Origin of the sequence: Mucilaginibacter sp. (assembly GCF_039921305.1) — a bacterium.
In the GTDB taxonomy this organism is placed as follows: domain Bacteria; phylum Bacteroidota; class Bacteroidia; order Sphingobacteriales; family Sphingobacteriaceae; genus Mucilaginibacter.
In genome coordinates this window covers 115,343-155,779 of sequence record NZ_JBDSCA010000012.1, presented here as the reverse complement: position 1 = coordinate 155,779, position 40,437 = coordinate 115,343, and the positions used below count along the sequence as shown (strand labels likewise).

General features: G+C 42.8%; 41 protein-coding genes (1 of these 41 running past the window's edge). 30 read left to right on the top strand and 11 right to left on the bottom strand.

Going from position 1 to position 40,437, the window contains the following annotated elements:
• Nucleotides 1–666: 666 nt before the first annotated feature.
• The 16 genes from ABIN91_RS02690 (at nt 667) to ABIN91_RS02615 (ending at nt 14,011) form a co-directional block, all read left to right on the top strand.
• Nucleotides 667–1,215, top strand: coding sequence for a helix-turn-helix transcriptional regulator (locus ABIN91_RS02690; protein WP_348048172.1), 549 nt, complete (start codon nt 667–669; stop codon nt 1,213–1,215).
• A 546-nt stretch (nt 1,216–1,761) separates the two neighbouring features.
• The gene (locus ABIN91_RS02685; protein WP_348048170.1) at nt 1,762–2,712 is read left to right on the top strand and encodes an RteC domain-containing protein; all 951 of its coding nucleotides are present in this window, start codon (nt 1,762–1,764) and stop codon (nt 2,710–2,712) included.
• A gap of 126 nt (nt 2,713–2,838) precedes the next feature.
• The gene (locus ABIN91_RS02680; protein WP_348048168.1) at nt 2,839–3,381 is read left to right on the top strand and encodes a hypothetical protein; all 543 of its coding nucleotides are present in this window, start codon (nt 2,839–2,841) and stop codon (nt 3,379–3,381) included.
• 101 nt (nt 3,382–3,482) lie between these two features.
• The gene (locus ABIN91_RS02675; RefSeq protein ID WP_348048166.1) at nt 3,483–3,827 is read left to right on the top strand and encodes a DUF4134 domain-containing protein; all 345 of its coding nucleotides are present in this window, start codon (nt 3,483–3,485) and stop codon (nt 3,825–3,827) included.
• Nucleotides 3,828–3,935: 108 nt separating this feature from the next.
• Nucleotides 3,936–4,283, top strand: coding sequence for a DUF4133 domain-containing protein (locus tag ABIN91_RS02670; protein ID WP_348048164.1), 348 nt, complete (start codon nt 3,936–3,938; stop codon nt 4,281–4,283).
• Entirely contained in the window at nt 4,280–6,745 is a 2,466-nt protein-coding gene (locus ABIN91_RS02665; RefSeq protein ID WP_348048162.1) for a TraG family conjugative transposon ATPase, read from the top strand. The genes ABIN91_RS02670 and ABIN91_RS02665 overlap by 4 nt, the downstream gene beginning before the upstream one ends.
• Before the next feature lie 18 nt (nt 6,746–6,763).
• Complete coding sequence (locus tag ABIN91_RS02660) at nt 6,764–7,141, top strand: hypothetical protein (protein ID WP_348048160.1); 378 nt, start codon at nt 6,764–6,766, stop codon at nt 7,139–7,141.
• 63 nt (nt 7,142–7,204) lie between these two features.
• Nucleotides 7,205–7,897 (top strand): conjugal transfer protein TraI, encoded by a 693-nt coding sequence (locus ABIN91_RS02655; protein ID WP_348048158.1) that lies wholly within the window; start codon nt 7,205–7,207, stop codon nt 7,895–7,897.
• Entirely contained in the window at nt 7,833–8,567 is a 735-nt protein-coding gene (locus ABIN91_RS02650; protein ID WP_348048156.1) for a hypothetical protein, read from the top strand. The genes ABIN91_RS02655 and ABIN91_RS02650 overlap by 65 nt, the downstream gene beginning before the upstream one ends.
• Nucleotides 8,554–9,222 carry a TerB family tellurite resistance protein gene (locus ABIN91_RS02645; protein ID WP_348048154.1) on the top strand — a complete coding sequence of 223 codons (669 nt, stop codon included), beginning with the start codon at nt 8,554–8,556 and terminating at the stop codon, nt 9,220–9,222. Before ABIN91_RS02650 ends, ABIN91_RS02645 begins: the two co-directional genes overlap by 14 nt.
• Before the next feature lie 9 nt (nt 9,223–9,231).
• Complete coding sequence (gene traJ / locus ABIN91_RS02640) at nt 9,232–10,449, top strand: conjugative transposon protein TraJ (protein ID WP_348048152.1); 1,218 nt, start codon at nt 9,232–9,234, stop codon at nt 10,447–10,449.
• Nucleotides 10,450–10,500: 51 nt separating this feature from the next.
• Nucleotides 10,501–11,127: a conjugative transposon protein TraK gene (gene traK / locus ABIN91_RS02635; RefSeq protein ID WP_348048150.1), complete on the top strand. Its 627-nt coding sequence runs from the start codon at nt 10,501–10,503 to the stop codon at nt 11,125–11,127.
• Complete coding sequence (locus ABIN91_RS02630) at nt 11,124–11,345, top strand: hypothetical protein (RefSeq protein ID WP_348048148.1); 222 nt, start codon at nt 11,124–11,126, stop codon at nt 11,343–11,345. Before traK ends, ABIN91_RS02630 begins: the two co-directional genes overlap by 4 nt.
• A gap of 31 nt (nt 11,346–11,376) precedes the next feature.
• Nucleotides 11,377–12,444 carry a conjugative transposon protein TraM gene (traM, locus tag ABIN91_RS02625; RefSeq protein WP_348048146.1) on the top strand — a complete coding sequence of 356 codons (1,068 nt, stop codon included), beginning with the start codon at nt 11,377–11,379 and terminating at the stop codon, nt 12,442–12,444.
• Nucleotides 12,445–12,472: 28 nt separating this feature from the next.
• Entirely contained in the window at nt 12,473–13,762 is a 1,290-nt protein-coding gene (locus tag ABIN91_RS02620; protein ID WP_348048144.1) for a hypothetical protein, read from the top strand.
• A 63-nt stretch (nt 13,763–13,825) separates the two neighbouring features.
• Nucleotides 13,826–14,011 (top strand): histone H1, encoded by a 186-nt coding sequence (locus tag ABIN91_RS02615; RefSeq protein ID WP_348048140.1) that lies wholly within the window; start codon nt 13,826–13,828, stop codon nt 14,009–14,011.
• Between the two features lie 61 nt (nt 14,012–14,072).
• Here the strand turns inward: ABIN91_RS02615 and ABIN91_RS02610 are convergent, their stop codons facing one another.
• The 4 genes from ABIN91_RS02610 to ABIN91_RS02595 all read right to left on the bottom strand — a co-directional run bounded on the left by ABIN91_RS02610 (nt 14,073) and on the right by ABIN91_RS02595 (nt 19,253).
• Nucleotides 14,073–16,400 carry a hypothetical protein gene (locus ABIN91_RS02610; protein ID WP_348048137.1) on the bottom strand — a complete coding sequence of 776 codons (2,328 nt, stop codon included), beginning with the start codon at nt 16,398–16,400 and terminating at the stop codon, nt 14,073–14,075.
• A 185-nt stretch (nt 16,401–16,585) separates the two neighbouring features.
• Nucleotides 16,586–18,136: an IS630 family transposase gene (locus ABIN91_RS02605; RefSeq protein ID WP_348048135.1), complete on the bottom strand. Its 1,551-nt coding sequence runs from the start codon at nt 18,134–18,136 to the stop codon at nt 16,586–16,588.
• An 84-nt stretch (nt 18,137–18,220) separates the two neighbouring features.
• On the bottom strand, nt 18,221–18,499 hold the full coding sequence (locus ABIN91_RS02600) for a hypothetical protein (RefSeq protein WP_348048133.1): 279 nt from the start codon (nt 18,497–18,499) through the stop codon (nt 18,221–18,223).
• Nucleotides 18,500–18,527: 28 nt separating this feature from the next.
• On the bottom strand, nt 18,528–19,253 hold the full coding sequence (locus ABIN91_RS02595) for a hypothetical protein (protein WP_348048131.1): 726 nt from the start codon (nt 19,251–19,253) through the stop codon (nt 18,528–18,530).
• A gap of 162 nt (nt 19,254–19,415) precedes the next feature.
• On the opposite strand from ABIN91_RS02595, the gene ABIN91_RS02590 reads away from it, so the two are divergent.
• Nucleotides 19,416–19,622 (top strand): helix-turn-helix domain-containing protein, encoded by a 207-nt coding sequence (locus ABIN91_RS02590; protein ID WP_348048129.1) that lies wholly within the window; start codon nt 19,416–19,418, stop codon nt 19,620–19,622.
• Nucleotides 19,623–19,626: 4 nt separating this feature from the next.
• On the opposite strand, the gene ABIN91_RS02585 is transcribed toward ABIN91_RS02590, so the two are convergent.
• The gene (locus tag ABIN91_RS02585) at nt 19,627–21,099 is read right to left on the bottom strand and encodes a hypothetical protein (RefSeq protein ID WP_348048128.1); all 1,473 of its coding nucleotides are present in this window, start codon (nt 21,097–21,099) and stop codon (nt 19,627–19,629) included.
• A 206-nt stretch (nt 21,100–21,305) separates the two neighbouring features.
• Here ABIN91_RS02585 and ABIN91_RS02580 point away from each other — a divergent pair, with 206 nt between their 5' ends.
• The 12 genes from ABIN91_RS02580 (at nt 21,306) to ABIN91_RS02525 (ending at nt 32,753) form a co-directional block, all read left to right on the top strand.
• Nucleotides 21,306–21,644 carry a hypothetical protein gene (locus tag ABIN91_RS02580; RefSeq protein ID WP_348048126.1) on the top strand — a complete coding sequence of 113 codons (339 nt, stop codon included), beginning with the start codon at nt 21,306–21,308 and terminating at the stop codon, nt 21,642–21,644.
• 4 nt (nt 21,645–21,648) lie between these two features.
• A complete protein-coding gene (locus tag ABIN91_RS02575) occupies nt 21,649–22,197 on the top strand; it encodes a hypothetical protein (RefSeq protein WP_348048124.1) in 549 nt (182 codons plus the stop codon).
• An 80-nt stretch (nt 22,198–22,277) separates the two neighbouring features.
• Nucleotides 22,278–22,403 carry a hypothetical protein gene (locus ABIN91_RS02570; protein WP_348048122.1) on the top strand — a complete coding sequence of 42 codons (126 nt, stop codon included), beginning with the start codon at nt 22,278–22,280 and terminating at the stop codon, nt 22,401–22,403.
• 4 nt (nt 22,404–22,407) lie between these two features.
• A complete protein-coding gene (locus ABIN91_RS02565) occupies nt 22,408–22,575 on the top strand; it encodes a hypothetical protein (RefSeq protein ID WP_348048120.1) in 168 nt (55 codons plus the stop codon).
• Nucleotides 22,576–22,579: 4 nt separating this feature from the next.
• Nucleotides 22,580–23,587 carry a DUF932 domain-containing protein gene (locus ABIN91_RS02560; RefSeq protein ID WP_348048118.1) on the top strand — a complete coding sequence of 336 codons (1,008 nt, stop codon included), beginning with the start codon at nt 22,580–22,582 and terminating at the stop codon, nt 23,585–23,587.
• A gap of 34 nt (nt 23,588–23,621) precedes the next feature.
• Nucleotides 23,622–23,987, top strand: coding sequence for a hypothetical protein (locus tag ABIN91_RS02555; RefSeq protein WP_348048116.1), 366 nt, complete (start codon nt 23,622–23,624; stop codon nt 23,985–23,987).
• A gap of 596 nt (nt 23,988–24,583) precedes the next feature.
• Entirely contained in the window at nt 24,584–25,480 is an 897-nt protein-coding gene (locus tag ABIN91_RS02550) for a DUF4393 domain-containing protein (protein ID WP_348048114.1), read from the top strand.
• A gap of 154 nt (nt 25,481–25,634) precedes the next feature.
• A complete protein-coding gene (locus tag ABIN91_RS02545) occupies nt 25,635–26,678 on the top strand; it encodes a transposase (RefSeq protein ID WP_348048112.1) in 1,044 nt (347 codons plus the stop codon).
• A 701-nt stretch (nt 26,679–27,379) separates the two neighbouring features.
• Nucleotides 27,380–28,447: a hypothetical protein gene (locus ABIN91_RS02540; protein ID WP_348048110.1), complete on the top strand. Its 1,068-nt coding sequence runs from the start codon at nt 27,380–27,382 to the stop codon at nt 28,445–28,447.
• Complete coding sequence (locus tag ABIN91_RS02535) at nt 28,444–29,415, top strand: STING domain-containing protein (RefSeq protein WP_348048108.1); 972 nt, start codon at nt 28,444–28,446, stop codon at nt 29,413–29,415. The genes ABIN91_RS02540 and ABIN91_RS02535 overlap by 4 nt, the downstream gene beginning before the upstream one ends.
• Nucleotides 29,416–29,585: 170 nt before the next feature.
• A complete protein-coding gene (locus ABIN91_RS02530; RefSeq protein ID WP_348048106.1) occupies nt 29,586–31,979 on the top strand; it encodes an AAA family ATPase in 2,394 nt (797 codons plus the stop codon).
• 3 nt (nt 31,980–31,982) lie between these two features.
• Entirely contained in the window at nt 31,983–32,753 is a 771-nt protein-coding gene (locus ABIN91_RS02525; protein WP_348048104.1) for a hypothetical protein, read from the top strand.
• 161 nt (nt 32,754–32,914) lie between these two features.
• On the opposite strand, the gene ABIN91_RS02520 is transcribed toward ABIN91_RS02525, so the two are convergent.
• The 4 genes from ABIN91_RS02520 to ABIN91_RS02505 form a co-directional block, all read right to left on the bottom strand.
• A complete protein-coding gene (locus tag ABIN91_RS02520; RefSeq protein WP_348048102.1) occupies nt 32,915–33,130 on the bottom strand; it encodes a hypothetical protein in 216 nt (71 codons plus the stop codon).
• A 27-nt stretch (nt 33,131–33,157) separates the two neighbouring features.
• Complete coding sequence (locus ABIN91_RS02515) at nt 33,158–33,520, bottom strand: hypothetical protein (protein ID WP_348048100.1); 363 nt, start codon at nt 33,518–33,520, stop codon at nt 33,158–33,160.
• A 162-nt stretch (nt 33,521–33,682) separates the two neighbouring features.
• Nucleotides 33,683–34,909, bottom strand: a complete 1,227-nt coding sequence (gene nhaA / locus ABIN91_RS02510) for a Na+/H+ antiporter NhaA (protein ID WP_348048098.1) — start codon at nt 34,907–34,909, stop codon at nt 33,683–33,685.
• 81 nt (nt 34,910–34,990) lie between these two features.
• The gene (locus ABIN91_RS02505) at nt 34,991–36,469 is read right to left on the bottom strand and encodes an ammonium transporter (protein WP_348048096.1); all 1,479 of its coding nucleotides are present in this window, start codon (nt 36,467–36,469) and stop codon (nt 34,991–34,993) included.
• Nucleotides 36,470–36,858: 389 nt separating this feature from the next.
• Between ABIN91_RS02505 and ABIN91_RS02500 the strand changes: the two genes are divergently transcribed.
• Complete coding sequence (locus ABIN91_RS02500) at nt 36,859–37,038, top strand: hypothetical protein (protein ID WP_348048094.1); 180 nt, start codon at nt 36,859–36,861, stop codon at nt 37,036–37,038.
• 593 nt (nt 37,039–37,631) lie between these two features.
• On the opposite strand, the gene ABIN91_RS02495 is transcribed toward ABIN91_RS02500, so the two are convergent.
• Together ABIN91_RS02495 and ABIN91_RS02490 are read right to left on the bottom strand one after the other, a co-directional pair.
• Nucleotides 37,632–39,692, bottom strand: coding sequence for a PAS domain-containing protein (locus tag ABIN91_RS02495; RefSeq protein ID WP_348048092.1), 2,061 nt, complete (start codon nt 39,690–39,692; stop codon nt 37,632–37,634).
• Nucleotides 39,693–40,114: 422 nt separating this feature from the next.
• Nucleotides 40,115–40,437, bottom strand: partial view of an adenylate kinase gene (locus tag ABIN91_RS02490; RefSeq protein WP_348048090.1) — the 3' portion only. It continues 214 nt past the right edge of the window; the window shows 323 of its 537 coding nt (coding positions 215–537); its start codon lies off the right edge, out of view — the gene reads right to left on this strand; it ends in the stop codon at nt 40,115–40,117.

Genomic DNA, 40,437 nt, shown 5'->3' with positions numbered 1-40,437 from the left:
CAAAGCGTGGCCAATACTATGATGAGTAGCGTTTTTTGCATAATGAATGAGGGTTGAAAAAAACCGCGAACCGTATGTAAAATCAATTTAACACCCGGCGCACGGGTGGTTAGAAATCAGAAACATGCGCTGTGAAGCGCAATTAAAAAAGGGGAAGAAATACTAAATAGGAGCCTTGGGTTTTAGAGGAAAGAGCATTTGCTGGGGGCTGATACCTGGCGGTATTAACTGAACAGGTAATACACACAAGTGTTTCCTAATCCATCCAAAAGGGAAACCATTAATTAAAAATGTTGGTTGGGCTAGTTTCATTACTCTGCAGTTCAGTTTTGAAACCAACACTTACAGATAACTCCAAATAATAATGATGGGTTATCCCTTTATATGTCCATGAAGCCTGTAGGAGGGCTGGGTACACATACAAGAGGGGCCCATCATTATCAATTCAAAGATAACAAATGGGCACCAGTCTCCTGCAACCTGCGTACTCAGAAAGTTCCTACATTTTCATGAGCAAGTGTCAGTATTCTAAATGCCTATACTATTTTAACTTTCTATTACTTCATTCAGATAGTATTGTATTACAAGAACTAAGGTAATAAAGTGTTTTCATAAAAGCAAATAATATTCTTTAAAATGAACACACTATTGATACTCCATTTGTGAATGGATTTATCTGAAAATAATACAAATCTTTCAATACTAGTTGGCAGGAATGTGACCAGTTTAAGAACTCAGGCAAGTTTAACAATAGAGGGCTTAACTTTTGCACTCTCTATTTCCATCAGTTACACACTCATGATTGAAAGAGGAAAAGCAAACATATCGTCGAAATTAGCTACTAAAATCGCAAACCTATTTGGCATTGAGGTCGCACAAATATATTCAGCTAAAAAGATCAATTTAAAAGCACCACAGAGTATTTCACCCATTGAAAAATTTTATGATGAGAATAAACAAAATGCGAAGTTCTTCATCCATAGAAGGAACGAATATAGTGTTGCCAGTTTTGTCCGTAATATCTTGTTACTTGATCCCGTTATGAATAGTGAACATACGGTTGGCGAGATAAAGGAATATTGCGCCAAAAAATATAAACGAGAACTTGATAGTCAAGAATTGTCAAGAGAGATTCGACGTTTATTTTTAAAGAATATCCTGCAAAGAAGAGATAAATTTGGCAATGGCTCTGTTTACTTTTACTTTTCAAATTAGCGAATCCATCGCCTGATATTGGTAGGTTAGCAGTTAATTCAACTGATATCCCCGTACCTGAAGTACAGATAGCTTAGCAAAATCAAATAAGCAAGTATAAATAACCCGCCCACTATACCCATTACTTTTAGATAAATGGCTATTCCCGACCATTTTGTTGGGATTGCCTGATTTGATTCCTGCTTTCGTTTGAAATAGAGAACGACGGGTACGAGGGCGATGATACCTAAAATGATCAACGAGACGAAGCGCATGCGATGCAGCCAGTCTTGATGTGATCGGTTTTAATCCTATTGGCTTAAAATAGGTGTAGCTGTACTTCTCCGGTATGGCTTTTTTTGTATGCTAAGTGATTACACCTGTTTTGCCCGGTTAGGGGTTTGCACGTATTGCGGGTTAGTATAACTGTGCTGCACCTTTGGCTTTACCGATAAAAATAAAAGACTTCCTGCCTATGGTATAGACCTACGTTTTTCTGCTGATCGTTTTGATAGTTAAGCATCCCTTTCGGGGAGTCAGCGGGTTCATTTAAACCAATTTATACTTATGTTAGGAGAAGTTTGTGAGCAGGAGTTCCACTTGATGGAAACTGCGTTGGGAAAGATCAACATGGTGGGTACGCCCGCGGGCCGTTTTCAGGCGACTTTGGCGGTGATCCGCAAATCGCTTAGTTTTTTGTCTGATCATCTTTTGGAGCATCCGCTGGCTTCGGCGGAAGAAGAGATCGGGTATGGTAAGGTGCTTTTGCCTAAATTTTATGCCTGGTATATCTATCAACAGGAGTGGTATGCGCTGTTGTCTGCATTACCGGTGGCTACGCCGAAAAAGGTCCGCGCTTTCTGGCTGGATGAGCTGCGGACGGTCAGCCGTTTTCCTTCACGTTATGCTTTACATCATGCTTATTTCAAAATGGGCGGTACAGAGCTGGATGAGGTACTGTTTGTTCGTGGCGCGGAAGTGACTGACAGTTCGCTGGTGCCGGAGATACCGGAATATGATCCAATTTTTCCGACATCCTGTGGTTATTTGTTCGCGAAGTTCAGGGCTTATGAGATGTTATGCGCTGCTATTGTAGAGATATTGGCCGGTACACCGCAGCTGGTGCATGCGCCCGCGTCGGCCCGCAAACGGTCGAGGGAGATGCGCTGGACGGGTGATGCGATCAATTTGGTGGAACTGGGCTTTGGCATCTACGACACGAGGCAATTGAATGATGGTAATGCGAGCCTGACGGAGATCTTTGAGTGGATGGAAGAGGTGCTGCACATCCGGATCGGGCGGCCTGCCCGGAGGTTCGAAGAATTGGAAGGCCGGAAAAAGATCAGCCCGACGGATTACCTGGACCGGATGCGGCACGGGATCAATTTACGGATCGATAAGAAGAATACCTATGACCCGGAAGCGGAAGAAGAGAAGCGCAGGCGCAAGGAAAAGCGGGCGCAAGTAGCGGCCAGGATCAAAAAGGCGCGCGGCGGTGATGAGGGTAAAAAAGGTTGATTAATAGGGTATTGTATTTTTTGTTTGGGGACATCCTAACATCGTCCCCAAACAAAAAATGCGGTTCTAGTCACCTTTGATCCATCATCCCGGCACAATGCCGTACCGGGTTAAAACAAAATATTTATGTTACAAGCATTCACTTGGCAGTCTTTCCTGATTGCCGCGCTGATCTTCAGCCTGGTCTGGCTGCTGGTCGTCTCCTTGCTTTTTTACCGAAAGGAAGTATTTAAGTTTTTGTCGGGGAAAGCGCCGGATGTCGAGCCTCTGCCCCATGCCTGGCAGGAGGACTTTGAAGAAGAAGATCCGGATGACCTGATGGGTAAACCGACCGAACCCGAAGGGATCAGTGTTTTGGGCCAGCATGATTTTGGTTTTGCGCCGAGGATCGAAGCGGAAGAAACGGCTATTCCTACGGAAGCCGATGTAAATGAGCTCTTACAGACCGAGCTATTCGACCTGATGGAAGATGTCAAGCCTTTATTGGACGAAGAGGTATGGGATAAGACGGAGCTGATCGAAGCGGTCAACGAGCAGGTGCGTCGTTACCCAAGGCTGGCGGGCAGTTCCCTATTGGAAACTTTTTACCTAACGGTGGCCGAACAGGTCCGGGAATCTGATCACTTGGGCTTTGTCGTTACGGTCGCGGAGTTACAGGACGCGCTTTAATCGTTTTTGACAAGTAGGTCAGCTTTTGATTTTCAATCGCCTTCACGAGGGAAGGCCGCAAGGTGCGGCCCGGAAGGAAACGAAAACAAAAATGATCCTGCATGAAAAAGATCGGAAAAAAAGCAGGCCGGAAATTTCCGGCGAAAGGGTGGCTATTGTCACTCAGCCTATGTGTGTTGAATGTCCTTTGTTCGTTGTCGCTGTTCGCGCAGGACGGTTCGGCGGGGATCAACGAAGCGACCAATAAGGTCAAAGGTTATTTTGAATCAGGCTGTAACCTGATGTATGCCATCGGGGCGGTCGTCGGCTTGGTCGGCGCTGTGAAGGTCTTTAACAAGTGGAACGCCGGAGAGCCGGATACCAATAAAGTAGCGGCGGCCTGGTTCGGTAGCTGTATCTTCTTAGTGGTGGTAGCGACGGTGTTGAAATCGTTCTTCGGTATTTAATGCCACCTGATGAGTTTATTCATTCTTCTCTGCATAGGCAGGGAAGAGCATTATTAACATTTTAAATTAATTCTCCCCCTTCCGGGGGAGATCGAGAGGGGGCTGCTAATGAGTTCAGTATATGAGATCAATAAGGGCATTAACAAGCCGATAGAATTTCGAGGTTTATATGGTCAGTACATCGCCTGGCTGGCCGGGGGACTGGTGGTATTGCTGCTGTTATTTGTGGCTTTATACTTGTTAGGGGCGGGTTTGCTCGTGACGGTGCCGCTGGTATTTACCTTGGGTGGCGGGCTGATCTTTACGGTGTTCAGGCTATCAAAACGCTTTGGGGTGCATGGCCTGGGTAAGTTCTTTGCCAGGCGTGGTCTGCCTGATTATGTCAAGTTTCGTTCGAGGCGCACATTTACGGCTTTGAAAGTGATCCGGGGAAATGCGGAAAGGCAGGCCGGATGATCCCTATCGAAAAAATATTGCCCATCTGGAAGGTGGAGAACGGGACGATGATCTCGATGCAGGGTGACCGGACCATTGGTTACGAGGTGGTGCTGCCGGAGTTCGGTACGCAATCGGGTGCCGATTTTGAGGCGGGGCACCAGGGTTTCGTGAAAGCGATGCGGGTGTTCCTGCCGGGAACGGTCTTTCATAAGATGGACTGGTTCACGAAGTCAAAAGTGGAAGTTAATACGGCGCGTGCGCAGGAAAGTTTATTGGGGGCGGCTTCCGAACGGCATTTCGCGGGCAGGCCTTACCTGGATCACCGCTGTTATATATTTTTGACCTTGCAGCCTGCCGGGAGGAAGCTATCCAGTTCGGCTTATGCCAATATCCTGCGCAAGTCTATCGCGCCGGTGGAGCCGAAAGATGAGCGTTTGTTCCAGAACTTTATGGCCACCTGCGGGCAGTTCGAGCGCATCTTGTCGGACAGTGGTTTGTTTTCCCTGAAGCGTTTATCGGATGATGAGTTGGCGGGTACGGCGAATAAGGCCGGGATCATTGAGCAGTATTTATTCCTGTTAAAGCCGGGACAGCAGCCGGTGATCCGGGATATTCATATTAAGGACGAGATCCGGGTCGGTGACCAGCAAGTGGAACTGTATACGCTGGCCGATGCGGAAGACCTGCCCGCGCTTTGCGGGAGCCGGATCGACTTTGACAAGTATTCGACGGACCGGACGAAGTACAGCATCGGTTTCGCTTCACCTTTGGGCCAGTTGCTGAACTGTAACCATATTTATAACCAGTTCGTGTTTATCGGCGATGCGCAAAAAACGATCAAGGGCCTGGAAGCAAAAAAATTACGCTTACAATCGCTATCCGCTTACTCCCGGGAGAATGCGATCTCGCGGGATGCCTGTAACGATTTTTTGAACGAGGCGATCGCGCAGCAGCGTTTGCCCGTCAAGGCCCACTTCAATGTATTGGCCTGGTCGGACAAGGCGGAGGAAAGGGCGGAACTCAAGAACCTGGTGGGTTCGGCAATGGCGCAAATGGATGCGGTTTGCAAGCAGGAGACGGATGGCGCGCCGCAGGTTTGGTACGCGGGCATGCCGGGAAACGAGGCGGACTTTCCGATGAACGACACTTTTGATACGTTCGCGGAACAGGCGACCTGTTTTTTTAACCTGGAAGGGATGAGCCGTTCGGATGGTTCGGGCCTGCGTTTAGGTGACCGGAGTTACGGCAGGCCGGTATATATTGACCTGTTCAATGCGCCGATGAAGTCGGGTTTGATCACGAACCGCAATTTATTTGTCTGCGGCAGTAGCGGGGCCGGTAAAAGCCTGGCGATGAACCACCTCTTGCGCGGCTTGTACGATGAAGGCACACATTGCGTGACCATCGATATCGGGGGCAGCTATAAGGGTTTATGTGATGCGGTAGACGGGTATTACTTTACCTATACGGAAGATAACCCGATCCGTTTCAATCCTTTTTATATCGGTGCCGATGACGTATTGGACGTGGAGAAGAAGGAAAGCCTGAAGACCTTGCTGCTGGCGCTCTGGAAGAAGGACAGCGATAACTATACCCGTTCGGAATATGTGGCGATCTCCGGTGCCATTAATTTATACTACGGGCATTTGGCAGCGAACCCTGACGTATTTCCCGGATTCAACTCTTTCTATGAGTTCCTGCTATCCGAATATATGGAGGTCTTGCAAAATGGGGATGTCAAGGAGAAGGATTTTGACGTGGGTAATTTCGTGTATGTCTTAAACCCTTATTACAAGGGTGGGGAGTTTGATTATTTGCTGAACGCGACGGAGAACCTGGACTTGCTGAATGAACGCTTTATCGTTTTCGAGCTGGATAATATCAAATCGCATGAGATCCTTTTCCCGGTAGTGACCATCATTATTATGGAAATGTTCATTTCCAAGATGCGGAAGCTGAAAGGGAAGCGTAAGATCCTGGCGATAGATGAGGCCTGGGTGGCGATAGCGAAGTCGGGTATGGCACATTTCATTAAGTTTTTGTACAAGACGATCCGCAAGTTCAATGGTATCGCCGCACTTATTACCCAGGAGGTGGAAGATCTGATCAGTTCACCGATCATCAAGGAAACGGTCATTAACCTGTCCGATACCAAACTGCTATTGGATATGCGCAAATTCATGAACAAGTTCGACCAGATCCAGCAGGTATTGGGGCTTTCGGATAAGGCCAAGACGATGCTGCTTTCGCTGAACAAGGCCAATGAATCGGGTAAGAATTACCGGGAGATCTTTGTGGATCAGGGCGGGCAAAGCATGCACGTTTACCGAAACGAGCTTTGTTTAGAAGAATACCTGACCTATACCACCGAGGAAAAGGAGAAACTAAAGGTAACGGAATATGCCGGGCGATCCGGCGGTATCCACCCTGGCATCGCTGCCCTCGCTGCGGACATCCGAAGCGGTAAAACTGTATTGTAAATCTAAAAAAAAAGTCAAATGAAAAAGCAAATCAATTTATTAACCATGCTCTTGGTTATACCCGCTCTGTCGCTCTATTCATGCGAAAACGTTCATTTTGCCGACGGTCGTACCGGGACTTATGTGAATGACGCAAGCAGCGGGTTCAGCATCGCGCATGATACGCTGGTCGTGGAACAAGGCCGGGGTAATACCTGGTTATTGCACCGGAAGACCGGGTTTCAAATGATCGTTAACGGTAAACCGGGCAGGCACCTATACGAGACCGAGGAATGCACGGCAACAGCCGACCCGAACACGGGTGTGTTGACCGAAAGCCGGAACGAAAAGGTGATCGAATTCCCGGATCAGAACAGCATGACCGTAGGTAAACGACTTTACCGGCGGTTGAATTAACCGATTATCAACCAGTAAGCGCCTGCACTTTTTTTCGCAGGCGCTTATACAACAGCTCATTTTATGAATAAAAAATTAAGAACCTATATGGTGGCCCTGCCGCTTAGTGCCATGACGATCCTGGTCGCGCTGCCCTCGGGGGCGAATGCGCAGGTCATCATCGCCGAGGTGATCAAGGCCGCCATTAAAAAGGTCATCAAGGCCATCGACCTGAAGATCCAGCGGTTGCAGAACAATACGATCTGGTTGCAGAACGCTCAGAAAGTGGTAGAGAACCAGTTGTCCAAGTTTAAACTGGACGAGATCTCGGACTGGACGGAGAAACAGCGGAAGTTATACGCGACCTATTACGACGAACTGGTCAAGGTCAAAGCCATGATCGCGACCTACCAGCGGATCAAAGACCTGGCCGAGACACAGACCGCCATCGTGAAGGATTACAACTGGGCGATGGGCCTGTTCGGGAAGGACAAGCATTTTACGCCGGATGAACTCACGCACATGGAAAGCGTCTATAAAGGTATCCTGGAAGAAAGTATCAAAAACCTTGACCAGGTGTTTATCGTGGTCAATTCTTTTAAAACGCAAATGACGGATGCCAAAAGGCTGGAACTGATCAATGCCGCCGCGAAAAAGATGGAGGCCAATTACAGCGATCTCCGGGAGTTCAATAACCAGAATATCACGCTGAGTGTCCAGCGCGCACGGTCACAACTGGAAGTTAAACAAGTCAAGCAAATGTATGGGATCAATTAAAGCAGCGTTCATAACGCAAAAGAGAAAGTGGAAAGCATTGATCTGTAATGTATTGTGCTTTTGGCTATGTGCTTGCAGTGTTAAGACCGTTCAGGCGCAGACATTTTCCGAGTGGTGGAACCAGAAAAGTACGCAGAAGAAATACCTAGTGCAGCAGATCGCGGCCTTGCAGGTCTATATCGCATTCCTGGAGAAGGGCTATCAGGTGGTCAATACCGGCCTGAATACCGTTAAGGATATCACCAACGGGGAATTTCATTTGCATGATGCCTATATCAGTTCGCTCAAAAAGGTCAACCCGGTGATCCGCGATGACAAACGTATCAGCGAGATCCTGGCCATGCGGGAATATATCGGTGAGGCTTTTGCCAAGATCAAAAACAACCCGCTTTTATCCGTTGAACAGAACACCTACATCGCTTCGGTCAGGGAAAAAGTACTGGCGGAATGTGAGGCCGATATAAACGAATTGCTCCTGGTGATCACCTCCGGTAAGGTCGAAATGACGGACGATGAACGGATCAAAAGGCTGAATAAGGTGTACCTGGCCATGCAGGATAAGACCGCGTTCACCCAGCATTTCTGTAACCAGGTAGCGATCCTGATCCAGCAACGCACAGAAGAGCAAGAAGGTATTAAACAGCAAAGGAGGTACTATGAAAATAATTAGCAAAAGAAAGCCCTCCCTTCCGGGGAGAGTTCGGATGGGGCTACTCTGCTTTGGGCTTTTAGCTTTCAGCATCAGGCCTGCCGCCGCTCAATCCGATGAGGTGCAGCAATTGCTCTTGAACGTGGAGAAACTCGCACAGTTCAAAAGCATCCTCTCGGATATGAAGAAAGGCTATAACATTTTAAGTACGGGCTATAATTCTGTCAAGAACATTGCGCAGGGGAATTTTACCTTACATGAAGGCTTTATCGATGGTTTATGGCTGGTCAGCCCGGAGGTGCGGAAATACGGAAGGATCACGGACATCATCAACAAGGAATCCGCTTTGCTCTCCGAATATAGGTCGGCTTATGGCCGGTTCAATTCCAACGGGAACTTTACCCCATCCGAGCTGAATTACCTGGCGAAGGTATACGGCCAGCTGTTGAAGGGAAGTGCTGCCAATATGGATCAGCTGACGATGGTGATCACCGAGAACCAGCTGCGAATGTCCGATGATGAGCGCTTGCAGGCCATAGACCGCATTTATGCCGATACGGACGACAAACTGGTTTTCCTGCGTTCCTTCAACCGGCAAACGAGTGTGCTGGACCTACAGCGGCAGCGGGAAAAAAGCGACATCGCAGGCACTAAACAATGGTATAACCTTAAGTAATCAATATTTATGAAAGAAAAATTCGAAATGCTTTTCAAAAGCTCGCCCATCAGGAGGCTGGGGGTCTTATGCTTTTTGCTCTTGTTCCCCATGATCTCCCATGCCGAGGGCATCGCCGATTCTATCGGCGGGATGCAGCCGATACTGGACAACGTGTATAACGAGATGATCCCGCTTTGCGCTAAGCTCATTGGTGTGGCGCAGGGATTGGCGGGTTTCGGGGCTTTATGGTATATCGCTTCCCGCGTGTGGCGGCAGATCGCCAATGCCGAACCGATAGATTTCTATCCTTTATTGCGGCCCTTCGCTTTGGGGATGGCGATCATGAGTTTTCAAACCCTGGTCATCCCGGTGATGAATGGGGTATTGCAACCCGTGGTCTCGGCGACGGCAGGTATGGTCAGCAGTTCAAATGACGCGGTGGCGGCCTTGCTGAAAAAGAAGGAGGAAGCGGTCAAAAAGAGCGAGCAATGGCAAATGTATGTTGGTGAGACCGGTAGCGGCGACTCGAATAAATGGTACGCCTATACGCACCCTAAAGACCCGCAACGCGAAGATGAAGGCATGTTCGAGGGTATCGGCAATGACATCAAGTTCTGGGCCGATAAGAATTATTATAATTTCCGGAACTCGATCAAAGAATGGCTATCGGAGGTCTTGCAGGTCTTGTTCGCCGCTGCCGCGCTTTGTATCAATACCATCCGGACCTTTTACCTGATCGTGCTCGCCATCCTGGGGCCGCTGGTGTTCGGTTTCGCGGTCTTTGACGGTTTCCAGCAGACCTTATCCGTTTGGCTGGCCAGGTACGTCAACGTCTTTATGTGGCTACCTGTGGCTAATATTTTCAGCGCGATCCTGGGTAAGATCCAGGAGAACATGCTGAAGATAGACATCAATCAGATCGGGCAACAGGGCGATACCTTCTTCTCCGTCAACGATAGCGCGTACATGATCTTTATGGTCATTGGTATCGTGGGCTATTTCACGGTACCTAACGTGGCGGGCTATATCGTTAATGCCGGGGGCGGAAACGCCTTGCTGCAAAAGGTAACGGCGATCGTTTCCGATACGACCTCGACCACGGCGCAATACGGCAAAGCGGGCGGCGCGGCATTGGGTTCGCGCATGGCCAGGGGTGCATCCAATATCGCCCACTTACCGGGTCATATCGCCGAGGGTTACCGGGGCGGCAGCGAACACCAAAAGGAAAAATTAGCGGGCAAATAACAGCAATAGAATGATAACCAATAAACATTCCCCTTTGGAGGTAGGGGCTTTATGTTCAAACAACTCAGAAATATCGACACGGCCTTTCAGCATATCAAAAGGTTCAGCCTTTTCTTGATCCTGGCCAATGTGCTGATCGTCTGCTTTTGCATCTGGAAAAGCTACAGCATCGTTGACCAGGCGCAGAACCGGGTACACATCCTGTACAACGGCAAGGTACTGGAAGCGCTGGCATCCGACCGGAAGCTAAATTTGCCGGTAGAGCTCAGGGATCATATCAAGACCTTTCACCAGTATTTTTTCAGTTTGTCGCCGGATGAAAAAGCGATCCAGGCGGGGATCACGAAAGCCTTGTATTTGGCGGATGAAAGCGCTAAACGTGCCTATGATAACTTGCGCGAACAGGGGTATTATAACAACATGATCTCGGCAAATATATCGCAGGACATTATGGTAGACAGTATCAAGGTCGATGTGAATAGCTACCCTTATCCTTTTACCTGTTATGCGACGGAGAAACTGGTACGTTCCACCAGTACGGTATTCCGCAAACTGGTGACGCGCGGCGAGGTCAGGGATATGAAGACGCAGAGCGATAATAATCCGCACGGCTTCCTGATCCAGCATTGGGAAACCCTGGTCAATACGGACGTTGACCCTAAAGCGATCACGCCATGAGTCTATTTAAAAAGCGGCAACAGGTACTGAGCCCGAAGCAGGAACAGATGGCGGGTAAAATAGCCGGTGGTATTTTGCTGGGCCAACGGAAAGCGGCGGATTACCTGAACCAGAAAATGGCCCATTTATCCGGAAAAGCAAGGCTTGGCCTGTTGATCGGGTTCTGCGCGGCCTTTGGCTGTTATTTCCTGTTCCTGCTGATCCGGGCATTTCAATAATGATTTATTCACCATTTAAGCACAAAAATTTATGACACCAAACCAAAGAGTAGACAAGCGGAAGATCTTGTTATTCCTGCCCTTGCTTTTATTGCCCTTCCTCGCGCTGGCCTTTTATGCGCTCGGTGGCGGTAAAGGCTTAAAGCCGGGTGGGGCATCAGTATCCACCGGGATCAATACGAATTTGCCGGATGCTGCTTTTAAGAAAGCGGGGCCGACCGACAAAATGGCGATCTATAACGAAACGTACCGGGATTCGGACCGATCAGGTGGCCAGGCTATCGCGGATGTGGCCGAGCACTTGGGCTTTGATCCTGAGAATGACCCGCAGACCAAACAGATCAATGAAAAGTTGGCGGCCATTAACAAGCAGATCGCTAAGCCTTCGCCACCGGTAACCAGCAATTATGTGCCGGTCCAACAGCCTTCGGGTTCCCCGGATGGGTCTACTGCGAGAGATGTGGCCCGTTTGGAGGCCATGATGAAAAACATGCAGCAGCAGAATAACGGAGAAGACCCGGAAATGAAGCAGTTGAACGGGATGATGGATAAGATCCTTCAAATACAGAACCCGGAACTGGTGAAACAGGCTTTGCAAAAAGAGACGAAGATCACACCGGAAAACCTGTTCCAAGCGATCCCTGCGGTCATCTCCCGGAACCAAAAGGTCACGGAGGGCGCGGTCGTGGAACTGCGTTTACTGGATACCATCACGGTCAACGGACAGATAGTCCCCAAGGGCCATTTGATCTATGGTCTGGCAGCGATCAGTAACCAGCGCCTGAACCTGGAGATCAGGAACATTGGTTTGGGTACGGCCATTATCCCGGTAAACCTGACGGTATTCGATCAAAAAGATGCGATGATCGGTATCAATGCGCCGGAAGCCGAATTAGGAGGCGCGGTCGGTGGCGGTGCCAGCAATGCGGTACAAAGCATGCAGTTCCTAAGCATGGACCAGTCCATAGGCGTGCAAGCCGCCGGGGCGGGTGTTGAAGCCGCGAAGGGCCTGTTTTCCAAAAAGGTCAAACGGATCAAAATTAAACTGAAAGAAGGCTATCCCCTATTGCTGCGGGATAACACGAAGAAACCAAGATAATATTCCATAAACACGACCAAGAACTGGTATGTACCTGGAAACCAAACACGCGGCGGCTATCGTCGAAATGCTGGAAGAAGCGCAGGATGTTGGCCTGCATTGGGCCATACTGACCCCGCAACCGATGGAGATGGAATTACAACCGCATCAGATCGATCTTTTCGATTCGAAGGATGAGGCTATGGATCGTTGGGATAAAAAGGATGGTATCGGTTACCTACCGGGTGGTGGGGACGATCCGGTCTATTACCGCGAGGTCGGAGAATTGATCAAGGAGATCAAAGCAATTAATTCATTAAATAAACAAGAAGACATGAACAGAAACAACGTGGAAAACCTACAGGGCGAAATGAAAGCCCTCGGTTTTGATGACAAGTACATCAAACAAATGGAAGAAATGGTGGCCAAGAATTTACCATCATTTGAGTTGAAAGGACTGGTCCCGGCCGATAAGGGCCAGATGGACGTGACCTTGAATTTCAAGCAGTCGACCCAGTCGGATTACTATTATTTAAATAAGTACGACCTGGCCTGGAGCAAGACCAAGCCTTTGGAGAACGAGCAGAAATACATGGTGATCACGCCAAATGAGCCGGGCAAGAAGCCGGATAACCTCATTCGTAAGTTTGACAGCCCGGTAGAAGCGATCGCTTATTTCAAATCGCAAACCGGAAAAAGCGAACTGGCTGTAGGTAAACCAACGGACAAAGACTTTCAATTCAAAAACACCTTGGCGACAATGGCGGAAGGTAAAGTAGATTATGTGCTGAAGGATTTTCAAAAGGATTATTACAGCCCGGCGATCACCAATACCTTTTACGTGGAAAAAGGAGCCGGTTTCTCGGTTGATCAGGGGGCTAACTTATTACAGGGCCGTTCGGTGTACCGTGAAGATTTGGTCAACCGTGCAGGTGAGCCATACAAAGCCTGGTCAACCTTCCTGTTTGACAAACCGAAAGATAAGTACGGTAACTACGAGACCAAACAGTTCAGCGAGGGTTATGGCTACGATGTTAAAAAAGCCGTCGAAGAATACAAGATCAAACTGGATGCCGACCCGAAAAAACTGGAACAACTCATCACGGACCTGAAAAACGGTAACAGGCCGGTGGTCACCGTGGAAGGCAAAGAAGGCAAAGACATGAAACTCCGCATCGAAGCGGTTCCCCGTTACGGTAACATCAACTTTTACCAGGTTCAAACCGGTGCGCCCGAAAAACGCGAAGACTTCCTCAAAGTGCCGAAACAAGAACAACACCAAGCCAAAGCCAACAGCAAAGAAAAAAGCCAGGCTGAAAGCCAGGGAATGAGTATATAAGGCTCATTTAGAGTAGCTAAAACAATAATTAATTCATCAATACACCATTAAAAAATTAAAACCATGACAGCATTTGAAAAAGTAAAAAACCTCCTAGCCGCCACCGAAAAAGACGCCCACGCCTTCCACACCAAAGGCAACAAAGCCGCCGGAACCCGACTACGCAAAGCCTACCAAGAAATCAAAACCACCGCCCAACAAGGCCGAGCCGAAGTTTCGGCACTGAAAAGCAATGCAAAAAAGAAATAAGTCTTTTTTAAGCTATTTTGGAAACAGGTTGTCGTGATTTGACAACCTGTTTTCTCCCAATTCAATCTTTCAAAGATTCGGGATACTCGATTTTAGCGGTAAATGCATTAATATTAGAGTGATTGTAATATTTTAAAACGAGAACGGTAATAACTAAGGCATTAAAGAATAGCAATGCCGATCCAATAATTACCGATGTTAAAAAATGGCCTTGTATAGTTTTTATTTTATTATCAAACTTAGTTATATCCCAGTCGCTGTTATAAAACATGATTACAATAAAACAAATTAATACAAATACAGAGAGAACTAACAAGCGCCATGTTTGTAATCTCCATTTTTTCAATGTTTGTTTTTCAAACTCTTTCCGCTTATTTTGTTTTATGCTCCCTGCTAATTTTTCATTGGATTTTTCTTGCGCTTTTAATTTTTCGGCAAGTTCCTCAATCTTTTTATTTTTTTGCTCAGCTTCAAAATCGATTGAGCTTTGGCCGCTAACGATTGCCGATGTTTTTTCTAAACGCTTTACCTTTTTGTGCAACATCTCAACTGCATTTTTTAAATTTTTCGCATCTTCTGAGATTCTTTCCTTTTCCTTATATAACTCATTTTTTGCAGTTTCATCAATTTCTGTTTGTTCTTCTAAAACATTGATTTTACGTTCTGCTAGTTCCAAATCGTTTGAAGTCTGATTGATGAATTTATTAATTTCTGATTCAACAAACGCTTTTTTTACTTCTTCCGATGAGTTCTCATTTTGTTTAAATCGTTCTACAAACAGTTTTTCCGTTATCAAATTGAGCAACACTTTTTTATCATCAATGCCTAATGTTTTGAGGTAGTTGACAATTTTAATTATATCTTCTGATTTTCTTGGATCTTTATTAAACCCTCGCGAGGAGACTGCTTTTATAAATGCGCGTTTATAATTATCCGTTTTTATGGGTAATATTTTAATCAGTTTATTTAGTAAAAAGGATGGTTTGAAAAAAGTAGGGTATTTAATATCTCCTTTTCTTAATTCGTATGAATCAAACTTTATAAGTAGGTCATCTAATGTAATACCGAAATATTTTACTTCGTTTAAGGTCTGACTACTCGCAGTTTTGAAAGTATCTCTTGAATTAATAATTAATTCTCTTAACGTGATGTCGTGATAAAGTTGAGAATCAGAACGATAATAATTCCTAACAGGTTTAACGCCACTTTTAGCATTGAAATCGTCCCTTAATTCATTTTGTTGTCCGATATATCTATAATAATCCTGAACCTTTGCAGCAATATATTTTTCTCCCAGATGTTCAGCTTGACGTTTATTTCTTGAGATAACGATTTTTGATGCGTCTAATGTGACTTCTGCCAAGTCGATGATTTGATTGGGATGCAGGGTTTCATTCGGATGATCTAATAAATCCCGATAATATCTGCGACTGAATGAATCCAATTCGTCAGATTCGAGTAGCGCTTTTATTCCGGATTTAGTTAAGTCAGATTCGAGACTGATAAAATCGCTTTGTTTTGAGCGCAGTTCCTTTAGGGTTAATTCGCTATACCTAAATTGTACTTTAATAAACTCTGGATTGGCGAAAATTAATTTTAACAATTCTTTAGAAGCGTCATTCTCGACATTAATGTGAAGATTTAAAATGGAAAATAAGAAGTTAGTATCCAAATATAATGTCCAGTCCACCAGACTGAAATTTAATTGTTCCTTTGCAAGTTCAGGCTCTAAACCTAAGGATGCAAAACATAGTGCCTTCTGCCCAAGATCATTAACGAAATCAATATCTTCTTGTGTTGCGTGATCGGGGAAGTCATCAATGATTTTTTTAAAAATGTCTTGAAGTTCTGAAGTTTTAAGTTTATCAAATGCTTCATTTAACATTTCCGAATTCTGAAAATCCCTATTTTCATTATTTGGATGAAAGAATTCAACCGCTTTTTCCCCATAGTGAAAAAAACAATTGTACAGGTACTGCCTGAAAACTTCCCATAATTCTTTAACGTTATCCTGGACTATTTTATAATCATAGTTATCATCTAAGAAGGTCTTGAAATTTATATAGCGTTTTCTTTCCTCGCTTTTTATCTTGTTGTCTAGAATTTCAAAATTAGATTTTTCAGCAGCGGACAATTTATATCCTTTAATATTTTGAACTATTGCCCCATTATCGATCGACGCTTTTAGCACCTCTTTTAGCTCTAATTCATAAAGCTGAACATCGTACAAGATATCTATGCTTTCAACCATTTGATCGTACGAAGTTTCATGAATACTTTCATACAATGTACTGATAATAATACTTTTAATAGACTCTTCTCGGGTATCTGAAGAAGCAATACTTAAAGTGCTTAAAACTTTATTAAGCTTATTATTGGTTACGGTCATTAGCCAAAAATGAGTGATGAAGAAAAGTTGAACTTATTTAAATGTAAGGTACGATTTTTTTAATGTTTTAATAGTTTTCGTTATTTCCGGAATATGCTGAAAGTCAGGTCGCCTGCCGAAACTAATTTCAATTCAATAAAGGTATCTTGTGTGTAAAATTCCTGCTAGCCAAACCGAGATATGGCTTAACGATATTTCGGATCTTTGCAATTATGACTATCCTTAAACGCTGGTACCACGAGTTCTTTGCCCCATATTTTATTACCTGCTTTATGAGGATGTGCGATGAAGTGTTTGTTTCTTGTCTGGAAGTATTGCGTGATCGCCGATTGGCATTCTTCCAGACAACTATAGTCGCTGTTATGAATCACTGATTTAGCCAGACCGCTGAACACGGATTCGATCACATTTAGAAATTGGGCGGATGCCGGTAAAGGTGCCAGCTCCACCAGTGGTGTAGCATGCTCGGCGCGATAAGGATGGCTATTGATGTCGTCTATATATTCGTTCAGTTTCCGGGATGCGTGCCACGAGGCGGCATCCCAGGAAAAATAAAGTTTTTCTTCATTTTTGTATTTGATCAACAACAAGCCGATCAATTTGATCATTTCATCCGTGTTCTTTTTATTCGAATAAAAATGCGTGATCTGGTTTGCCGAAAGTTCCAACGCAGCCGTACAGATTGTAAAACCTTTACTTTTTTGGATTTGCGGATAAGTTTTTCGTTCCCCTCTTTTCACCAGTGAACGGCCACCCTTGATTTTTACAGCGAACGGCCCGAACTCGTCTACTGAAAAAAACTTTTCTTTTTGACCAAGGTTGTTTAAAATAGCCTTGATCTTATCCATCTTCTCCCGGAAATCAGGGTCTGGGCTCGTCAGCACTTCTCTTGCTTTTCGGTAAACATAACCTTCTTTTTTGAGGTATTCGGAGATGGAGGACGTAGATATCGCCGTACCATATCTTTTTTGGTAAGCTGCTGATAGGTCGGCCTGGAACCAAGATGTGCGGTTAAAGCCATGCAATTTTGGCGATTCGTGGATCAATCTGATCAAGTTCGCCCGCTTTTCTTGTTGGCCGGTACTGAGTGCTTCATTAGCCCGCCTCGGTTTTTTTTCCAAAGCGGTGATGCCCTGTTTTTTATAGCTCCTGATCCAGTCTAAAATACAATCTACGCCATGATCTACTTTAGCGGCAATTTCAACAGTCGGCTTGTTTTGTTTGGATGCTAAAATTACCGTTGCCCGTTCCCATTTGCGCTTATTGCCTGAACGTAGCCATTGCCTGAAAATGGCCAAGTCACTTTCCGGTATATACGAAACGTGCCAGCTCTGATGAAGGTTAACTTTGTTTTCCTTACACCATCGGGAAAACAAATTATTGAAGCTTGAACGTTTATAACCATGAGGACGAATTTGTAAATACTTTTCCCATACCTCCGTGATGGTCATTAAATTAGTAGCACCGGCATGTACGATATTGGATAGGATGGCAAACAATTGTTCCTGCATTGCTTGTGCGGGTTCAACGCTTTTAAAAATTGGTAAACGGTAGGTGCTGCCCACGATCCAATCCGGATAAGTCGCAGCGAATGGCTCGTATTTGTTGACATAACGTTTAACTGTATTCCTGGAGACTCTTAATTGCCGGGCTGTACCCTTAATATTGATCGTGCCCGCGATAACCATGCGGCCGATAGCGGTTTGTTTGGTTTTAGAGATCGTTTGGCGAGACATAAGCATCTATTTTATTCTGATAACCCTGCTAATCGTCAATTGTTTTATAACACATTGTTATTCAGTTTTTTAAAAAAAAATGCTTTAATCATTTTTGTACTCCGGGTCGATTCCCTTTTCGATCTCGATGCGTTGGTCGCTGTATTGGAACATGATCTTATTTTCGTACCCCGGCTCTGGTTTATGATCCAGCTCTTTAGCGAGCGCGTCGAACTGAGTTGGTGATAAATACCATTTCAGGTAAAAAACCGGTGCCAACATCAGGGCATGCAACTGGTATTCATTGATCGGCTTATAACCGCCTTCTGCTTTATCTAGTTGGTTCCAGCTATCCAAAAAATCAAATAATTCTGTCTTTTTCATTTGAGTTGGTTTTTAATGATCAATCAATTTATCTAGTCGTATTTAGGCTTTCGGCCATTTTTAAGACAAATCGATAATATTCCAAATTGCCCTTCAGTTTTAAGCGGGCGACCAGGTAGTCATGTTGCAGGTTCCTTAAGGAGTCCGCAAGGAAACTATTCACGCTTTCAACTATACCTGCCTCATCCATTTGGATCATGACTTCTTCCTGCGCCATTCTGTCCATTACGATCCGGTAGTCGCTTTCAAAATCCCAATCAGTTTGACAAATTTTAAAGTCTGCAAAAGTGGTGAACGGCGATAGGTCAATGCCCATTTCCTGAGCCAGTATTTCGCCGATGCGGTTTTCTTCGCTTTCCTCATGACCAGCCTTGATATAAATATCAGCGATTACCTGGACATAACTTAGAAAGGAGTTGGTATTACCGATCCACTTGGGTTTCCAATGTTTAACGGTATAATATTCTTTGGGAAGAATACTGCCTCGTGTTTGCGCTCTCGCTCTGATCAGGTCGATGGCGATCTCGGCCAGCATTTGATTGTCCTCATCCTCTGTTTTCAATGTCGCACAAATTGCCGGTACGGATAGAATCGTGCCGGATGCGCCAAGTGCATCCAATAATTTGCTGATGTCCCCGGGATCACTGGCACCGCACAATTCTTGTACTAGGACAAACTCCTTTTCTTCCTGTTCGCGCCCTCTCAGGCCACCGGCCAGCATGTCGCGGATGATTTCCAAAACGTTTTCGTTCATAGCAGATAGGTAGATAAACAAATTTAAAGAAAATGTTTAAAGCTGTCCAGTGGGAAAAGGGTGGTACTTTCACCAAACCAATCACTTAGCGTTATAATTTATAAGCACAGGTTTTAGAAATTCAATTTGCTGCCTGTTATTTTTATAATAAAATAATGGGCTATGCAGCATATCGGAAAAAATATCAAAGCGATCAGGGAGAAACAAGGTTCAAGCCTGGAAGACTTGGCTCGACGGCTAAAGATCAGGAAGAAGACACTGGCAACCATAGAGCAGATGTCAAATCATACAGAAGTCGCCATCAAGCGTACGGCTGAAGCTTTAGGATTGACTGTGGATGATATTATCAATTGCAAACAACGCTCATAGCCTCTTATTCGACTTTGTGTTTAATCAATAGTTTTAAGAGTCTTTTATACCAAGGTATGGATTTGGGAATAATTTCAGGCCAGGTTATGACCAGTGCGTATTTATTGATCAATTCAGAAACCTTTAGTTCGTAAATAAAGTCGCCGACAATCCATTTTCGAAAAGCAGTATCTGTGTTGCCATTTTCTATTTCCTTATAGTCAAATCCTTCTATCCCTTCTATATCGTTGCCAAAGATCACCAGTGCGCGATTAATAATCTGCGCTTGTTCACTAAAACTTGGCTCGGAAAGCAGGTTGGATTCACCTTTGAATAAAATGACCTCGTAGGAATTACTTCCTTTTACTTCCAGTACAGCATCGAAAAAATCAAGGTACCTATGGTTACTGTCCAATCGGTAAACGGTTTTATCGCCGATAACGTCTGCAAACTGCCGTCCGGCCCTCGTTAAATCATTAATGATCTTTTTAGTAAACCAATCCCAATCTTCGTCGAAATCAGCGAGCAAATTCGGTAACAGTGTCTTAAATTCATCAACCGTAACTACTTTCGTCTTGACCTCAGATAAACCATACATCGCGTTTGATTTCAGGATAGTGGTTTTATCGTCGGTGACGAAGTAATCACAATAACTTGCAAAATAAGAATGCATGCCATCATTCCGCATATTGCTCAGCTCATTCTTGGCTGTGAGCTTATCTTTGCTGATGCCGAACGCGTCAAGCATTGCATAAGCAACATTGTAATAATCATAAAAAGGGATCTTGCTCTTATCTTGCGTATGCATGTTATCCTTCACGAAATCGGTAAATGATTTCTGAACAGCCGTATGCTTCAACGCTTCGTTAAAATCTGTATCCGGATTTAAATTAAGGCCACCATTGTTAATACCGGTGTAAATCATATTTCTCAATTCTTTGTACATGAGCGTATCGGTATTTATTTTTCTGATAAACCCTGAAACACTCTGTATCATATCAAAAAAATTGAGATCATTCTTTTCAGCAGGTATAAGTTCCGACATTAATTGCTTTTGATTGTCTGTTAATGTATCGTAAGAACGCTCAGGCAATTGTAGTGGGATTGATGAGAATAGGGTCTTTATTGTACTTTTCAAATCCTTGGCTGATTCCTCATCATCTTCACTTGGTTCAAAGAAATTCTTTGTTAAACTAAATTCGCTTTCAGGATGATGATCATTAAACGCCATTAGTGGTGTAGCCAGATAAAATGAGGGCCTTTTTTTAATAGGATCATAAGCTAAATAGTTGTCTCCAACAAAACCTTCCATAAACTCAAAGTCCCGGAATTTGAAGTCCGACGAATCCTTACGTTTATCACGGATATGGGCGATAGAAAAATAAAAGCTAAGTTTTAGCTGATAAATTTTCAGTAAATTATTTAGTTCCTGAAACTTGGCGTCTTTGTTAGCTCGTAAATTGCTAAAAACATTCGTGTCAAAATATACTCTCGCCATAACTGTCCCCGATTATATCTCCTAAAATAATCATAAAACCGAACATCTTCTAAAGACAGCGGTTCCAGCCGCTTTGTTCGTTCCTCTCTTCAGCCGCTTCACCGCGTTTGAAAGAGCTTGCTCTTTGGGCATCGCATGCGCATCACCCAAAAAGCAAGCCTTTTTTTCCTGCCACTGCTCAAGTTTTTTAAAAGATCGATCATGCTGTGTTTAGGCTGTTTGAGCAACAAAGTTCTGATCCGCAGGGCTGCTGGTCAAGGCCAAGCCCTGCGGGTTTTAGAAAAAAAATCTCCACACCTCGCTGCGCTCAGGTCGTATTTTTTTTCCAAAAGCCTTGCCCTGCATCCCTGCTCTATCAGGAGAGGTTGCTTAACAAAAAGCCGGAAAAGGCTCTTGCCGAAGGGTATTGGAAAGAAAAACGCAGAAAACAAATGGAAGCAGTAAAAAACAAATCACCTCCCGACGCAGGGCGCAAACCTAAAAGGGTGCTACGGCACAAAAGCAGTTTGAAATTTAACAGTAATAAAAATTCATTAAAAAATTAAGATCATGAAAACGTCAGTAATAGAAAATAGCAAAGGCAATAACAACAATAGTGTGAAACAAGCTAATCCGGTAACGGAGGAAAATAAGAATCCGCAGTTTGTGGCGGGTAATCCGGTTAATAAGGATTCGGCAAAATCTAATGATGAGGCTGGAAAGCCGGAAGAGCAGAAAACGGCAACGGATATACCGAAAACGAATGTACCAACAGCCGAGTTACCAAAGCCGGAAGTTAAGCCCGAGCCGGTGAAACCTGCTTTGAATTTAGAGGAAACTTTAAAGTTGGTGGCTGAACTGAACCGCCGGAAGATTCAAAGGGATAAGTTGTTGGAAACCATTGGCAATTTAGAGGGCTTCGAGGTGGAAATGAAAGAGGATGCGGACGAGACGGACAGTAATATTTATCAGGGTTGTACTTTGACGATTGAAGACGACAACCGCAGGAAGTTTGTAACGAAGAACCCGGTTATCATTTTTACTGTGGCGCAACAAGTGAATAGCATGTGTGTAGGTAAACTGGCTGAGATCGAAGCGGGTATTATTCTGCCTGCCTGATAAAAATGGAAACGCCCCCTTACCCAAAACTTACAAGGGGGCGTTATTTAAGACATTTTCTAATCTTAAAATCTAAGGCAATGTTAGAAGTATTTATTGAAATAACCAACCAATTGTTTTGGGAGGGTTATGCGGAAAAAATGGCACAGGAAAATCCTGCCTTATTCAAATTCGAGTTTGACGAGTTCATCACTAATTATCAATAGCGTTATGTACAACACCATTTTTTTACTGGTCAAAGCGACCATACAAACCTCACACAAGAATGTTCATGAGGCTATTACGGAGATACAGCAAAAATCGACCTGTAATATCAGCAACACCAAGAAGGTGAAAATACACGAATTGAAATTTATGGACTATAAACTAAAATCTTAACATCATGGAAACTATCAATAATCAAATCGTAAAACCCAAAGTATGGCAGGTATTGGGTAAAGCCATTACCAAATGCCAGTCGAGCGCAGAAGCCATACAGGAAGCGGGTTTGGATTTCGAGGTGCTGAAACGCCCGAACATCCACCCATTGCCGAGCGGTAATAATATTATATCCGATAACAGTTACTTTACCTTCCGTACGGATACAGAGGCTGTTTTAGGCGATAAGATCGGCAAGGATTACGAGGTGGTGCAAAATGTGGAAGCTTTTGCCTTTTTTGACAGCATCGTACAAAATTATGGCGGGGTACATTATGAAAGTGCCGGAAGTTTGGGCTACGGCGGTTTGACCTATATAACCGCTAAATTACCCGATTATATCAAAGTGGGCAGGAATGATCTCATAGATCAGTACCTTTTTTTGACATCAACGCATGACGGTACGGGCAGCATTACCATCGCATTTACGCCCGTAAGAATTTATTGCGCCAATACTTTAAATGCCGCTTTGAATAATTGCAGTAACTGCATTAAGATACGGCATACGGCCAGTGCCGCAGAAAAGCTGAAAGGGGCGCACCACATGTTGGGTATCAGTAATCAGTTATCGGTAGAAATGGAAGCCATTTTTAACAGATGGTCAAGGGTAAGGATAAGCGACCCGGAATTAAAAAGGCTGATACAATTAGCCATGATACCCAACAAAGAAACTTACGAGAAATTGAAAACTGGTAAGGATGAAGAATTAAGTAGCCATTATAACAATATTGTTAGTTCCGTTTTTGATTATGGCCTAACCGCCGACAGCCAACAGGAAAGTACGACTAAAGGAACGCTGTTTGGCTTTTACAATTCAATCACCGGGTACTACCAAAATGTACGCAATTACCGGGATGATGAAAGCAAATTTAAATCCATTATGGCAGGTACAGGATTGCAACGTAATCAGGTTGCCTTTGACCTATGCAATGATTTCACTAAACACGGTAACAGCGTTTTGAAACTGAATTAATAACAGGGGGCTTCGCCCCCTTAAAACAAAAGTTATGGCTATTACATATGAAAATATATTAAAGGTGCTGAATATTTATTACAACGAGTTCAGCAGCGAGTTTATAGGATTTTTACCCATGCGATCAGTCTGTATTATCTGCCTGTTCAGCATATCAGCAACAGAACTTACCAATACATCGTACTGGAATTACACGGCGGGCCGGAATATGCCACGGTTGTTACAGGCTCTGATGGTGATAATATGGTATTTGATAATCGTGAAGAAGCCAAGCAGGAAGCTGCGGAATGTCAGCAAGGTTTGGTTATTGAACTCTGAATCTCATTACAATGGAACAGGCAAAATTGTACAGTATCTTGTTATTGATCTTTGGGGTATTCCTGCGCTACCAAATCGGTAGACGCAGGTTTAACCGGAGAAGTTTAGCAGGTTTGCAAATTTATAGTAGCTATCTGCGTGGTTTGATTACTTCTATAATTGAAATGCTGTTAAACATTATAGGGGCGATTTGCATCATCACCGCCTTGTTTAGCATTGTGGTACACTGGTAACTTTATAGCGACTGCAATCAAATTCAAATAAACCCGTAACCGCCCGAAAATCCGGCGCGGCCCTTACGGGCATCAAGATTCAGTAATGTCATCTTTATATCTATTGTTTCCGATATCCAATTATAGTAAAGTATACCATACTGAGTTAGATTTGAGAACTGATTTGCAACTCTAACATCTAATTCTTTTAACTACGGACAACATTTCTTTCGTCTTCAAAGTTTATAAATAGTTCGACCAAATTATTTAGATATTAGTATTTAATCTTTATTAAATGGATTGTTTTTAAATGTCAAGGACGCAGTTTAACTCACCGTTAATCAAGAATTAAAAAATCCCATATTGACTAGGGTTTTATTTTGCCCATAAACGATGGAGAGGGCCTATATCATTATTTCTCGCAAACTCATTATACACATATGTTTTAAATGCGAGGTATGGTATTTTGGAATATCGTAAGGGCTGCCGGATAATTATTCCGCTCAACGGTGCTAAAAATATTAGTATTATTGAGCGGGATTTTTTATTTTTGAATATGGAACAACAAAGCAAAGATAGTAACATCAAATCTACAATTGAAGCGGTGGCTAGTCTAGTTAAGGCTGTGCCAGTATATGAAGATGCACTTCAACCTGCTGCCAAGCAGATTGGCGGGGCACTGGAAACTATAACCAAAGCTGTCAATGCCGCGCTTGCGCCTGTTAAGGTTTTGGTATGGGGCTATGAGCAGATTGAGCGATGGCTGGTTGAAACGGTGACTAAAAAATTGAGTAATACACCCGCAGAGAATATCAGTGCTCCAGCGCCAAATGTGGTCGTCCCAGCGATAGAAGCTTTGCGCTATATGGGGCAGGAGGAAGAGTTAAGAGCTTTATATGCGAACCTCATAGCGGCAGCTATGGATAGCGATACCAAAGTTGAAGCGCATCCGGCATACGTGGAGATACTGAAAAATTTATCATCGGAAGAAGCGAAATTATTACAATCTTTTTCTCTACAGGCAGCCTATCCCGCTATCGATGTCAAAGGGCTCGCCGGTGATGGTACTTATATTTTATATAAACGTTGCTATAATCATTTGAACCGTATTTTAAATGCCGAAAAGGGTAAGTTATTACCGACTTATATCGACAACCTGGTTCGGCTGGGCATACTGGAAACGCCATTGGGTGTCGAGTTATCAGATCAAATGGCTTATGTGCCGTTAGAAGTGGACGCTGAACTAAACGATCTGCTTGCAATGATCACTGATCAGGGCAGGGAGGTTCGGTTTGTACGTTTAACGATTAGGTTAACCGTGTTCGGTGCTCAATTTATCCGGCAAGTGGTCAGAAGTAAATAAGGCATAACAGCCGGAGCGAATTATATCCAGCCGCAAGTTCAAAACTTATAGTTTGTTTCAATCTCCGGCTGTTTTATTAAGATATAACGGCAGGGCGCATTAGGCGCAAAGCCAGGCTAAGGGCCTATTCTAAGATTTAATCCCTGCCGTTTTTATGAACATCATAGTAGTTATGGCTGTTAAAAAATATACTTATTTCATTGGGATAGATATTTCACGCAATCAGTTGGATATGGCGGTTATGGAAAGTCGTAACTTGCTTTTTCATCGCCAGATCGATAATCATCCGACTGCGATCAAAGAATTTATTACTGAATTGAAGAACCTTCCCAAATTCGCTTATACGAAGACGGTGTTTTGCATGGAGCATACCGGGGTTTACGGAAATCATTTGCTTACCGCTTTACAGCGGGTGAAAACCAATATTGTAATAGAGGCTTCAACCCATATAAAAAACTCTTTAGGTAATATTCGTGGAAAAAGTGATAAAATCGATTCTATCCGTATCGCAGAGTATGCTTACCGTTCCCGTGAACATCTTCGTTTGTGGGTGCAAAAACGACCAGTAATCCAGCAATTACATGAATTGAATACATTACGGGAGCGCATGATGGGGTTAAAAATCGCTATCAAAACACCGCTGAAAGAAGATGCCTCATTTTTGAAAAAACGCAGTGTCACGCTTAGTTACGGTTTATGCGCTAAAAGTATTGTGGCGCTTGAAGGTGATCTTTTGAGCATCGAAAAACTGATTGATGAACTGATCGCTAAAGATGAACGGCTAAAGCATTTAATGCAGTTGATCACTTCTGTGGCAGCTATCGGTCGTGTAACAGCTATCATGATGATCATTTGTACCAATGAGTTCCGTAATATCAGTGATCCGAAAAAGTTCGCGTGTTATGCGGGAGTAGCGCCATTCGTGCGGGAATCAGGCATGTTTAAAGGAAGAGCCAAGGTTTCTCCGATGGCCAACAAAAAGATGAAATCACTCTTACATATGTGTGCTTTGAGTGCGCGAACACGGTTGCCTGATCTTAAAGCTTTTTACCTAAGGAAGACTATTGATGAAGGTAAGAGTAAGATGTCGGTGATCAACGCGGTAAGATATAAGTTGATTTTACGTGTATTTGCTTGTGTTAACCAGGATCGGTTCTATGAGAAGGGATATGTAAGACCTGTGTGTGCTGAGCAATAAGAAAATATTATAATTTTAAGAAGTGTGATGTTTGGTTAAATATTTTAACCATTAAATAATATGTTTCAGGATGTTAGATGCCATGTTAGCAGTACTATAGGGTATGTTTCTGACACTTTAATGACCATATCCTAATTATCTACTGCCATTGTGTCAATTGTGAATTTAAACAAAAAATGTTGAAATAATACTTATTTATAGCAGGCTTTAGTTTGCGGTATTTTGAACCAAAATCAAAAACGGTATGTGATTTGCTAAAAATTTTGGCACGGCATGTGCTCAAATAATTTGGTTTTAAAATTGAAAGCCCCTTGGACGTAAGGAATCCAAATGGGCTCTCGTTTTTCTAAAGCTAAAGAGTGATCTCTGAAGCATCGTCATAGTGTTATTACGCCGTAAAGGTAAAAAAAGTTTCGAATTGGTATTTTATATTTAAGGATCCCATTTTTACTCTCCATAACCCGCCGAGTTTTCTCTCTCTTAGTTTACGGGTACTGTTCCCTGCCAGCAATCAGAAAATTAATCCGAACTCATCTTAATTGATGGGTAAGGGCATTTTTTAACTAAACTTTTAACGCTTATGCAAAGTTTTACAAGATTGACGCGGAACCCAAACCGTAAAAAGGGAGAATTAAATATGACCATAGCAAATGCGGCCGCACTTGCGAGTGAAGTACCTTTATTATGGAAGGAGGTCGGTAATGGCACAAAATAATTACCGTGACCTGATCCAAGGGGTTAGAGGCAGGTTAGACCCGGAAAACTTGATTTTAGAGAAATCGATCAGGGAAGAGTTGTCCAGTATCAGTTACAGCGATGTGCTTGAGTATGTTCGTTACGCCATGAACGGGGTTGAACCGGCCTATACTCAAAGGAGTAAAGAAGCCGGTGAAAATGTAAAGACTCACCTTATTAATGGTGGAATTAGTGACGCTTCGTTTCAGTATCAGGGGTCTGTTATGACGAACACGCATGTCAAGGGCTACAGCGATGTTGATCTGCTCGTAATATCCGAAAAGTTTTACAGTTACGATGCTTTTGAAATGAGCAGTATTCTTAATGAATCGTCGAGGCAGATTTATTACGGAGCCACACAATTGGCAAAGATGAGAGCAGAAACGCAGACCACGAACTACCAGGGTAATGCCTTATCCGATTTAAGGAGTTTAAGGATGGATAGTGAAACCATTTTAAGAGGTAAATACCTAATCTGTGATACTTCGAAACCTAAATCCATCAAGATCACCAATAATAACCTGAGAAGGGATGTGGACATCGTGATAGCCAATTGGTATGATGATGTGACGTCGGTGATCAACGACAAAGGTAATAATCGTGGGATCCAGGTGTACAACAAAGATTTACATCAGAAAGGTAAGATCGATTTCCCTTTTATCAGTATTGAGAGGATCAATAACAGGAGCACAATCACGGCCGGACGTTTGAAGAAGATGATCCGCTTCCTGAAAAACTTGAAAGGTAAATCGAAGTTGGCGATCGAATTGAATAGTTTCGATATCAATGCGATTTGCTACGATATCGATCAGGCTAAATACCAAAACCTGGCATTTTATCAATTGGTTCCGGTGTTATACTTGCAGTTGAAAAATTTGGCCAATAACCAGTCGGCATCGGATAACCTGGTTTCTGTCGATGGCAGGGAATATATTTTCCGGGGCCAGCCTCAAAAATTACAAAGTTTGAGAAACTTGCTCATAGAAATCGAATCGATAGTTTTGGACCTTAAAACTAACCGGATCATATTATGAAGAGACGATTATTTATAGGTTCATCGGCTGAACAGATTTCAACCCTGAACGAAATTATAGCCCTCATCGGCGATTCGGCAGAATGTACGCCCTGGACGAATGCATTTGGCCACAATGAGAGTACGCTGAACGCGCTAATTAAGCAAACGCGTCTATCGGATTTTGCGATCCTGCTTGCTACTAAGGATGATATTACAAAGCAAAGAGGAGAAACATTAACTACGCCGAGAGATAATGTTGTTTTCGAGTTCGGGCTTTTTTTGGGAGCAGCAGGTCCCGATAAATGCTACCTGATCGCGGAAGAGGATGCGGATCTGCCAACCGATCTGGATGGTGTCACTGTAGCTAAATTTAACAGGAATCCTGGTAAATATAACTCGTTGGATAAGATCGTGGAGAGTATCAAAGCTCAGATCGAGAAAATATCCAATTTGAGTGAATTGGGGCTACTACCGTCCACTGCGCTGGCTATCGGTTATTATAACAGCTTCATTAAAAGAGTTTGTGAAGAACTGCATGGTAACGGCACCATAACAATCGAAGAAAAAACGATCAAGGTCAACTCTTTTAAGATCAATGTGGTAACACCTGAAACACTTGACGATTCAGGTGTAGCGAACTTCACAATGCTTTACAATAAAAAACATGAATTGAAAGGTGCTTCAACTTTTGTATCTGCAAGTGCAGCCAATAGACGGGGTTATCCTTTTCATTTTAAAGTTGATCCTCCTGATCAGGATATGTCGAACCCGATTGATATTCATATTTCCGATATCCCGGGCACTTTGAGCACTATCGTGGAGTGTCTTAAATTGTACCTGCCAACTGGATTAATCGGTTTTAATATCGATATGGCATATCTTGAAAAGCGAGAGTTGGAGAACTTTAATAAGGTTCTAAAGTACTTGGTTGACAGAAATGTGGCAACAAAAAATTATGTCGATGTTATCGAAAATGTAGGTATATAATTTATAACCATATTTTGTAAAGGCGGTCACGAACTAAACGTGATCGCCTTTTTTATTTAGTAGGTATTATATTATTTGTGATCATAAGTATTGTTGTGGATTTGTGATATAAATTCTCAACTTTGATCAAGCACGATCAACCTTAACCACCAATCTTATTACTTGCATAAATGATTACCAAAATTGATATCATAAAATTCGGATTATTTAATAACTACTCCTGGGATAAAATAGTCGGTAAGGATGAAACATTTCGTCGTCTTAATATTATTTATGGCCGTAACTACTCCGGTAAAACAACTTTAGCACGGGTATTTAAATGTATGGAAGATAGTTTGATGCACCGTAACTATTTGGAATGTGGTTTTTCGATCACGCTGCACAACGGTAAGGTCATAACACCCGCCAACCTGGCAGATTTCAGCAAGGACTTTAAATTAAGGGTTTACAATACGGATTTTGTCCGGGAGAACTTAAGCTGGCTGCATGACGATGAGGGTAAAATCAAGCCTTTTACAATTTTAGGATCTGAGAACATTGAACTGGATAAACAAATTACGGCGATAGATACACAATTGGGGAGTATAGCAGCGGGAAGCGGATTGGTTTTTGAACTTGATCAGGCCACACAGGAAGTGGGTAAAAGCAGGAAGGCTGTGAGCGAAAGGACCGAGGTGCTTGAAGATAAATTACGGAAAAGAGCTAATGATAAAATCAAAATGGATACGAATCTTTTTTTGCCCACGCCAAGCAAAAAAACATATTCCATTTCTGATATTAAAAGTGATATAGCGACATTGGGTAAAGATTTAGGCAAACACATCTTAACTGATGATGAGAAAGGGAATAGGAAGCATCTGCTAAAAGAAGTTGCGCTGGAAGACGTGGAACCATTGAAAGAATCACAGCCCAAGTTTTCAGAACATTACTTGATATGTAATGAGTTAGTTGGAAGAAAAATCAAACCAAGCCAGCCCATTACAGAACTTATTAATGATAGCTTATTGCAGGAATGGGTAAGGCAGGGGGTTGATAAACATAAAGATAAAAGAACAGAATGTGGTTTTTGCGGTAACCCTTTACCTGGGGAATTGTGGACTAAGCTTGACGCGCATTTCAGCAAAGAATCAGAAGGCCTGCGTGCGGAAATTAAAACAAAGATCGATTATCTTCAGGAAGCGAAAAATGCGCTTACCGGTTTTGTCAAATTAAAAAAGGAAGCTTTTTATGCCAGTCTTCATCCACGGTTTACCGCTACATTGAATAATTGGCAGTCAGCAAGTAAAGCTTATGGTGAAAGTATTGATACTATAGTTTTTGAATTAAAGGAAAGGGAGAAGGATATTTTTAAAGAACGTCAACTTCCGGAGATAACTGATGTTTCGGAGAATATTCTTGAGGTCATTAAAGAGTTTAATTTATTGTTGGGAGACCATAACCGCAAAACAAATTCACTGGCGAAAGATCAAGAAAAAGCTCGGAAAGAATTGCGAAATGCTGATATAGCTCAATTTATGGATACCGTTGCCTATTTCACCGAAACGGCTGCCATTAGTGCCGCAGATCAGGCATGTTCCGAAGCTAAGAAAGAGCTAAAGCCACGGACCGAACAGATTGCCGAATTATCTGAACGTAAACGACAGTTGGAAGCTGAGGCGAAAGACGAAAGCAAAGGCGCGGAATTAGTGAACCAGCACTTGAGCCATTTCTTTGGTCATAATGAATTGAAACTGGTGGCAGAAGGTGAAAGCCCAAATATGTTGTTTAAAATTCAGCGAGATGGTATCAATGCGGCCAATTTGAGCGAAGGTGAATGTAGTTTGATCTCCTTCTGTTATTTTATTGCCAAGATGCAGGACGAACTAAAAGACGAGGTTAATAGTGATAAATTGGTGATCTATATTGATGACCCGATATCGAGTTTGGATAGCAATCATATTTTTTTCATGTTCAGTTTGATCGAAAGCGTGATTGCTGGCCCACGAAAATACGGTCAGTTATTTATCTCTACGCATAACCTTGATTTTCTTAAGTACCTTAAAACACTTACCCATGCAAAGCACAAACCAAATGGTAAACAGGTACCCGATCTAAAATATTTTATTATTGAACGGAAGGGTAAAAGCGCATCTGAATTGAAACCTGCCCCGGTCTACCTGAAAGAGTATGTCACCGAATTTAATTATCTGTTTGCACAGATCTTAAAATGTGCAGAAGGAAAAGAAGAAGAAATTGTAAATAATCATCAATACAGCTTCGGAAACAATATGCGAAAGTTTCTTGAAGCTTACCTTTTTTTCAAGTATCCCAGCCACAAACTTTCAGCAGATGAAAGAATTAACAAGTATTTTGAAACTGATCCGGTAACAAAAATTTTGGTTAAAAGACTTACCCATGAGTTTTCACACATTGGAGGGCAATTTGAAAGGGGAATGGAACCGATAGATGTCGAAGAAATTAGCAAGGTCGCCAACGCTGTGTTAAATAAGATTAAAGCTGATGATCCCGGACAATATGCTTCATTAGTCGAAAGTGTTAGCGACGCTCAACCAGCTAACGTTTGACCTATGGAATATTTTGGTACTTTATATATCGCAGGGATCGCAAAAGATGGAATTGTCGTCGTTTGTGACACGCGTATTAGCGTAACTTTAACCAGCGATGTCGAAAAAGAAAATGTGTTATGCTATTGGGACTATGTTCAAAAAATATACACATTTGGCAATTGTGTAATTGCAGTTGCTGGTAAGCAAGAGTTTGATAATAAAGCGTTTTCGATCAGTTTTTACTTTAATCGTTTTTTCGAGCGGTATTCCGTCGATGAGATGGTGCCCAGCGATTTTTTCCTGAAGTTTTTAAATTTTGTTATGGAAGAGTTTCCACCAGAAAAGCACCCCAATTTATTAATAGAATTAAATACCTTAAGAATGATTTTCTGTAAATATGATAACGGAGAACCATACATTGCTCTTTTCAATAGATCTAAACCACTCGGCGCATGTGTGAATGAGATCGGCTGCTTATGGTCTTCAGATACTATACCCTTGAAAACTTTTGATCTAAATATTAGCAGCAGTTCACTTTCAGAACTATTGATAAAAGTTATCGAAGATGAAGCTAAAATTACCTTGGAAGTTGGCGGGCCAGTAATGTCCATTTTAATTCCAGCCCATGGAGCTATCAAATGGATAAATAATGAACCTACACGCTCTTTAAGGGAATTGCGGTCAGAATATCAAGCAGATTTAGAGGCTGGCGAATATGTTATTCAATTTACGTCCGAGAAAAACAAGGCTATTTATTATGGCCAGACTGAAAAAAAGCCTGATTTATTCTAATCCATAGTCTGATCTATATTTCAATTACATTTAAAAATATGGACTCAACAAAAGATACAAATCATCCATGAAATAGTTCGATGAATTTTTGCTCCCCGCTACCAGAGCAGGAATCGAATCTTCGTAGAATTATTAAAAATCATGGCAATTTGAACCTCAAGCTAATTGGTAGTTTTTTTCGAAAGACTGCCAATTTCGATCAATTCATCCACAAAACGGTGTGGGTTTTGTACCTGTATCCACCCTTTATGGGGCGAAGTCATTTTTGATGATTTTTGCCCCATTTTTCTTGCCCGTAACTCTTTGTTTTTCAGGTATATTACTTCGGCAGCTTCGTTCATTTTTGTGGTTCGATGTACCCCTCCATCGAAGGTCAATTTTTCAGGGTATAACATCCCTACTAGCTATCTTTGACCCTGAATATTCGCATCATCCCATAGTTTATCGAGAATTTCGAGGCATTTTATAGCTGATTCAGCTATAGGTTTGATGTCTAAAAGTGTGGAATTTTGTACCAGGACTTCGTTCAGTTTCGCTTCCAGGCGAGTGACCTTTTCGTTATTCTCTTCTTTGATCTTGCGGAATTCACCCGCTTCCAATTCATCCAGCAGTAGTAAATCTCTGGCTTTATCAGTGCGCGTATTCAGATCATTGATCTGTTGGATGAGCTCCTTTCGTTCCTCTCTAACTGATCGGGTTTGATTGTTATAAGAGTCGGTAACCGTTTCTACAAATAACTCTGAATAGGAGTCAATGTAAAAATTCACATAAAAAAAAAGACCCCTGTTAATCACTCAGGGGTCCCTTATCAAATCTTGTTGTAACTGACCATCAGGTGGTTACAACCCTAAATAAAATACGACTAATTATAAAATCCCTGATATATTATAAAACACGTATTTTCAGTTAGGAGGTATGCATGTCATTTTTTAATTGAGCTCGATGGAAGGCCTTTTTACAGATGTCCGTTCAAGTTCATCCGACAAATGTTCAATACCCGACTTGGCTTTTAATGCCATAAAATAAGCCATGCTCAAAACCAGCGACAAAAACACACTTAGTAAAATAGACACTTTAGCGATGTCTTGAAATGCTTCGACCTTAAAGGCCAGCATCGTTGTGAAAATGGACATGGTAAAACCGATACCTGCGAGTGTGCCCATACCGAAAACCTGTCTCCATTCTACATGATTAGGCAGGCTTGCCATTTTAAGCGCCACAAGTACCCGGCTGAATAAAAATATACCTACAGGCTTGCCGATAACCAAGCCAACTATGATACCCAAGCTTAACGTACTACCAAAAGAACCCATAATGTTGGTTGGCAATAAAATAGCGGTATTAGCCAGCGCAAAAAGTGGCAATATTAAAAAGTTAACATAACTGTGAATGGCTTTTTCTATTTTAGGTAGTGAAGTTACAGGTGTAGCGAAAGCGACAAGTACACCGCATATACTGGCCTCGACACCAGAATTAAATACCACGTACCAAAGTGCAAGCGAGATGAGTATCTGAACAGCACCAAATTTGATCTTGAAATAATTGCAGGCAAATAATGCCAGGTATAATAGCGCACCAATGCCCAAAAAGATCCAGTTGATATGGCCGCCATAAAATAAGGCGATCACAACTATGGCACCAAGGTCATCAATAATGGCGAGTGCCATCAATAATATTTTTAACCCAACAGGTATACGATCGCCCAAAAGGGAAGCTATGCCAACAGAGAAAGCAATATCCGTAGCAGTAGGTATTCCCCAACCTTTGGCATATATGGTATGCGCGTTGAAGGCGACAAAGATCAGTGCGGGCACGATCATTCCGCCCAGTGCTGCTCCAAAGGGCAATACCGCTTTTTTAACCGAAGACAATTCGCCACTGATCAATTCCCGTTTAATTTCCATGCCGGCCATCAGGAAAAAGAAGGCCATCAGGAAATTATTGATCCAACTCAATGAGTTTTCCGGCAGATGAACAGGAAAAGACCCCGACATCCAATGATGGGTCCACAGGGTTTTATAAAACCCTGCAAACGCAGTTGAATTAGCCAAAAATATGGACAATGCCGTACACATGATCAGCATGATGCCTGTGAAGCGGCTGTCGTTAATTAAGATCCGAAGGGGATTGATCGCTCTCTTTAATATCTCTTCCATAACCCTCTTTAATTTAGATATTGAACAAAAAATGACCAGCCGCTAAACGCGGCTGATCAACTATTAACAATCGGGCACTATTTAATCTACATAACCTAATACACCCATTTCAGGCATGTCCAAACCTGCAACTTCATCTGCGGCAGGAACCCTGATCGGTGTGATTTTATTTGATATTTTAAAGAACGTGTACATAACAACGAACACGAATATCACGCATGTTAATGTACCAACGCATTGTGCTCCAAATTGGCTGGCGTCTCCATAAAACAATCCCGTAACATTGCCTTTTACACCATTCCAGCCGTCGCCATAAGTACCATCTGCAAATAAGCCTAATGATAAAACCCCCCAGGCGCCATTAGCACCGTGAACCGCGAATGCGCCAACTGGATCGTCAATTCTAAATTTATACTCGAACAAGTAAATAACAAATACCACTATAGCACCGGCAATAGCACCTATGATAACGGATGATATCGAAGTTACAAAAGCACATGGTGCAGTTATGGCAACTAAACCTGCCAGTAAGCCATTGGCCAACATACCCGGATCAGGTTTTTTGCCTTGCATGTATAAAATGACCAATACAGAAAGTGTACCCGCGGTACCGGCCATCATGGTGTTAACGGCAACGATAGCGATACGGAAATCACCACCGGACAAAGTAGAACCAGGATTGAATCCGAACCAACCAAGCGCCAGGATAAACGTACCTAACAAGGCCATCGGTATATTATGACCAGGAATGGTATTCGGAGTACCGTCAGCATTGAATTTGCCTATACGCGGACCGATAACTAATGCTCCGGCTAATGCCGCCATACCCCCAACCAAATGCACGACTGAAGAGCCTGCAAAATCAACCATACCATGGCCCAGGCCGAAATTGTTACCTAATTGCGATAACCAGCCGCCGCCCCAAACCCAGTTTCCGTATAACGGATATACGAACATGGAGATGAACAGACCGAAGATCAGGAAATTTTTAAATGACCATCTTTCAGCCATCGATCCGGTTGGAATGGTCGCAGTCGTATCCATAAACACCATTTGGAACAAGAATAGCGTGAATACACCCACATCATAAACTTTACTGTTCAAAAAGAAACCCACTGAACCTGCGATACCAAAATCATGACCAAAAAGGTGCACTATGCACTCATGGCTGGTCACGCCCGGTGCCCCGCCTAACGAAGCCATACCCAGCGAGCCGCCGAACATGATAGCGAAACCACAAACCCAAAAGCCAAACATACCCAGGGCATAAACTAGAAAGTTCATCCCCATGGTGTGGGCTACGTTTTTCTTTTGCGTAAATCCGGTTTCTACCAGTGCGAAACCTGCTTGCATAAACATGACCAGAAATCCGGCTACCAATGTCCAGACGATGTTGATCGCGATCTTGTTATGTCCAACAGCGTCGCCTAATTCAGCGGCAGTAGGCGCACCCGGCTTGGCTGCTGTTACGTCACTAATCGTTCCTGTTTTAGCGCCGGTGGCATCCTGGGCGAATGCTCCTGAAGAGTTGACCACCATAAACAATGCAATGAGTACCATACAAATAAAGAGGTACCCGGGGAGTTTCTTTTGTAAAATTTTAAACGTCATGTTGAAAGGTTTGATTTGTTAAGTGAAAAAATATTGAGTTTTTATTGATTTAAGGCAAAATATCGATCAAAAACTAAAAAATCACTTAAAATTAGACGTTCAATAGATGTGATTTTTAGCTAATTTAAATAAATCATATAAAAAACGCAAATTATTAAAACAAAAAATTGACATTTATTTATTTTTTATATTAATTTTAGATTAAAAAGTAGCTTTAATCTATTTTTTAATCTATTAAGTTAAAAAATAGCATTAATACGAATTAAAAATAGCTTACCATCTTGTTCTTATCAATTATATCAGAGAAACTGCATTCTTTTCAAATTAACAAGTCTAATATGGAAATCGTTATCATAAAGATCGTCCTGCTTTTATGTTTAATTATTATCCCGCTGAAGGGCCCGGCAAAACGAAAAGATACCAATAATACCCTGACCGAAAACAGCAAACCAATATCAAGCTACGGTATTAATGAGGACGGTTTCCTGGAGTTAATCAACAAAAATGACACTGTTTGATTATCAGCGGGTAGAAAGTAGCACTCAAGAATCCTTAAGTATCGATGCATTAGTATTTCAAGTTGAAATAGCCTCCGCCTTAAGAACTCATCCCTATTTCCTGTCACTAAAAATATCATGGACAAAATGAATCTTGTTTTCGCACCTGCCTTCAGGTGTAAGGAAGCCGCGCTGTTTTTCGTTACCGCTACAATGGCATCAAAAGGAACTCTAAAACATAAAGATATCCAACACAAATCAAGCAACCATATTAACTAACAATCGTAGATCATCCATAAAATAGTTCGATAAATTTTCGCCCCCCCCCTACTTTCGTAGAAACCACACATTATCATTAAAAATTATAACAAATTAAATGTCTACCTAAGTTTCAATAATTTTTGAAAAACTGCCTATTTCGATCAATTCATCCACAAATTGGTGCGGGTTTTGAACAGTTATCCACCCCTTTTTACGCTACTATAGATAAAAAATCAAACATCTGATAATTAATAAATTAGGTGTTTTACTTCCCTGGTAAAACACCTAAAAGCAATTGTCAACACATTAGCATTAGTGTTTCACACACAATGTACCATTACAAAATGTATAGACTACTCTGCTGGCCTAAACAATGAATTGCGCTTATCCACCAGCGATGAGAAGTCGATATTCAGCGAATTAATTTGTCGCTTCTGTTCATACACTTGGTTTAATTCATTCATAAACTTATCCATTTCCTTAGCTACCGGGTGCAACTGATGGGCTAAATGCAACATTTCTTCAGATTGAAGTTCGCCTTCGCTGATGAGCATGGTAATGCCCAGCATGGAAGAAACGGGTCTGCGCATGACGTGCGAAATGTCAAACAATATCTGCTCGACAGAAGCGATGTAGTCCACCAGGGCAGTAATGTCGCGGGTGGCCCCATACCATATCACCTTGCCCTGCTTGTTTTTTTCAGGAACAGCCTGCAACCAGCGCCACCGAATCATATCATTGACTATAATTCGGTATTGAAAGCTTATCACCGCCTCCGACAGGTACGCTTCTTTCATCTTTTCATGGAAAAGGGTCCGGTCACCTTCATGCCAAACCTCCAGTACTTTATCCGCATCCCGGGAAACCTCCTCCAGATCAGCGGTGTAATTGAAATCCTCCACGCCGCGGTTAACGAAAAGTATGTTGGGTTTGCCGCTTTCTTCTATTTCAAACATATACGTATTACCGGGCACCTGGCTGGTGATCTTTTTGATCAATTGTTCACTTTCCTTGATTTTTTCTTCTGCTTTGATGCGTTCGGAAATATCGGTGTGGGTACCCAGGCTGATATTCGTGATGTTCCCATTTTGGTCGCGCAGTCGCCTGGCACGCGACCAGATCCAAACCCAATCCCCGTTTTGATGCCGCATACGGAAAAAACTTTCATATAATTCCAGGGAGCCCCCTTTTAAAAACTCATCGAAAGCCTTTATCGAACGTTCCCGGTCATCCGGATGGAGTCTATCCATCCAGGTTATTGCCATGGTCTCATCCCAGGCGCCATCCGATCTATCCAGGCCAAGCATGGCAAAATATTGTGCACTGTACCATACCCGGTTAGTATCGAGATCGTATTCCCAAGCGCCGGTATTCGAAACGGTGATAATGGATTTATAGCGTTCCTCACTGGCCCGCAGTTGTTCAAGGGCTTCCTTCTTCTGGGTAATATCCCGGTTGATCGACATATATTGGTACACCTGTCCTTCCTCATTCAAAAACGGAACGATCGTAGTATCTACCCAATACAGGGAGCCATCTTTCGCCTTATTGCAAAATTCCCCCCGATAAGATTTCCCCTCCTGCATGGCGATGCTTAACTCAGTGAAATACTCCGGTGGGTGATAACCCGACCATAGCATACTATGCTGGTTACCTATTAGTTCTTCCCGGCTGTATTTGCTGACCTTACAGAAATTCTCGTTGACAAAAGTGAAGGAGCCGTCCACCGCAGAGATACTCACAATAGAAGAAATATCTAAGGCATACTTATAGTCTTTCAATTCTTTCTCCCTTTCGCTGAGATGATGAACGGTTTGATCCTTCAGGTGTTCCGCGTCTTTCCGCCTGATGATCTCCCGCTGCAAAGTGATCAAACTGCTGCGCAGATGATTAATCGCATAATATTGTAAAACCATGACGGTCCCAAAGGGAATGATGGCGCTGATCCACCGGCTAATCGGATCATGTATAACTACAGGGGCGGGCAAATGACCGGTTACCTCAAGGTAGGCCAGCCCTAAGTCCGCAACTATCGTTAATAAACCAGTCGCCAGCCCACCTCTCCGTCCCAATAAAAATCCGGCGGTGAGTATCACACCTATTTGCGATAAAATTCCCGGTGCAAATATCCCCCCTGCAGAGTAACAGGGAATGGTAATGTATAACCACAGCATAGCGGTAAGCGACCAACTTGCGGTCCGGGTGCGCCCAAAATGATTCAATGTCAAGTTAAAGGCCGCGATAAAAATGGCAATACTCAATAATAGCAGCCACCGTGACCACAATTGGGGGAAATAAAAGAACCCTATTGATACGACTATTCCGGTTACCATCGACCAGATCATGGTCAGTGCATAGACCATATAGCTTTGATAGTTCTTTTCTTTGTCAGGCGGTAGGAATACGTTGTTCATAAAAAGAGACTTAGAATGAATACGGGCATCTGGAGAAAGAGAATCTATCTTGCTTTCAGCTACTCATCAATAAATATACATAAGTCTGTGCTAATTACATTCAGGGATGTGCGCAAGAAAATTAATATCTCTACTATGGACAATATTTTTTGTACTTTAACAACCTTGGGAATCACTTCAAAAACCCCAATTATGCTCTTTTAACAGTCCGTCATATTACTTGATTTTCTTTACAATTCGGCCAATCGCTTCAAATCAGCGATAAATTTTGATGATATTGTACCACTAGGCACCCTTTATGGGGCAAGAGGTTTTCAAACGTCTTTTGCCCCGTTTTTTATCTGCAATATTTATTACCGATACCATAGATAAATTGATTATATAAAGCAGTTCAGATGTTATGCGGCGGCTTTAAATTGATTTTACCCGATCTGTTGAAGAATCAGATCGGTTTTTGTTTGAATAGGGAGGTCTTCCAGAATTTGTAGTACGGGGCAATTAAATTTCTGGATCCAATGCCGATGAACGCTGAGTGTTCGGCCGCTGGCTGTGTCGTTATCGTACCCAGTACACCATGCAATAAATTCATTGTATTGAAGGTTCCGAGCTTGATTACTGAAAATTTCGTTTCCATAACGTTCCAATTCCCTTTCTTTCAAACGTTTGATTCTGATTTCTGCAGGAATATAAAGGAATACAACCAGATCAAAGGCAGAAAGCCAGAAATTATTCCAGTTGGGCAGCG

What these genes read in the sequence shown, in the direction of transcription:
- ABIN91_RS02690 (WP_348048172.1), top strand. Translation starts at nt 667, where the DNA reads ATGGATTTATCTGAAAATAATACAAATCTTTCAATACTAGTTGGCAGG.
- ABIN91_RS02685 (WP_348048170.1), top strand. Translation starts at nt 1,762, where the DNA reads ATGTTAGGAGAAGTTTGTGAGCAGGAGTTCCACTTGATGGAAACTGCG.
- ABIN91_RS02680 (WP_348048168.1), top strand. Translation starts at nt 2,839, where the DNA reads ATGTTACAAGCATTCACTTGGCAGTCTTTCCTGATTGCCGCGCTGATC.
- ABIN91_RS02675 (WP_348048166.1), top strand. Translation starts at nt 3,483, where the DNA reads ATGAAAAAGATCGGAAAAAAAGCAGGCCGGAAATTTCCGGCGAAAGGG.
- ABIN91_RS02670 (WP_348048164.1), top strand. Translation starts at nt 3,936, where the DNA reads ATGAGTTCAGTATATGAGATCAATAAGGGCATTAACAAGCCGATAGAA.
- ABIN91_RS02665 (WP_348048162.1), top strand. Translation starts at nt 4,280, where the DNA reads ATGATCCCTATCGAAAAAATATTGCCCATCTGGAAGGTGGAGAACGGG.
- ABIN91_RS02660 (WP_348048160.1), top strand. Translation starts at nt 6,764, where the DNA reads ATGAAAAAGCAAATCAATTTATTAACCATGCTCTTGGTTATACCCGCT.
- ABIN91_RS02655 (WP_348048158.1), top strand. Translation starts at nt 7,205, where the DNA reads ATGAATAAAAAATTAAGAACCTATATGGTGGCCCTGCCGCTTAGTGCC.
- ABIN91_RS02645 (WP_348048154.1), top strand. Translation starts at nt 8,554, where the DNA reads ATGAAAATAATTAGCAAAAGAAAGCCCTCCCTTCCGGGGAGAGTTCGG.
- traJ (WP_348048152.1), top strand. Translation starts at nt 9,232, where the DNA reads ATGAAAGAAAAATTCGAAATGCTTTTCAAAAGCTCGCCCATCAGGAGG.
- traK (WP_348048150.1), top strand. Translation starts at nt 10,501, where the DNA reads ATGTTCAAACAACTCAGAAATATCGACACGGCCTTTCAGCATATCAAA.
- ABIN91_RS02630 (WP_348048148.1), top strand. Translation starts at nt 11,124, where the DNA reads ATGAGTCTATTTAAAAAGCGGCAACAGGTACTGAGCCCGAAGCAGGAA.
- traM (WP_348048146.1), top strand. Translation starts at nt 11,377, where the DNA reads ATGACACCAAACCAAAGAGTAGACAAGCGGAAGATCTTGTTATTCCTG.
- ABIN91_RS02620 (WP_348048144.1), top strand. Translation starts at nt 12,473, where the DNA reads ATGTACCTGGAAACCAAACACGCGGCGGCTATCGTCGAAATGCTGGAA.
- ABIN91_RS02615 (WP_348048140.1), top strand. Translation starts at nt 13,826, where the DNA reads ATGACAGCATTTGAAAAAGTAAAAAACCTCCTAGCCGCCACCGAAAAA.
- ABIN91_RS02610 (WP_348048137.1), bottom strand. Translation starts at nt 16,400, where the DNA reads ATGACCGTAACCAATAATAAGCTTAATAAAGTTTTAAGCACTTTAAGT.
- ABIN91_RS02605 (WP_348048135.1), bottom strand. Translation starts at nt 18,136, where the DNA reads ATGTCTCGCCAAACGATCTCTAAAACCAAACAAACCGCTATCGGCCGC.
- ABIN91_RS02600 (WP_348048133.1), bottom strand. Translation starts at nt 18,499, where the DNA reads ATGAAAAAGACAGAATTATTTGATTTTTTGGATAGCTGGAACCAACTA.
- ABIN91_RS02595 (WP_348048131.1), bottom strand. Translation starts at nt 19,253, where the DNA reads ATGAACGAAAACGTTTTGGAAATCATCCGCGACATGCTGGCCGGTGGC.
- ABIN91_RS02590 (WP_348048129.1), top strand. Translation starts at nt 19,416, where the DNA reads ATGCAGCATATCGGAAAAAATATCAAAGCGATCAGGGAGAAACAAGGT.
- ABIN91_RS02585 (WP_348048128.1), bottom strand. Translation starts at nt 21,099, where the DNA reads ATGGCGAGAGTATATTTTGACACGAATGTTTTTAGCAATTTACGAGCT.
- ABIN91_RS02575 (WP_348048124.1), top strand. Translation starts at nt 21,649, where the DNA reads ATGAAAACGTCAGTAATAGAAAATAGCAAAGGCAATAACAACAATAGT.
- ABIN91_RS02570 (WP_348048122.1), top strand. Translation starts at nt 22,278, where the DNA reads ATGTTAGAAGTATTTATTGAAATAACCAACCAATTGTTTTGGGAGGGT.
- ABIN91_RS02565 (WP_348048120.1), top strand. Translation starts at nt 22,408, where the DNA reads ATGTACAACACCATTTTTTTACTGGTCAAAGCGACCATACAAACCTCA.
- ABIN91_RS02560 (WP_348048118.1), top strand. Translation starts at nt 22,580, where the DNA reads ATGGAAACTATCAATAATCAAATCGTAAAACCCAAAGTATGGCAGGTA.
- ABIN91_RS02555 (WP_348048116.1), top strand. Translation starts at nt 23,622, where the DNA reads ATGGCTATTACATATGAAAATATATTAAAGGTGCTGAATATTTATTAC.
- ABIN91_RS02545 (WP_348048112.1), top strand. Translation starts at nt 25,635, where the DNA reads ATGAACATCATAGTAGTTATGGCTGTTAAAAAATATACTTATTTCATT.
- ABIN91_RS02540 (WP_348048110.1), top strand. Translation starts at nt 27,380, where the DNA reads ATGGCACAAAATAATTACCGTGACCTGATCCAAGGGGTTAGAGGCAGG.
- ABIN91_RS02535 (WP_348048108.1), top strand. Translation starts at nt 28,444, where the DNA reads ATGAAGAGACGATTATTTATAGGTTCATCGGCTGAACAGATTTCAACC.
- ABIN91_RS02530 (WP_348048106.1), top strand. Translation starts at nt 29,586, where the DNA reads ATGATTACCAAAATTGATATCATAAAATTCGGATTATTTAATAACTAC.
- ABIN91_RS02525 (WP_348048104.1), top strand. Translation starts at nt 31,983, where the DNA reads ATGGAATATTTTGGTACTTTATATATCGCAGGGATCGCAAAAGATGGA.
- nhaA (WP_348048098.1), bottom strand. Translation starts at nt 34,909, where the DNA reads ATGGAAGAGATATTAAAGAGAGCGATCAATCCCCTTCGGATCTTAATT.
- ABIN91_RS02505 (WP_348048096.1), bottom strand. Translation starts at nt 36,469, where the DNA reads ATGGTACTCATTGCATTGTTTATGGTGGTCAACTCTTCAGGAGCATTC.
- ABIN91_RS02500 (WP_348048094.1), top strand. Translation starts at nt 36,859, where the DNA reads ATGGAAATCGTTATCATAAAGATCGTCCTGCTTTTATGTTTAATTATT.
- ABIN91_RS02495 (WP_348048092.1), bottom strand. Translation starts at nt 39,692, where the DNA reads ATGAACAACGTATTCCTACCGCCTGACAAAGAAAAGAACTATCAAAGC.